Origin of the sequence: Micromonospora sp. WMMD754, assembly GCF_049315235.1 — a bacterium.
Lineage (GTDB): Bacteria > Actinomycetota > Actinomycetes > Mycobacteriales > Micromonosporaceae > Micromonospora > Micromonospora sediminicola.
Map to the genome: position 1 here is coordinate 510,334 of NZ_CP186058.1, position 56,375 is coordinate 566,708.

The window sequence follows — 56,375 nt, forward strand, 5'->3', positions numbered from 1 at the left end:
CTGTCCCCCGGTGTGCAGATGTCGACCACGTCGATCTCGTCGGACTCGACGAGTCGCCGCCAGTCAGTGGTGTAGCCGTCCCAGCCGAGCCGGTCGGCGGCCTCGGCCACCTTCGGTTCGTCCCGGCCGCAGACGAGCGACATCCGCACCCGCGCCGGCAGGTCGAACACCCGGTTCACGGTGCGCCACGCCTGTGAGTGCGCGGCGCCCATGAACGCGTAGCCGACCATGCCGACCCGCAGGATCCTGTCGTGAGTGGACAAGGTGGGTCTCCCCCCGTGTGTCAGAACCCGAGCTTCAGGTAGTCGCCCGCGTTCTCCTTGGTGATCGTCTCGGAGGAGAGCACGATCTCCTTCGGTACCTGGAGTTCGACCAGGTCGGACATGCCCTTGCCCTGGCCGATCAAGCGGGCCAGGGAGATGGCCGAGGAGGCCATCGACGGGCTGTAGGTGACGGTGGCCTTGAGCACCGTGCTGTCGGCGGCGATGTCCTCCATGGCCTTCTTCGAGCCGGCGCCGCCGACCATGAAGAACTCCTTGCGGTTGGCCTGGTTGACCGCGGCGAGCACGCCGATGCCCTGGTCGTCGTCGTGGTTCCAGACCGCGTCGATCTTCGGCAGGGCCTGGAACAGGCCGGTGGCGGCCTGTTGGCCGGAGTCCACGGTGAACTCGGCCGGCCGCCGGTTGGCGACCTTCAGCCCGTAGGAGGCGAGCGTGTCGGCGAAGCCCTTGGAGCGTTCCTGGGTCAGCTCCAGCGACTCGATGCCGGGGATCTCACCGATCACCGGGTTGCTCACGCCCTTGGCCTTGAGCTGCTCGGCGATGTAGGTGGCGGCGGCCACCCCCATGCCGTAGTTGTCGCCCTTGATCTGGAGGCGGTAGGCCCGCGCGTCGGGGAAGGCCCGGTCCAGGTTGACCACCGGGATGCCGGCCTTCATCGCCTCCAGGCCGAACGCGTTGAGTTCCTTGCCGTCGTGCGGCAGCAGCACGATCACGTCCGGCTTCTGGGAGATCAGCGTGGACAGCGCGGCCCGCTGGGCCGCCGCGTCCGCGCCGGCCTCCACCGACTTCAGCTCCACGTCCGAGTACGCCCCGGCCTGCGCCTTGGCGTTGTTGGTGATGGCGGCGATCCAGCCGTGGTCGGCGGCCGGAGCGGAGAAGCCGATGGTCACCTTCTTGCCCGGCTCGGTGTTGCCACCGGTCGCGGCGGCCTTCGTCTGCGCCTCCGTCGGGGTCTGCTCGTTGCTGGTGCAGCCGGCGAGCAGCACCCCGGCGGAGACCGCGGCTCCGCCGAAGAGCAACCGGCGGCGGGACAGATCGTGGCGCGGTGTTCTCATGACGACCTCCTGGATGAGGTGGTGGGGTGTTTTCGGGTGCGGTGGGCCGGACCACCGTCGGGTCGACGGCGGCCGGCGTGCGCGGTGGGATCAGGTGATGGTGGCCCGGTTGCGGGCGAGGAACTGGGTCAGGCTGCGGAACTGCACCTGCTGGACCAGGACGGCGGCGACGATGATGCCGCCCTTGACCATGTTCTGGGCCTCGGCGGAGAGGTTGTTGATGGCGAAGAGGTTCGTGATCGTGGAGAAGATGATCACCCCGAGCAGGGAGCCGATGATGGTGCCCCGCCCGCCGCTGAGCAGCGTGCCGCCGATGATCGCGGCGGCGATCGCGTCCAGCTCGTAGAGGTTCGCCATCGCCGCCTGGGCGGAGGTGGCCTGCGCGGTCAGCATGACCGCGGCGATGCCGCAGCAGAGGCCGGAGAGCGCGTAGAGGAGCACGGTGTGCCGGCGGACGTTGATGCCGGCGAGCCGGGCCGCCTCCGGGTTGCCGCCGACCGCCACCGTGCGGCGGCCGAACGTGGTCCGGTTCAGCAGCACCCAGCCGGCCGCGACCACCGCGACCAGGATGTAGACCAGCAGTGGGATGCCGAGCACCTTGGTGGTCGCGATGCCGTTGATGAACGAGCTGGTGGAGACCTGGGTCTGCTTGTCGGAGATCTCCGCGGCCAGGCCCCGCGCGGCCACCAGCATGGCCAGCGTGGCGATGAACGGCACCAGTCGTCCGTACGAGATGAGCAGCCCGTTGACAACGCCGACGGCCAACCCGACGGTCAGCGCGCTGAAGATCATGCCGCCGGCGCCGTAGCTCTGGGTCGCCACCGTGGTGCACCAGACCCCGGCCAGCGCCACGATCGCGCCGACCGACAGGTCGATCCCGCCGCCGATGATCACGAAGGTCATCCCGACGGTGACCACGCCGACCACCGAGGCGAGCTTCAGGATGGTGAGCGTGTTGCCCCACACCCAGTTCGGGTCGCCGTAGAGGTCGGGGCGGGTCAGGATGCCGATGACGACCAGCACCACCAGCGTGGCGAGCAGGCCGAGGTTGCGCTTCGCGCCCTCCCCGCCGTCGCCCCGCCACCAGGACAGCCGGGCCCCGGCCTCGGCCTTGGCGGTCTCCGCCCGGTCCACCGGCGGCGACTGCGCGGGCAGCGCCGTATCAGTGACGTCACTCATGCCGGTGCGCCTTCCATGAGGGACCCCGCCATGACGAGGTCGAGCACGGTGTTCTCGTCGAGTTCGCCGGCCGGTGCCTCGCGGACCACCCGGCCCTCCCGCATGACCAGCACCCGGTCGGCCAGGCCGAGCACCTCGGGCACCTCGCTGGAGACCAGCAGCACCCCGACGCCCCGGGCGGCCAGGTCCCGGATGACCTGGTAGAGCTCGGCCCGGGCGCCGACGTCCACACCCCGGGTCGGCTCGTCGAGCAGCAGCAGCCGGGTCTCCCCGAGCAGCCACCGGCCGACCACGACCTTCTGCTGGTTGCCGCCGGAGAGGGTGCGCACCGGTCGGCGTACGTCCCGGGGCCGCAGCTCCAGCGATGCGGCGACCCGGTCCGCCTCGGCCCGCTCCCGCGCGGCGTCGGTGAAGCCGAGACGGGCGTACCGGCCGAAGGTGGCCAGCGTGACGTTGCGGTAGATCGGTTCGCCGAGCAGCAGCGCCTGGCTCTTGCGCTCCTCCGGCGCCATCCCCATGCCGGCCCGCACCGCCGCGCCGACGCTGCCCGGACGCAGCGCCCGGCCGTCGACCCGGACCGTCCCCGCCTGCGCCCGACGGGCCCCGAAGATGGTCTCCAGCAGCTCCGACCGGCCCGAGCCGACCAGCCCGGCGATCCCGACGATCTCCCCGGCGCGCACCCCGAGCGACACGTCGGCGAACTCGCCGTGCCGGGTCAGCCCGTCCACCCGGAGCAGTTCCGCGCCGGCGCCGTCGGCGGCCGGGCGCTGCGGGAAGACGTACTCGATGGTCCGCCCGGTCATCCGCGCGACCAGGTCGCGGGTCGGGGTCTCGCGGGCCGGCAGGCTCGCCGCCGTGGTCCGGCCGTCCTTGAGTACGGTGACCCGGTCGCCGATCTCGCGGATCTCCTCCATCCGGTGCGAGATGTAGATGACCGCGATGCCCTGCGCGGTGAGTTCCCGGATGATCCGGAACAGGTTGCCCACCTCGTCGTGGGCCAGCACCGCGCTCGGCTCGTCCATGATGATCAGTCGGGCCTCGTGGGAGAGCGCCCGGGCCATGCTGACGATCTGCTTGCCCGCCGCCGGCAGGTGCCGCACCAGCCGGCCGGGCGGGATCTCCGGGTGGCCGAGCCGGGCCAGGATCTGCCGGGTACGGCGGGCCATCAGCCCGCGCCGCACGAAGCCGGACCGGCGCGGCTCGTGGCCGAGGAACGCGTTCTCCGCCACCGACAGGTCGTCGACCAGGTCGAGTTCCTGGTAAATCGTGGCGATGCCGGCGCGCATCGCGGCCTGCGGGTTGGCGAACGTCGCCGGCTCGCCCCGCCACACCACCTCGCCGGAGTCCGGCCGGTGCACGCCGGCCAGCACCTTGATCAGGGTGGACTTGCCGGCGCCGTTCTGCCCGAGCAGGCAGTGCACCTCGCCGGCCCGCACCTCCAGCTGCACGCCGTCCAGCGCGCGTACGCCGGGGAACGTCTTGACCACGTCGGTGAGGCGCAGCACCACCTCGCCCGCGACGGCGTCGGCGGGCGCCTCGACCAGCGGCTCCTTCGTGCTCACCTCGACCTCCTCGGACTCCTCGATGGTCATGCGGGGCTGGCTGGGCATGCCCTCACGGCCCTCGCTGCGCTCGGTGCGCTCGGTCATGCGGGGCTGGCCGGGCATGCCCTCACGGCCCTCGCTGCGCTCGGTGCGTTCGGTCATGCGGGGCTGGCCGGGCATGCCCTCACGGCCCTCGCTGCGCTCGGTGCGTTCGGTCATGCGGGGCTGGCCGGGCACGCCCTCACGGCCCTCGCTGCGCTCGGTCATGCGGCTTCCCCGAACGCGACGTCGCTGGCGAGCACGGCCGCGCCGGCGACGCCGGCGCGTGGGCCCAGCTCGGAGAGGACGACCGGCAGGTTGCCGGTGGCCAGCGGCAGCGAGCGGCGGTAGACCACGCTGCGGATCTCGGCGAGCAGGATGTGGCCGAGCTGGGCCAGCCCGCCACCGATCACGATCATCGACGGGTTGGTGAAGCTGACCAGGCCGGCCAGCACGCTGCCGACCCGCCGACCCCCGTCGCGGATGAGCTGGATGCAGGTGACGTCTCCCTCGACCGCGCCCTGTGCCACGTCGAGCGCGGTCACCACGCCCCGGGCGGCGAGCCGCTCGACCAGCGCCGGCGAGACCTCGGCGCGGGCCGCGGCGGTCGCCTCCCGGGCCAACGCCGCGCCGCTGAACACCGCTTCGAGGCAGCCGAGGTTGCCGCAGGAGCACATCGGCCCGTTCGGGTCGACCTGGATGTGGCCGATGTCGCCGGCGCACCCGTCGGTGCCCCGGTAGACCTCGCCGTGCAGATAGATGCCGCAGCCGATGCCGGTGCCGATCTTGATGAAGAGGAAGTCGTCGACCGAGTGGGCGACACCGCCGTGCCGCTCGCCGATGGCCATGATGTTGACGTCGTTGTCGACCACCGCCGGGCAGCCGTGCTCACGGGTCAGCAGCTCGCGGACCGGGAAGCGGTCCCAACCGGGCATGATCGGCGGGGAGACCGGGACCCCGTCGCGGAAGCTCACCGGGCCGGGCACGCCGATGCCGATCGCGTCCAGTCGCTCGTACGCCCCGTCCACCCGGGCCTTGTGCAGCAGCTCGTTGACCCGGTGCAGGGTCACCTTGGGCCCGGAGCGGATGTCGGCGGGTTCGGTGTACGCGGTCACCGGCTCCAGCCGCCCGTTGACCACCTCGACGTCGATCGAGCTGGCGCCCAGGTCGACCGAGGCGAAGCGCAGGCGCGGGCTCAGCTCGACCAGGGTGGACCGGCGCCCGCCCCGGGAGGCGGCAAGTCCGGCCTCGGCCACGTAGCCGAGGGCGACCAGGCGTTCCAGCTCGGCGAGCAGGCGCGGGCGGGGCATCTGGAGGCGGTCGCCGAGCTCGGCGCGGGAGACCGCGCCCTCGTCCCGGAGCAACCGCAGGAGCCGCACGTGCAGGGGATCGACCGTCCGCACCGGCGCTCACCTCCGCATCGGAGTCGTTCACATCGACGCAACGGCGATGTGTCGTGTCCGACACAGTAGGAGCCTTCCGGGTCACGTGTCCATAGCTTCGGCACAACCGATGGAAACTTTTGTCCATACGAACAAAAGCGTGTTCCGGATCATGAAAACGCGTCGCCCCGCCCGGTTCTCCGGGCGGGGCGACGCGAGGGTGGTCAGCGGGGAGTCGGCGCGTTGGGCTTCTTCCGCAGCTTGCGGTCGTCGCGCAGCTCGACGTAGGGCTCCTCGTCGGCCGGGTGCCCGGCGGCGATGGCGCGGCTGCGCTCCAACTCGGCGTCGAACTCCGCGCCGAGCAGGATGGCGATGTTGCTCAGCCAGAGCCAGATCAGGAAGATGATCACGCCGGCCACGGCGCCGTAGGTCTCGTTGTACGAGCCGAAGTTGCTCACGTAGAGCGCGAAGAGGCCGGACACCACCAGCCAGAGCACCACCGCGAGCACTCCGCCGGGGCTGACCCAGCGGAACCCGCCGTGCTTGGCGTTCGGCGACGCCCAGTAGAGGATCGCGAACATCAGGCTGACCAGCACCAGCAGCACCGGCCACTTGGCGATGTTCCACACCGTGACGGCGGTCGAGCCCAGCCCGATCGCATCGCCGGCCTGCTCGGCCAGCCCGCCGGTGAACACCACGATCACGGCGCTGGCCAGCAGCATCACGCCGATCACCGCGGTCACGCCGAGGCGGATCGGCAGCGTCTTCCAGATCGGCCGCCCCTCCGGTACGTCGTAGATGCTGTTCGAGGCGCGCATGAACGCGGCCACGTAGCCGGAGGCCGACCAGAACGCGGCGACCAGACCGATCACCGCCGCGACGCTCGCCAGCCCGCCGGAGTCACCGGCCTGCGTGATCGCGCTCTCGATGATCGTGCGGATGTTGGGCTCCGGCACCACCTGGTTGACCGTGTCCTGCACGCCCTGGGTCGCCCGCTCACCGAGCAGGCCGAGCATCGAGATCAGCACCAGCACGCCCGGGAAGATCGAGAGCACCCCGTAGTAGGTCAGCGCGGCGGCCCAGTCGGTCAGGCTGTCGTCCTGGAACTCCCGGACGGTCCGCTTGAGCGTCGCCACCCAACCGGGGCCCGGCAGGTCGGTCGGGCTGTCCGGACCGTCGTCCGGCCCCACCGGCCCGGTGCGCTCGCGCCCCTCGCGGGCGGGAGACTCGTCGGTGGCCATCGCACCTCCCTCGTCGTGTCGTCCTGCACGACTTGCCCCGCGGCCGGGCCCGGTAACCAGCTACAGGTAGAGCAACCTGCCCATCCGCCGGGAGGCCAGCGCCAGCATGCCGCCGGTCAACGCCACCAGGTAGGCCACGTCGAGCACCCAGGACCAGCCGGACTCCCCCACGCACACGCCGCGGATCAGGTGCACCGACCGGTAGAGCGGGGTCAGCTCGACCAGCCAGCGCAACGCCGCCGGGTAGGCCTCGGCGGGCACGAACGTGCCGGAGAAGAGGAAGAGGGTGAACTGGGCCGAGCCCATCAGGTCGAAATCCTGCCAACTGCGCAGCAGCGTCGCGACCGTCATGCCGAGCGCGCCGAACGCGAACCCCACCAGCACCGCCGCCGGGAACGCGACGAGCGCGCGTGACGCGGTGGTCAGGTCGAGCGTCACCATGATCAGCAGGAACGCGGCCGAGTAGAGGCCACCCCGCGCCATCGCCCAGCCCAGCTCGCCGAGGGCGATCTCGAACGGCTGCACCGGGGTCGCGATGACCCCGTCGTACAGCTTCATGTATTTCATCTTGCCGAAGAAGTTGAACGTGGTCTCGGACAGCGCGCCGCTCATCGCCGAGGAGGCCAGCATGGCCGGCGCGACGAACGCCGCGTAGGACACCACCGCGCCGCCGGGCAGCGTCAGGTCACCGACCAGCGCGCCCACCCCGATGCCGATCGACAGCAGGTAGAGCACCGGCTCCAGGAAGCCGGAGACCAGCACCAGCCAGTAGGCGCTGCGCAGCGCGGTGAGGTTGCGCTCGGCGATCGCGGCGGAGCGGCGCGCCCCCGTGACGCCGGCCAGCCGGGGCAGGACGAGACCGACCACGACACCCCTTCCTAGACGACGAGTTGACGGCGGAACGCCCGCAGCGCCAGCCACCAGCCGGCGCCGGCCCAGGCCGCGAGGTAGAGCAGGTGACCGGCGACCGACCACCGGGGCGCGACCCCCAGGGTGGCGGCCCGGCACAGGTCCACGGCGTGCCAGAGCGGCGTGGCCCAGGCGACCGGCCGCAGCCCGGCCGGCATCGACTCGACCGGGAAGAACACCCCGGAGAAGAGCGTCATCGGGATCACCGCGAACCGGAACAGCAACGCGAGGTAGCTGTCGCTCGGCACCCACGCGCTGAACGCGAAGGCCGGCGCGGCCACCGCCAGGCCGAGCAGCAGGGCGAGCGGCGCCACGGCCACCGCCCAGGGCGACCGCAACGCCCCGAACACGGCGGCCACCAGCAGGAACGCCAGCGCGCTGGTGACCACCCGGAACAGCACGAAGCCCAGGTGACCGGCCACGATGTCACCGGTGCGCAGGGGCGCGGCGACCTGGGCGTGGTAGGTGCGCACCCACTTGAAGTTGCTGTGCACCGGCCAGGTCGACTCGGCGACGGCGACCTGGAAGGCGGTCGAGGCGATCAGGCCGGGCACCAGCCACGGCAGGTAGGGCACCCCGTCGACGCCCTGGCCGACGTAGGCCCCGACGCCGAAGCCGAAGCCGACCACCGTGAGCACCGGCAGCAGGAAGGACGAGAAGACGCCCGCCCGCCACGTGCGCCGGTAGTTGACCAGGTAGTGGGCGAACACCGCCACCGCCGGCACCCGTGGCACACCCGCCCCGGCCCGGCCCGTCGCCGTCGTCACCCGCACCACCCCCGCCGACCTTCCTACCGGGCGGGTACGACAGGCGCCAGCGTGACCCGTCGGCGGTGGGGTCCCGACGCCTCCTCGGCGTCGGCACTCGCCGGGTCGGGCTGCTCGGGCCGGTCAGCGCCGGGGGCGAGCCCGGCGACGAACCCGCGTCAGGCGCCGGGGGCGAAGGCCCGACGCCGCCACCGTCCCGATCTGGCGGCCCATCCGTGCGGGTGTCCGCTTCCGTGGGAGATCTTGGAAGTGCGAGGCCCCTCTGAGGGCCGTTTCCTTCCAAGATCTCGGCGGGCGGGCATGTGGCGCCTCGCCCTCTCCGGGGGGGGTGGCGCAGATGGTCCGAGCCGGGACGCACCCATGGTGTTCCACCCACGGCGTCAACAGCCGACGAGTGGAACGCCATGGGTGCCCCCAAGGCCAGAACACACCCACGGTGTTCCACCGACGGAGTTGACGGGCGGTGGGTGGAACGCGGTGGGTGTCACCCCTCGGAGGGATGCGCCGGATCGTGTCCGGTGGGTGGGTGTCCGGTTCCGCGGTGGCGGGGCGGGACCGTCCGGACGCGGAATCGCCGGCGGGGTGGGCGGCGTCGTACACCCCCGGTACGCGACCGCGCGGGCGCACCCTCCGCTCGCGCCACCGCCTCACCGCCGCGAGCGGGGCTCCGGCCCACGAGCAAGCCGGACAGCACGGCCCTCGTGACCCGCCCCGGGCCCCACGAGCAAAAGGCCACCAACCGCGGGCACCAACCACGGGTACCGACCTCCGTCAGGTTCGACGGGGTCACGAAGGCATGCCGGTCCTTGGGACAGCCGGCCCCGCCGCACGAACGGCTCGGGCGTCAGTCGATCAGGGTGCGGCCGGTGAGGTGGAGGAAGACGTCCTCCAGGCTGCCGCGCCGCACCAGCACGCCGGCCGGGTCCAGGCCGCGCGCGGACACCTCGGCCACCGCGGCGTCGCCGTCGGAGACGTAGAGCAGGATGCGGTCGGGCAGCACCTCGACGCGCTCGCCCAGCCCGTCGAGCTTGCCGGCGAACGCCTCCTGCGAGTCGCCCGCGAAGCGCAGCTCGACCACCTCGCGGGTGGCGTGCCGCTCGATCAGCGCGCGGGGCGACCCCTCGGCGACGATCCGGCCGCCGTCCATCACCACCAGGCGGTCGCAGAGCTGCTCCGCCTCGTCCATGTAGTGGGTGGTGAGCACCAGCGTCACGCCCTGCTGCTTGAGCCGGAACAGGCGCTCCCAGACCAGGTGCCGGGCCTGCGGGTCGAGGCCGGTGGTGGGCTCGTCGAGCAGCACGATCTCCGGGTTGTTGACCAGCGCCCGGGCGATCGTCAGCCGCCGCTTCATGCCGCCGGACAGCGGGTCGACCCGGCTCTCGGCCCGCTCGGCGAGCTGGACGAAGTCGAGCAGCTCGGCGGCGCGCTCGCGGGCCACCCGGCGCGGGATGCCGAAGTAGCGCGCGTAGGTGGTGAGGTTCTCGCGGACGGTCAGCTCGGGGTCGAGGCTGTCGAGCTGCGGGCAGACCCCGAGCCGGGCCCGGATGGCCGGGCCGTCGCGCACCGGGTCGAGCCCGAGGATGCGCAGTTCGCCCCCGGACGGCGGGGAGATGCAACCGATCATGCGCATGGTGGAGGACTTGCCCGCACCGTTGGGACCGAGGAAGCCGAACGCCTCGCCGCGACGGACCTCGACGTCGATGCCGTCGACGGCGGTGAAGTCGCCGAACCGCTTCACCAGCCCCCGCGCCTGGATGAGTGGTTGCCCGATGGTCACCGGCCGACCCTAACCGCCCGGTCCGACAACCCGCGCGCCCGCACGTTGCGTGACCGTCACTACGCTCCGTGATGGACCCATTTCATCGTTGGAAGCGGGCCTAACTCACCATAGTGGAGCGACTCCCGAAGACCGGTTCGTCTTTATGGCAGAACAATTGTGAAATCGCTTCGAAAAGAGTGTGCGGTGAGTGAGCGAAGGCTCATTCCGTCACTCAATGCAATCACGATCGGCAATGTTCCCATCATGTGCGCCATTCGCGTATCGTGCCCCCTCGTGCCACCCGTTCGCCCCTCCGACTCCACTCCCCCGTCACCCCGGACGCCCGCCGGCGGGCGTCCGGGGTCCGAAGTGGACTCCGACGCGGTGCCGCTCCCGCCCGACGACGGCGGGGTGGGCGACCCGGCGTGGGCCGACGACGGGCCGGGCGAGACGCACCACCACACCCGGGACCCGGACCACCCGGACACCCGCGAACTGGCCGCGCGGTTCGAGGAGGAGAAACCGGGGCGGACGCTCTCCGGACCGGTCGGCCGGCTCTTCACCGCGGTCACCGTCGCGGTCGCGCTGCTGACGCTCTGGCAGGTGTTCTTCCCGCTGCCCCAGGGGAGCAAGTACTACCTCATCATCTTTCTCGCCGGCGTACTCCCGATGGTTTTCCTGGCGTACCCCTCGGGGGTGCGGCCACGGCGGACGGCGACCGGGCGGCCCGGGCCGACGGCGGTCGACTGGGCCCTCGCGCTCGCCGCGCTGCTGGTCTGCCTCTACCCGGTGCTGCCGGTGACGCTCGGCGCGGCCGGCGGCGGCTACGACGCGTTCCTCGACCGGCAGGGCCTGCTCGACCCGCTCGACGTGGCGTTCGGCACCGGGCTGCTGCTCCTGCTGCTGGAGGCGTGCCGCCGCACCACCGGATGGATCCTGCCGGCGGTGTGCGTGATGTTCCTCGGCTACGGCTACTACGGCGGGCTGCTCCCCCAGTCCTGGCCGGTGGCCCACGCGGGGCTGGACTTCGGGCAGCTGGTCGACGCGTTCTACAACTCCGACAGCGGCTTCTACGGCACCCCGCTCGACGTGGCCGCGTCGTACATCGTGCTGTTCACCATCTACGGCGCGGTGCTCGACCTCTCCGGGGCGGGTCGGTTCTTCGTGGAGCTCTCCGCCGCCGCGTTCCGCCGCTCCCGCACCGCCGCGGGGCGGACCGCCGTCGCCTCCGGCTTCCTGCTCGGCACCGTCTCCGGCTCCGGCGCCGCCACCACGGTCAGCATCGGAGCGGTGACCTGGCCGATCCTGCGCCGCGCCGGCTACCCCGCCGAGCGGGCCGGCGGCATGCTCGCCGCGGCCGGGGTCGGCGCGATCCTGTCGCCGCCGACGCTCGGCGCGGCGGCCTTCATCATCGCCGAGTACCTGGGCGTGTCCTACCTCCAGGTGCTCGGCTGGGCCACCGTGCCGACCGTCCTCTACTACCTGGGCATCCTGCTCTCCGTCGAGATCGACGCCCGGCGCTCCGGCGTGCGGCCGGTGGTCATCGACACCGGTTCGGCCTGGCGGCTGCTGGCCCGCTTCGGCTACCACTTCCTCTCCCTGCTCGCGATCGTGGTGGTGCTGGCGCTGGGCGCCTCGGCGATGCGGGCCGTGGTGATCGCCACCGCGCTCGCCGCCGTGCTGTCCTTCCTGGACCGCCGGCACCGGCTCACCCCGGCCCGGCTGGTCGCGGCGCTGCGCGACGGCGTCCGCGGGGTGCTCGCGGTGAGCGCGGTGTGCGCCGCGGCGGGCATCATCACCGCCACCACCACCAAGACCGGTCTCGGCCCGCAGGCGGCCGCGCTGCTGGTCTCCGGCGCGCAGTCGGTCAGCTCGGAGCCGGCCGTGGTGCTGGCGCTCACCGCCGTGCTCGCCGCGGTCGCGCTCAGCCTGCTCGGCCTCGCCGTGCCGGTCACCGCGTCCTTCGTGATCGGCTGGGTGATCATCGGCCCGGCGCTGCTGCACCTGGGCGTCGCCGCCCCCGCCGCCGCCATGTTCGTCTTCTACTTCGCGGTGCTGTCCGAGGTGTCGCCGCCGACCGCGCTGGCCGCGGTCGCCGCCGCCGCGGTCACCGGCGGCCGGCTGGTGCCGACCATGTGGCAGACCCTGCGGTACGCGCTGCCGGCGTACCTCATCCCGCTCGCCTTCGTGATCACCCCGACCGGCCTCGGCCTGCTCGGCATCGGCGGGGTGGGGCGGATCGTGCTGGCCGGCGCGGTCTCCGCGCTCGGCGTCGCCGTGCTGGCCGTGGCGGCCGGCGGGTGGCTGCCCGGCGTCGGCCCGGCCGGGACGCCGGAGCGGCTCCTCGGCGCGGTCGCCGGACTGGTGCTGTTCTGGCTGGAACCGCTGCCCATGGCGGTCGGCGCGGCGCTCGCCGCGCTGACCGTCGCGGGCGTGTACGTCCGACGTGGCGCCGGCCGCCCGTCGGCCTTGAAGTCCGTGCACCATGGGGAGGACAGAGGATGAGACGGATCGACACGCGAATAGCGGCGGGCGTCGGGGCGTTGGCCCTGGTCGCCGCCGGCGCCGCCGGCTGCGGGGGCCGACAGGACGGCGCGGCGACGGACGACGCCGCCCGCGACGTCACCTGCAAGGTCACCAAGGACACCCGGGTCGGCATCGCCACCGGCAACGCCACCGGGGTCTACTACGTGGTCGGCAACGCGCTCGCCGGTGAGCTGAGCAAGACCACCGACGGCAAGCTCACCGGGACGGCCGCCGAGACGGGCGCCTCGGTGCAGAACGTCGAGCAGCTCGTCGCCGGCCAGTACGACGTGGCGTTCTCCCTGTTCGACACCGCGGTCAACGCGGTGCAGGGCAAGGGCAGCTTCAGCTCGCCGCAGCCGGTCAAGGCGCTGTCCCGGATCTACGACAACTACACGCAGGTGGTCGTGCGGGCCGACGCGGGCATCACCTCGGTCGCGGACATGAAGGGCAAGAAGATCTCCACCGGCTCGCCCAAGTCCGGCACCGAGGTCATCGCCAACCGCCTGCTCACCGCCGCGGGGCTGGACCCGGCCAAGGACGTCCAGGCGCAGCGGCTCGACCTGACCAAGACCGTCGACGGCATGAAGGACGGCAGCATCGACGGGTTCTTCTGGTCCGGCGGCATCCCGACCGGCGGGGTCACCGACCTGTTCACCACCGCCGGCGACAAGGTGCGGTTCGTCGACATCAGCCCGCTGCTGCCGACGATGTCCGGGCTGAACCCGGCCTACCAGGCCGGCACCATCGGCAAGGACATCTACAAGACACCGGCCGACGTGCCCACCATCGTCGTGCCCAACGTGCTGCTCGTGCGGGACAACCTCGACGCGGACGTGGCCTGCGCGATCACCCGGACCGTCTTCGACCGCAAGGACGTCCTCGCCCAGGCCAACCCGGCCGCCAAGGGCATCGAGCTGGGCAACGCCCGCAAGACCGACCCGGTGCCGCTGCACCGGGGCGCGGAACGGGCGCTCACCGACCTCGGCGCGAGCTGACCCGACCGGCCGGGCCCGGACCCTGTCCGGGCCCGGCCCACCGACATCGACCGGGAGACCCCCGTGCCGCTGCCCCACCCCACCCGCGTACGCCGCCACCACCGTTCCGCGGACCGCGCCGGGCGTCTCCGGTCGGTCCGCGTCCAGCTGCTCGCCCCGATCCTGGTGGCGACCGCCGGTCTGGTGGTGCTGGGCGCGGCCCAGACCGGCGCCGCGCTGGACGCGTCCGCCGACGCCGACCGGGCCCGCGTGCTCGCCGGCACCGCAACGGCGACGGTACGGCTGGTGCACGAGCTGGAACGGGAACTCGGTGAGACGGCGGCGCTGCGCCAGCGGGGCGGCGCCTCCGGTCGGCCGCTGGTGGACGCGCAGCGACGTCGGGTGGACGCCGCCGTCGACCGTTACCGCTCGGCCGGTGGCGACGCCCGGCGGGCCGCCCCCGACCTGGCCGCCGTGCTCGACGACGCGAACGGCCACCTCGACCGGCTCGGCCCGGCCCGGGAACTGGCGCTGGCCGGGGAGCGCGGCGACCCGGCGTACGGGACGCTCGTCGAGTCGCTGCTCGCGGTGGCGGACGCGCTGCCCAGCCAGCTCCGCGACGCCGGCCTGGCCAACGAGGCGCGCGAGGTGGCGTCGGTGGCCGCCCAGGAGCACCTGTCCGCGCTGGAGCGCGACCTGCTCCGCGCGGTCTTCGTCCGGGGTGCGCTGGAGCGGGGCGAGCTGGCCCGGCTCGGTCGGCTCCGGGGGGCCCGGGAGCAACGGCAGGCCGAGTTCCTCCGGATCGCCTCGGCCCCGGCGAACGCCGCCTGGTACCGGCTGGTCGACGGCACGGACGTGACGACCGCCCGGCGCATGCGCGACACCGTGCTGGACACCGACGGCGCGCCCGAGACGCTGGAGACCGACGGCGACGCCTGGTACGTGGCGCAGAGCGGTGCCATCCGGCGGTACAACCTGCTCGGCCGGGAACTCTCCGACGGGCTGGACCGCGACGCCGCCGACCTGGCCGGCACCGCCCGGTGGCGGGCGGTGCTGACCGCCGGCGCGACCAGCACCGTCGCGCTCGGGTCGCTGGTCACCGCCGTGCTGCTGGCGGTACGCACCAGCCGTCGGCTGCGCCGGCTGCGGGTCGCCGCGCTCACCATGGCCAACCGGGAGCTGCCGGACCGGATCACCGCGATCGCGGCGGGCGAGGGCGCGCCGGCGGAGGGTCCGGCGACCCGGATGACCGACGGGATCCGTCGGGGTCAGGACGAGGTGGCCCAGGTCGCCGAGGCGTTCGACACCGTCAACCGGGCCGCGCTGCGCCTCGCCGGCCAGCAGGCGGAGCTGCGGCTGGACGTGACCCGGATGGCCGAGGCGCTGGCCCGCCGGATCCGCACGCTGATCACCCGGCAGCTCCGGCTGCTCGACGACTTCGAACGCGAGGAGACCGACCCGGACGCGCTGGCCCGGCTCTTCGCGCTGGACCACCTGGCCGCCCGGCTGCGGCGCAACGGCGAGAACCTGCTGGTCCTCGCCGGCGGTGAGCCCGGGCGGGGGCACGAGGGCGCGTTGCTCCTCGACGACGTGGTGCGCGCGGCGGCCTCCGAGATCGAGGACTACCTCCGGGTGGAGATCGACGTGCCGACCGCCGCGGTGCACGGCGCGGCCGTCGGCAACCTGGTGCACCTGCTGGCCGAGCTGCTGGAGAACGCCACCGTCTACTCCCCGCCGGACGCCCGGGTGCTGGTCGACGGGCGGCGCACCGTCGACGGCCTCGTCCTGCGCGTGCACGACCAGGGCATCGGCATCAGCGACGGCCGGCTGGCCGAGATCAACGAGCGGCTCGCCGTGCCGGCCACGCTGTCCAGCGCCGCCGCCGGCAGCATGGGCCTGCACGTGGTGGCGCACCTGGCCGCCCGGCACGGGATCCGGGTGCAGTTGCACGACGCCTCCGGTGGCACGGTGGCCCAGGTGGAGGTGCCCGAGTCGGTGCTGACCCGGGTCGAGTCGGTGAGTCGCCGGCCCACCGCCGAACGCCGGTCACCGACCGGGCTCGCCGCGCCCTGGTTCACCGCGGGCGCGGCCGCGACCCGCCCGGCCACCACCCGGGGCCTGGTCGCCGCCGCGCCGGTGACGGCCGAGGCCGCGCCGTCGGCGGGCGTCGTGCGGGGCGTCGCCGCGGTACGCCCCCCGGGCAGCGCCCTGCTGGCGCCCAGCGTGGCGCGGATCCGCCCGGCCAGCGCGCCGCCGGCGCCCGTGTCCACCACCGCCGCCGGCCTGCCGCGCCGGACCCGGGGCGGGCACCTGCCCGCGCCGATGCCCGACGCCCCCGCGTCACCGCCCGCGACGGACCTGCTCGACCCCGAGGTGGTACGCGCCCGGCTGTCCGCCCTCGCCGAGGGGGTGGCCAGCGCGACGCGCCGTGCCCCGAACACCACACCCACCGGGAGAACGCCATGACCACACCCGTTACCGCCGGACTCGACTGGCTGCTGGCGAACTTCGCCGAGCAGGTGCCGGACGTCTCGCACGCGCTCGCGGTCTCCGAGGACGGCCTGCGGCTCGCCGCCTCCCCCGACCTCTCCGCCGACCAGGTCGACCAGCTCGCCGCGGTGATCAGCGGTCTGGCGAGCCTGACCGTCGGGGCGGCCCGGCTGATGTCCGCCGGCCGGGTACGCCAGCAGATCGTGGACATGGACGGCGGCGTGATGCTGGTGATGGCGGTCGGTGAGCGGGCGCTGCTCGGCGTGCTCGCCGCGCCCGGCTGCGACCTGGGCCAGATCGGCTACGAGACGGCGACGCTGGTGCAGCGGGTGGCGGAGGCGCTGGAACCGGCGGCCCGCCGGTGACCGGCCGCCCGCGGTGGTTGGTGGCCGCCCTGTCGGCGGTCGCGCTGCTGGCCGGCTGCGGCGGCGGGGACGCCGGGACGCCGGCGTGGCACGGCGGGCGGATCTTCCTGGCCACCGGCAACACCACCGGCGTCTACTACCAGCTCGGCGGCGGGTACGCCGACCTGATCAGCCGCCACCTGCCCGGCTACGAGGCACGGGCGGAGCCGACCGGGGCGTCGGTGGAGAACATCACCCGGGTGGCCGGTGGCGACATGGAGATCGCGTTCAGCCTGGCGGACACCGCCGCGGACGCGGTCAACGGGCGGGGCGCGTTCGACAAGCAACCGCAGCCGGTGCGGGCGCTGGCCCGCGTCTACAGCAACTACACCCACGTGATCGTTCGGGCCGACGGCAAGATCCGCAGTTTCGCGGACCTGCGCGGCAAGCGGATCTCCACCGGCTCGCCGAGGTCCGGCACCGACATCATCGCCGGCCGCCTGCTGACCGCCGGCGGCATCAACCCGGACCGGGACATCCGGCGGGTCAACCTGTCGCTGCCGGAGACCGTGAAGCAGATGCGGGCCAACGCGCTGGACGCCATGTTCTTCTCCGGCGGGCTGCCCACCCCCGGCGTCAAGGACCTGCTCTCCGCCGCCCCCGGCGCGTTCCGGCTGCTGCCGCTGACCGAACTGATCGAGCCGTTGGGGGCCCGTTACGGCTCGGTCTACACCACCGCCACGCTGCCGAAGGAGGTCTACGGCACGCCCGAGCCGACGCCGACCATCACGGTGGCGAACGTGATCCTGGTGGCCGCGGACATGCCGGACCAACTCGCGTACGACCTGACCCGGGTGCTCTTCACCTGGCAGGGCGAGCTGGTCCGGGTGCACCCGGAGGCGGCGAACTTCACCCGGTCCAGCGCGGCGCTGACCGACCCGATTCCGCTGCACCCGGGCGCGGCGCGGTTCTACCGCGACGACGGCTGACCGCGCCGAGCTTGACCCTCACACGGTGTCAGGGCCGAAGCTGGGAGGACCATGTTCAGTATCGGAGAGTTCGCCGGCCTGGGCCGGGTGTCGGTGCGCATGCTGCGCCACTACGACGCCATCGGCCTGTTGCGTCCCGCCCACGTCGATCCGCACAGCGGCTACCGCTTCTACACCGCCGCGCAGCTGCGCCTGCTCAACCGGGTGACCGCCCTCAAGGACCTGGGCTTCAGCCTCCAGCAGGTGCAGGCGCTGATCGACGAGAAGGTGGACGCCGCCGAGCTGCGCGGCATGCTGCGCCTGCGCCGGGCCGAACTGGCCTCGCGCATGCGGCAGGACCGCCCGCCTGGCCCAGGTCGACGCGCGCCTCCGGATGATCGAGAGCGAGGGACACATGGACACCGGAGACGTCGTCCTGAAGAACATCCCGGCGATCCGGGTGGCGCAGCTGTCCGCCACCGCCGCCGGCTACGACCACCCGACGTCGATCACGGAGAACCTCTCTCCGCTCTATCCGCGACTGATGGAGCTGCTGGGGCGGCACCGGGTGCCGGTCACGGGCGCGCCGATCGCCTGGTACGAGCCGGCGCCGTCCGAGCCGGGCGACGAGACGATCCGGGTGCACGCGGCGTTCCCGATCGGGGACGCCGAGGTGGACCCGGCCGACGGCTTCGAGGTGGTCACGCTCCCGCCCGTCGCCGACGCGGCGACCGCACTGCACCACGGCCCGATGTCGGAGGCGTTCCGGACCGGCCAGAAGATCGCCACCTGGATCGACGACAACGGCCACCGGGCGATCGAACCGGGCTTCGCCCGCGAGGTCTACCTGGACTGCCCGATGGACGACCCGGAGCGGTGGGTGACCGAGATGCAGGTGCCGGTCCGTCTCTCCACCGCGGTCTGACCGGGTCCTGGGGACGCCGGGGCGTCACCGTCACCGGTCGACGCGGTCGCCCCGGCGGCGCCCCCGTCGGGACGACGGACGGCGCATAATCCGGGCATGCCCCACAACGGACGCGCCGGCACCTGGCTGACGATCGGCCTGGTCGGCTCGGTGCTGTTCCGCGGCACCCTGTGGCTGCTCACCACCCTGAATCTCGCGCCCCTCCTCGGGCCGGTCGACCTGCTGCTCTTCGATACCCTCGAACACCCCGTCGGCACGGCGGTCTGGCTCGGCGACATCATCGCGTCGTTCCTGCTCGCCATCGTGACCGGGATCGTCTGTGGAGGGTTGCGCGGCGACCGTGCGTGGGCCTACCGGTGGGGGCGAGGGCTGGCCCGCTTCTATGTCGTCCTGAACCTGGCGACCGCCACCGTCTCCGGTGCCCTGATGTGGCACTGGGGCCCGCCGGCCCGCGGGCTCCTGGCCGTCCTGTTCGCCGGGTACCTCGTCTCGATCGCCGTCGCGGTCATGGCCGCCCGCGAGGTGACGGCACGGCGCGGGGCGGCGATGCCGGAGGACCGGCAACCGGCGCTTGACGGCCCGGGTGGTTAGACGTCGGCGGGCGTGGTGGTGGCCCGGGCCGCGGCGACCAGGCGGTCGGTCTCGGCGACCACCGCCTCGTCGTCGGCCGGCGTGCCCGGGTCGTACCGGACCGTCCAGCTCAGCCCGTCGACGCCGGGCACCCGGCGGGCGGCGATCCGGCCGGCGCCGCCGGGCACCGGATGGTGCGCGGTGTACGCCACCGAGCCGGTGACCCGGGTCCGCACCTGGTGCGGCAGGTCACCCGGGTCGACCAGCAGGTAGGTCTCGGCCGGACGGTCGGCGACGACCAGGTAGCCGCCGTCGCGTTCGCCGACCGTCTCGGCCGGGGTGACGGTGAGCTCCCGGCCGGACCAGACCACCTTGAGGATGTCGTGCCAGCCGAGTCGCTCCGCGCGGCCGGGCAGCCAGAGCCCGCGGTTGCTGGCGACGAGCACGCCGTCGCCCTCGCCGTTGCCGGCGGCGGCCCAGGCCAGCACCCGCTCGTCGGCGGTCAGCGGCGGCCGGTCGGCCGGCGGGAGCTTCGGGCGGCGGTTGAACAGACCCATCACAGTCCTCCGGCGGCCTGCTCGCGCAGCGCCCGCGCGTGCTGTTCGAGCGAGAGCAGCTCCCCGAACAGGGCGAAGTATTCGTCCTTGTTGCTGACCGGGTTGATCCGCTGGATCTTCGACTTCAGGTCCCGGATCCGGCCGGTCACCGAACTCCACTGGAGCCGGGCCATGGTGACCGACACGTACCTCGGGTCGGGCTCGCCGTCGATGCGCAGCGGCTCGACCGCCAGCTCGCCGACGAGCGCCTGGGCGGCCAGGTCGTCGCAGGCGTCGCGGACCTGCTCGATCCAGACCGCGCCGCCGGTGGCACCGGACGCCCCGCCGGCGGCGGCCACGGCGGCGCGCACCGCCACGTGCACCGGATGCTGGTAGTCGGCGGCCTCGACGGCGTCGAACATCGGACCGGCCAGCACCGGCTCCTGCAACGCCAGCTTCAGCGCCTCCCGCTCCACCATGGAGCGTGGGCTGTCCACGCTCGGGGCGGCCGGGCCCCGCCGGGTCGGCGCGGACGCGGAGGCGGACCCGCCGGCGGCGGGCTGCCCGTGCGCGGCGGCCAGCACGGCACGCTGCACCGGCTCGATCTCCATGCCGAGGTCCCCGGCGAGCTTGCGGACGTATTCCGGGCGCTTCTCCCGGTCCTTGATCTTCGCGACCAGCGGCGCGGCCCGGCGCATCGCCTCCACCCGGCCGTCGACGGTGTCCAGGTCGAACCGGTTGATCACGTGCCGGAGCGCGAAGTCGACGAGCGGCTCGCGACGCGCGACCAGGTCCCGGACGGCCAGGTCGCCCTTGGCCAGGCGCAGCTCGCACGGGTCCATGTTGTCGGGGCTGACCGCGATGAACGTGCGCCCGACGAAGCGCTGGTCGTCCTCGAAGGCGCGCAGCGCGGCCTTCTGCCCGGCGGCGTCGCCGTCGAACGTGAAGATGATCTCCCCGGCCCGCTCGTCGCTGTCGAAGAGCACCCGACGCAGCACCGAGATGTGGTCGCCGCCGAACGCCGTGCCGCAGGTCGCCACCGCGGTCGGCACGTCGGCGAGGTGGCAGGCCATCACGTCGGTGTAGCCCTCGACCACCACCACCTTGCCCTGCTTGGCGATCTCCCGCTTGGCCTGGTCGATGCCGTAGAGGACGTGCGACTTCTTGTAGATCGGCGTCTCGGGGGTGTTGAGGTATTTCGGGCCGTCGTCGTCGTCGAAGAGCTTGCGGGCGCCGAAGCCGATCACGTCGCCGGTGATGTCCCGGATCGGCCACATCAGCCGGCGGCGGAACCGGTCGATCAGCGAGCCGGAGCGGGCCGGGCGGGACAGACCGGCGGTGACCAGCTCGTCGTGGCTGAAGCCCTGCTGACGCAGGTGCTTGGTGAGCAGGTCCCACCCGTCGGGGGCGAAACCGCAGCCGTAGCGCTCGGCGGCGGCCCGGTCGAAGCCGCGCCCGGCGAGGAACTCCCGGGCCGGACGGGCGCCGGCGGTGGTGAGCTGGGCGCGGTAGAACTCGACGGCGGCGGCGTGCGCGGCCACCAGCCGCTGCCGCTGCCCCTGCTGCGGGCGGGGGCGCGGGGCGGACCGGTCGTCCTCGACATAGCGCAGCTGGATGCCGGCCCGGGCGGCGAGCCGCTCGACGGACTCGACGAAGCTCAGGTGCTCGGCATCCATCAGGAACTTGATCGCGTCGCCGCCGACCCCGCAGCCGAAGCAGTAGAACACGTTGCGGGCGGGCGAGACGTTGAACGAGGGGCTCTTCTCGTCGTGGAACGGGCAGAGCCCCTTGAGGTTGCCACCGCCGGCCGACTTGAGCGTCACCACCTCGGAGATGACGTCCGCGATGGCGGCGCGCTCGCGGACCAGCGCGATGTCCTCGTCCCGGATCCGCCCCGCCATGGCCGCCACCTCCTCGGCGTACATCCTGCCCTGCCGGACCGACGATCCGGTGGCCGGGGGGACGGGCGTGTGGCGGACGCCGCCCGCCCCCGCCGGCTCAGGCCGAGCGGACCGCGGCGGGGTCCCCGATGCGCGGGAACGGCTCGATGGAGAAGACCACCTCGACCGGCACCTCGAAGTGGGCGGCGATGCGCAACGCCAGGTGCAGGCTGGGCCGGAACTCGCCGCGCTCCAGGTAACCGACGGTCTGGTAGTGCACACCGAGCGCGTCGGCCAGTTGCCGCCGGGAGATGCCCCGTTCGGCGCGCAGCACCGCGATCCGGTTGTGCACGGTCTCGCTCATCGACGCCCTCTCATCCGACCCGCTGCATGGCCCGCTCCCGCCGGGCCGCGACCCGCGAGCCGGACTCCCGGCGGGCCATCCGGCGCAGCACCACCGGGGCCAGCACGAGCCCGAGCAGCGCCCAGGCGCCGAGCACGCCGAGCGTCTCCAGGTGGCGCCAGGAGCCGCCCAGCTCGACCGCCGCCAGGTCGGCCGGGAGCAGCGCCGAGCGCATGCCCAAGCCTAGCCAGTAGAGCGGGAAGACCTGGGCGACGCCCTGGAGCCAACCGGGCAGGCCGTTGATCGGGTAGAAGATGCCCGACAGGGCGATGAGACCGAAGATCGGCAGGACCACCAGGCCCATGTTGCGCGGGTTCTCGATCAGCGAGCCGATCACCGCGCCGAGCGGCAGCGTGGCCACCAGACCGAACGGCACCACCCAGGCCAGGGTCAGCCACGCGCCCGGGTCGCCGAGCCGCAGCCCGTCCAGGAAGAACAGTCCGGGTACGAGCTGGATGACGAGGCCGATCAGTGAGATCGCCGAGATCAGCACGAGCTTGCCGACCAGGTAGCCGAGCATTCCGTTGGGGATCGCCTTGGCGCGCAGCAGCGTGCCGTCCTCCCGGTCGACGATGAGCTGCTGGGCCAGCCCGAGCAGGCCGCCGAAGAGCAGGCCCATGCCCAGGGCGCTGGGCAGCGTCCGGGCGCCGAGCGAGAAGTCGGTGCCGGGCACGGTCGAGCCGCGCATGAAGAACATGGCGACCAGCAGGACCGCGGTGGGGAAGAAGTAGTTCCACAGGTCCTGGCCGTTGGTGAACGTGGTGCGCAGCTCGATCAGGCCGCGCCGCAGCCCGGCGCGCAGCGCGGCGGTGGTCGGGTTCATCGGTCCTCCTCCTGCTGCCACACCCGCTCGGCCCGGCCGGTGCGGATCCCGGTCTCCTCCTCGTGCACCAGCGTCAGGTACGCGTCCTCCAGGCTCGCCCGGCGCACCTCCAGCTCCCGCACCCGGTCGCCGTGCTCGCGGAGCAGGTCGCGCAGGAAGGCGGTGGCGTCGGCGGTGGCGTGCACGTAGCGCTCGCCGTCGCGGGTCCAGCGGACCTCGGCGTCCCCGGCGACGCGCCGGGCCAGCTGGTCCGGCGAGCCGTCGGCGATGATCCGGCCACCGGCCAGGATGAGGATCCGGTCGGCCAGCTTCTCCGCCTCGGCCAGGTCGTGGGTGGTCAGCACGATGGTGGTCTCGTCCAGGTCGGCGAGGCGGTGCACCAGCTCGTGGAACTCGCGCCGGGCCGCCGGATCGAAGCCGACCGTCGGCTCGTCCAGGAACAGCAGCTCCGGCCGGCCCACGATGCCGACCGCCACGTCGAGCCGCCGGCGTTGCCCCCCGGAGAGCCGGGCCACCCGGCTGCCGGCGTGCGCGGTCAGCCCCACGGTCGCCAGCAGGTCGTCGACCGGCCACGGGCGCGGGATCCGGTCGGTGGCGTACGGCGCGTAGAAGTCGCCGAGGTGGGCCAGCAGGTCCCGCACCCGCCACTTGCCGTGGTCTCGCCAGGACTGGAGCACCACGCCGAGCCGGGCGCGCCACCGTTCGTCACCGCGAGCCGGGTCGACACCGAGCACCCGGACCGTGCCGGCCGACGGCAGCCGGAAGCCTTCGAGGATCTCGATGGTGGTGGTCTTGCCGGCGCCGTTCGGCCCGAGCAGGGCGACCACCTCGCCCCGCCGGGCGGTGAGATCCACGCCGTGCAGCACGTCGACGGCGCCGTAGCGCATGCGCAGGTCGCGGACGTCGAGGACGAGGTCCTCGTCGGGAGGTCGGGGAGCCGCGACAGCCCCCGGGAGTTCGACCGCAGTCATGCCCCGGAATGTAGCACCTCTACTACAGCTTGAGGTACACCCGCTCAACGGCGCGGGCGGTGCAACCACCGGGTGACCGGCGGCGGGTCCTCCTCCTCGTACGACCGGGCGGCCCGGACCGCGGCGGCCAGTCCGGAGCGCCGGGGTCGGGCCCCGCCGCGCAGCGCCGGATCAGCGGCCATCTCCCGGACCATGGACACGGCCAGGCCGAGCATCACCACCACGAACGGCAACGCGACCAGGATGGTGGCCTGCTGCAACGCGGCCAGACCACCGGCCAGCAGCAACGCGGCGGCGACCGCGCCGATGAGGACGCCCCAGAGCACCACCACGGCACGGTGCGGCCGCAGCGCGCCGCGCGAACTCAACGACCCGAGCACCAGGGAGGCGGAGTCGGCGCTGGTGACGAAGTAGAGCGCGATCAGCAGCATGGCGAGCACGCTGGTCAGCGTCGCCAGCGGCAACGCGTCGAGCAGCCCGAACAGCGCCTGCTCGGAGCCGGCGCCCACGTCGGCCACCAGGTCCCGGGTGCCGGTGGCCTGGGTCCGCAGCGCGGTCCCGCCCAGCACCGCGAACCACACCGCGCTCGCGCCGCTGGGCACCAGCAGCACCCCGATCAGAAACTGCCGGACCGTACGCCCGCGCGAGATGCGGGCGATGAAGGTGCCGACGAACGGCGCCCAGGAGATCCACCACGCCCAGTAGAAGATCGTCCACGAGCCCAGCCAGGCCGGGTCGGAGAAGGCGCCGGTGCGGGTCGACATCCGCACCAGGCCGCTCAGGTAGTCGCCGACCGCGGCCGGCAGCACCTCCAGGGTGTAGACGGTCGGGCCGACCACGAAGACGAACAGCATCAGCAGGACCGCGATCAGCACATTGGTCGTGGACAGCCACTTCACCCCACGGTGCAGTCCGGAGAACGCGGAGATCACGAACGCCAGCGTCAGGGCGCCGATGATCACCAACTCGACGGCCCGGCTGTCCGCCACGCCGACCACCAGGTCCAGACCGGCCGCCACCTGGAGCGCGCCCAGCCCGAGGCTGGTCGCCGAGCCGAACACCGTGGCGAAGACCGCCAGCAGGTCGATCGCCCGGCCGAGCACGCCGTCCGTGCGGGCCCCCAGCAGCGGCGCGAACGCCGACGAGATCCGGTTGCCCCGCCCCTTGCGGAACGTCGAGTACGCCAGCGCGAGCGCCGCGATCGCGTAGATGCCCCACGGGTGCAGCGTCCAGTGGAACAGCGTGTACTGCATGGCCGTGGCCGCGGCGGCGCCGGTCTGCGGTTCGACGCCGGAGGAGGGCGGCGGCGCCGCGTAGTGCTGGATCGGCTCGGCGACGGCGAAGAAGACCAGGCCGATGCCCATGCCGGCGCTGAACATCATGGCGATCCAGGCCAGCCCGGTGAACTCCGGCTCCTCGTCGTCGGCCCCGAGGCGGATCCGGCCGAACCGGGAGGCGGCGACGACCACGGCCAGCACCAGGAACGCGTCGGCGGCGACCACGAAGAACCAGCCGAAGGTGTCGATCGTCCAGTTCAGCCCGGCCTCGCCGAAGCGGGCCAACGAGCCACGGGCGAACACGCCCCAGAGCACCACGGCCAGCACACCGGCCACCCCGAACCCGAGCACCACCCGGTCGGCCGGTCGCGTCGCGGGCCGCTCCCCCACCTGTTCCGCCATGGCCCCATCCTCGGCGGACCGGCACCCCGCCCGGGCCGAAAACCCCCAGGTCCGCCGCCGGGTTCAGACGGCGGCGGCCTCCTCGGCCTCGACCTCGGCGTTCCAGGCTGGCTTGGTGGAACGCCAGCCCTCGTCGTCCATGCCGCGCCGCCAGTAGCCGGAGATGGACAGGTCCCCCCGGGGCACGCCCCGCTCGACCCGCAGCAGCCGGCGCAACTCCTTGACCGCGCCGGCCTCCCCGTGCACGAACGCGTGCACCCGGCCGGGCGGGAACTCCAACGCTCGCAGCGCCTCGACCAGGGGCGCGCCGAACGGACGGCCGGCGCGGTGCAGCCACCGCAGCTCGACCGCACCGGCGCTGACCAGGGGCAGCTCGTCGGCCGGGCCGTCCACCTCGACGTACACCTTGGCCGGCGCGCCGGCCGGCAGCCGCTCCAGGGCGGCGGCGATCGCCGGGAGTGCGCTCTCGTCCCCGGCCAGCAGGTGCCAGTCGGCCGCCGGGTCCGGGGCGTACGCGCCGCCGGGCCCGGCGAAGAGCACCCGGTCACCGGGGCGCAGCGCGGCCGCCCACGGGCCGGCCAGCCCCTCGTCGCCGTGGTGGACCACGTCCACGGTCAGCTCGCCGGCAGCCGCGTCCCAGGCCCGCACCGTGTACGCGCGCAGTCGCGGCCACTGCTCGACCGGGAACTCACGCCGGATGGTGGCCATGTCGACCGGGTGCGGGTAGGTCACCCCGGCCGGCGGGAAGACGAACTTCACGTAGTGGTCGGTGTACGCCCCCACCGGCAGGCCGGTCAGCTCGCCCCCGCCCAGCACGAGGCGGATCAGGTGCGGGGTGGGCCGCGAGGTCCGGACGACCGTGGCGGCGGTGAGCGTCTTCGGGCGTTCCGTCATGCCGCTTAGGCTACCCTAACTTCTCGTCCGCGCCCGGGGGCGGTGCGGTCAGCCCGCCGACACCAGCCGGGCGTGCCAGGCCAGCGCGGCCGGATCGGTGAGCGAGGCGACCTGGTCGACCACCACCCGCAGCCGCGCCGCGTCGTCCGGGGCCTCACGCCAGAGCGGGGCGAAGACCGGGTCGAGCGCGTCCGGAGCCCGGTCGCGCAGCACGGCGACCAGCTCGGCGAGCAGCTCCCGCTGCCGGGTGTAGCGACCAAGGGCGCCGGGACGACGCATCACGTAGCGCAGGGCGATGCCCTTGAGCAGCGCACACTGCGCCCGGATGCGGCGCGGCACCACCAGGTCGGCCGCGTAGCGGCGGTGCGGGCCGGGACCGTGGCGTTCCTCGGTGGCCGCCACCACGGTCGACACGAAGCGGCCGGTGAGCACGCTGGTGGTGGCTTTCAGCGCGGCGAGGGCGCGGTGACTGCCGTCGTACGCGGCGAGCGGGGCGAGCACCGGATCGGCGAGCAGGCCGCCCAGCACCTCGCCCAGGTCCTCCGGCGCCTCCCCGGAGTAGGTGGCCGCCACGTCGGCGCAGAGCGCCCGCCGCTCGTCCGGGTCGGCCAGCAGCGGGCGCAGGTCGACGTACCCGCCGTGGATGCCGTCCTCGACGTCGTGTACCGAGTACGCCACGTCGTCGGCCCAGTCCATCACCTGGGCCTCCAGGCAGCGGCGGTCGCCGGGCGGGGAGCCCGCGCGCACCCAGTCGAAGACCGGCCGGTCGTCGGCGTACACGCCGAACTTGCGCTCGCCGGGCCGGCGCGGCCACGGGTACTTGCCGACCGCGTCCAGCGCGGCCCGGGTCAGGTTCAGCCCGACCGAGCGCCCGTCCGGGGCGAGCACCTTGGCCTCCAGCCGGGTCAGCACCCGCAGCGTCTGCGCGTTGCCCTCGAAGCCGCCGCAGGCGGCGGCCAGCTCGTCCAGCGCGTACTCGCCGTTGTGCCCGAACGGCGGGTGCCCCAGGTCGTGCGCCAACCCGGCGGTGTCCACCACGTCGGGGTCGCAGCCGAGCCGGGCGCCCATCTCCCGGGCGATCTGCGCGACCTCCAGCGAGTGGGTCAGCCGGGTCCGCAGGAAGTCGTCGGTGCCGGCGGCGTGCACCTGGGTCTTCGCGGCGAGCCGACGGAACGCCGCCGAGTGCAGCACCCGGGCCCGGTCCCGCTCGAACGGCGAGCGCCCGTAGCCGGTGTCCTTCGGCGCCTCGACGACCAGCCGCTCCGCGTCGTCAGCGTGCAACGTCGCTTCGCGGGCGCAAGACGCAGAACTCGTTGCCCTCCGGGTCGGCCAGCACCGTCCACTCCACCTCGCCCTGCCCGATGTCGACGTGCCGCGCGCCCATGTCGACCAGCCGTTCCACCTCGGCCTCCTGGTCGGCCGGGCGCAGGTCGATGTGCAGCCGGTTCTTGCCCGCCCTCGGCCCGGCCACCGGGACGAAGACGATCCCGGGCAGCGAGTCGGGGGTCCGGCGGATCTCCACCTCGTCCGGCTTGTCGACGGTCACCTGGTAGCCGAGCGCCTCCGCCCACCAGCGGGCGAGCCGGGACGGGTCCCGGGCGTCGATGGTCAGGTTCTCCCAGACGGCGCTCATGCGGACACCCCTCCTGATCGACACGTGGCGGAAGCTCAGGTTACGCCGGGGTGGCCGCGATGGCGCGCCAGGCGGGGCCGCCGCAGGTCGGCGACGGCCCGCCCGGCGGCGTTCAGCGCGAGTCGGAACCGGTGGTGCTGATGGCCGCGCGACCGGCCTCCAGCCGGGCCACCGGCACCCGGAACGGCGAGCAGGAGACGTAGTCCAGCCCGACGGAGTGGAAGAAGTGCACCGACTCCGGGTCGCCGCCGTGCTCGCCGCAGACGCCCAGCTTCAGCCCGGGCCGCGCCGCCCGGCCCTCCTCGGCGGCGATCCGGACCAGCCGGCCGACACCGTCGGTGTCGATCGACTCGAACGGCGAGATGCCGAAGATGCCCAGCTCGAGGTAGCGCCAGAAGAACGCGCCCTCCACGTCGTCGCGGGAGAAGCCCCAACCCATCTGGGTCAGGTCGTTGGTGCCGAAGGAGAAGAACTCGGCGGCCTCGGCGATCTGGCCGGCGGTCAGCGCGGCCCGGGGCACCTCGATCATCGTGCCGATCAGCACCTCGACACCGCTGTCCCCGACCACCTCGGCGATGATCTTCTCGGCCTCGGCGCGTACCGTCTCCAGCTCCTGAACCGCGCCGACCAGCGGCACCATGATCTCCGGGCAGGCCCTGCCGCCGTCCCGGACGACCGCGACGGCGGCCTCGGCGATCGCGCGCACCTGCATGGCGAACAGGCCCGGGATGACCAGGCCGAGCCGCACGCCGCGCAGGCCCAGCATCGGGTTCTCCTCGTGCATCCGCCGGACGGCGGAGAGCAGCGCCTCCTCCTTGGCCACGTCCTCGCCGCGTTCCTGTGCGACCGCGACGTTGACCGCGAGCTGCTCCAGCGGCGGCAGGAACTCGTGCAGCGGCGGGTCGATCAGCCGCACGGTGACGGGCAGGCCGTCCATCTCCCGGAAGATCTCGACGAAGTCGGCCCGCTGCAACGGCAGCAGCGCGGCGAGCGCGTCGTCGCGCTCCCGTTCGCCGGAGGCGAGGATGAGGCGCTCGACCAGCTCCCGGCGGTCGCCGAGGAACATGTGCTCGGTGCGGCACAGGCCGATGCCCTCGGCGCCGAAGCGCCGGGCCCGGGCCGCGTCCGCGCCGGTGTCGGCGTTCGTGCGGACCCGCAGCCGCCGCGCCGCGTCCGCGTGCGTCATGATCCGGTGTACGGCCCGGACCAGCGGATCGTCGGTGGTCTCCGGGTCGAGTTCGCCCTCGAAGTACTGGACCACCTCCGACGGCATGACCGGCACCTCGCCGAGGTAGACCTTGCCGGTGGTGCCGTCGATGGAGACGACGTCGCCCTCGCCGACGGTGTGCCCGCCGACGGTGAACGTCTTCGCCGGGACGTTCACCTCCAGCTCGTCCGCGCCGGAGACGCAGGTCTTGCCCATGCCCCGGGCCACCACGGCGGCGTGGCTGGTCTTGCCGCCGCGCGAGGTGAGGATGCCCTTGGCCGCGATCATGCCGTTGAGGTCGTCCGGGTTGGTCTCCCGGCGGACCAGGATCACCGACTCCCCCTCGGCGGCCAGCTCGACGGCGCGGGCCGAGGTGAACACCACCCTGCCGGAGGCGGCGCCCGGGGACGCGCCGATGCCCTTGGCCACCGGCTGGAACTCGTGGTCGAGCTGGAAGCGCGGGAACATCAGCTGGGCGAGCTGCGCGCCGTTGACCCGGTGCAGCGCCTCGTCCAGGTCGATCAGGCCCTCGTCGACGAGCTGGCCGGCGATGACGAACGCGGCGGCGGCGGTGCGCTTGCCGACCCGGGTCTGCAGCATCCAGAGCTTGCCGCGCTCGATGGTGAACTCGATGTCGCAGAGGTCCTTGTAGTGCTCCTCCAGCCGGGCCATGATGCCGAGCAGCTGGTCGTAGGAGGTCTTGTCGAGCCGCTCCAGATCCTGCAACGGCACGGTGTTGCGGATGCCGGCCACCACGTCCTCGCCCTGGGCGTTGGCCAGGTAGTCGCCGTAGATGCCCTGCGCGCCGCTGCCCGGGTCGCGGGTGAACGCGACGCCGGTGCCGGAGTCGGGCCCGAGGTTGCCGAAGACCATGCTCACCACGTTGACCGCGGTGCCCAGGTCGGCCGGGATCCGCTCCTGGCGGCGGTAGAGGATCGCCCGCTCCGCGTTCCACGAGTCGAAGACCGCGCGGATGGCCAGGTCGAGCTGCTCCCGCGGCTCCTGCGGGAACTCGCGACCGGTGTGCTTGGCGAAGATCTGCTTGTACGCGTCGACCAGCCCGCGCAGGTCGTCGGCGTCCAGGTCGAGGTCGTTCTGCGTGCCCTTGGCGCGCTTGGCCTCGTCGAGCGCGTGCTCGAACTCCTCGCCCGGCACCTCGCAGACGGTCTTGCCGAACATCTGGATCAGACGGCGGTAGGAGTCCCAGGCGAACCTGTCGTTCCCACCCGCCTGGTTGCTCAGGCCGACCACGCTGCGGTCGTTGAGGCCGACGTTGAGGACGGTCTCCATCATGCCGGGCATGGAGAACTTGGCGCCGGAGCGTACGGAGACCAGCAGCGGGTCGTCCGGGTCGCCCAGGCGGCGGCCCATCTCGCGCTCCAGCGACTCCAGGTGGGCCTCGATCTGACCGGCCAGGCCGTCCGGCTCACGGCCGGTCGTCAGGTACGCCTTGCAGGCCTCGGTGGTGATGGTGAAGCCGGGCGGGACCGGCAGGCCGAGGTTGGTCATCTCGGCGAGGTTGGCACCCTTGCCACCGAGCAGGTCCTTGAGGTCCTTGTTGCCCTCGGCGAAGTCGTAGACGTACTTGTGCTCGACCGTCTCTTGCGCTGCCACCAGAGCCTCCCACGCGCGCCATTGACACTTAACGAAGGTTCAGTTCGGACATACCCCGGGAGCGACCACCGGTAATCCCGGCTCGTCAGCGATCGGTGGGCGAAGGTTAAGCGAACTTCGCGAGGCCTGGGACCGTTCGGTGACAATCGGCACAACGGTCACCACTGCCCGCGTCCGTACCGGTTGTTGGGAACGCTTCCACGCGCAGGATCACGCAATTCCGATTCCCCTCGTACTCTTGACGGCACTGGATATCGCCGAACCTGACCTTTGCCATATCCCGCGCAAATACACCCTCGGAGCCGTCGCCGTGCCGACCATCCCCGCCGCCCCCGAGAACGGGCCGCAGCCGACCGAACTCCCGCCCGTCGCCCGCCCGCCGGCCGACCACCTCCCCGACGTGTCGCCGACCGCCGCGGAGCTGGCCCGCGTCGCTGCCGACCGGGCCGCCGGCGTGCTCGCCCCGCCCGCGCCGGTCCGCCTGGACGCGGTGGTGCCCGCCCCCGAGCGGGTGCTCCCCGACCCGGCCGGCGACTTCGCCCTGACCCCGGACGCGGCACTGCGCGTCGATCCCGCCGGCCGCGACGTGGCCGACCAGCTCGCCGGCTGGCTGCGCCCGGCCACCGGCTTCCCGCTGCCGGTGACCGACACGGCGGAGGCGGCCGAGGGCCGGTTGACGCTCACCCTGTCCCCGGCCGACGCCGCCCTGGTCGGCGCCGCTCGGGCCGACGACCCGACGATCGCCGAACTCGGGGCCGAGGGGTACCGCCTCGACGTCACCACCACCGGCGTCCGGATCACCGCCGCCGGTCCGGCCGGCCTGTTCCACGGCGCGCAGACGCTGCGGCAGCTCCTGCCCGCGGCGGTCGAGAGCGCCACCCCGGTCACCGAGCGCTGGATGGTGCCCGGCGGCACGATCGTCGACCGGCCGCGCTTCCCCTACCGGGGCGCGATGCTCGACGTCGCCCGGCACTTCTTCGGCGTCCAGGACGTGCTGCGGGTGATCGACCACCTGGCCCGGTACAAGCTCAACCACCTGCACCTGCACCTCACCGACGACCAGGGCTGGCGGATCGCCGTCGACTCGTGGCCCCGGCTCGCCGAGGTCGGCGGCGCCACCGAGGTCGGCGGCGGCCCGGGCGGCTGGTACACCCGGGACGACTACCGGCGGATCGTCGCCTACGCCGCCCGCCGCCACGTGACCGTGGTGCCCGAGATCGACCTGCCGGGCCACACCAACGCGGCGCTGGTCGCGTACCCCGAACTGGCCCCCGGCAAGATCGCGCCGCCGCCGTACACCGGCACGGAGGTCGGGTTCAGCTACGTCGACCCGGCCGACGAGCGGACGTACGCGTTCGTCGCCGACGTGGTCGGCGAGGTGGCCGCGCTGACCCCCGGGCCCTGGTTGCACCTCGGCGGCGACGAGGCGTTCAAGGTGCCCGCGGAGAGCTACCGCGCCTTCGTCGCACGGGCGCAGGAACTGGTCGCGGCCACCGGGAAGACGGTCGTCGGCTGGCACCAGCTCGCCCCGGCGGAGCACGTCGACGGGCGCGTCCTGCAGTGGTGGGGCACGAACGGCGACGACCCGGAGACGGCGGCTGCGGTACGCCGGGGCGCCCGCCTCATTCTCTCCCCCGGCAACCACGCCTACCTGGACATGAAGTACGCCCCGGACACCCCGATCGGGCACGACTGGGCCGGCCTCATCGACGTGCGACGCGCGTACGACTGGGATCCGGGCACCCACGTGCACGGCGTGCCGGCCGAGGCGGTGCTGGGGGTGGAGGCCCCGCTCTGGACCGAGTCGGTCACCACGGCGGCCGAGATCGAGTTCCTGCTCTTCCCGCGCCTGCCCGCCGTCGCCGAACTGGGCTGGTCACCGCGCGAGACGCACGACTGGTCCCGGTTCCGCAGCCGGCTCGCCGCCCACGGCCCGCGCTGGGCCACCGCCGGCATCACCTTCCACCGCTCCCCCGAGATCCCCTGGCCCCCCACCCCACCCCAGATCCCCACCCAACCCACCCCCCACACCGCGCCCACCCCCTGACCCACCGACCCCCAACCCGTCGATCATGAAGTTGACGCGACAAACCGGACACGAACAGCCGCCAACTTCATGATCGCCGCACCCATCCCGGCCAGGAACGGGATCGGGCACCCCCACCGACGCGAGCACCTGCGGGCCGTCACGGCCCGGCACGCGGCACGGCCGCAGCTCCCCGCGCCGCCCGGCGTCCTCCTTCCCTGGGCTTCCCCGCCCGCCCATGCCCGCCCGACCGCAGACCCCCAATACCGGACAGATCGCCCAAAACGCCCACGCCGTCAGAGATCTTGGTACGACACGGTCCCCGGAGGGGCGCGGACGTACCAAGATCTCCGAGCCGATCCCGCCAGCGCCGAAACACGCAGCCAAGGCGCCGCACTCCCCTCCATCACTTCGTTGATCAAGGAGTTTGCGTCCGACTGAGGCCGGTGCACGACGCAAACTCCTTGATCAACGAGGTGGCGGGGGGCGGCCGTGCGGGGGCCGGGGGCGGTGAGAGCGGGCGGCCTGCCGTGGTGGGGTGGTTGTCCGGTTTCCGGGTGGTCGGGGTCACCGGTGGGGTGGAATCGGGGGTGGGGGCGCGGCGTTGTACATGGCAGACCGCGCCGCACCCGCCGACCGCCCGCCCCGCGGGCCGGGAATCGGGCCGGGACGCCGGTCGTTACATCTCCCGGAGCCGCCGAGCAGGTCGACAGCGCCTGCCGAGTCGGCACCGCCGCCGGGCAGCGCCCCCGGGAATGACCCCGGGCCCCCGGTCGTTACATCCCCGAGCCGCCGGAGCAGGCCACCCCGCCGCCCGAGCGAGCCACCTGATCTTTCTTCGCGGCACCCCCCGTCGCCGCGTACCCCCGACAGAGAGGCAACTGATCATGGCTACCACTCTGCTGCGCAAGACCGCCCTGACCGTCGCCGGCATCGCCGCCACCGCCGGTGGCATCGCCGGCCCCGCGATCGCCGCCCAGGCCACCCCGGCCGAGCGCGCCGCGCAGGTGCAGACCGACCGCCACGGTCACGGCGAGCGGGAGCTGGGCGTGCGCTACGAGGCCCAGCCCAACTTCTACTTCTGCGGCCCCGCCGCCGCCCGCAACGCGCTCAGCGTGCAGGGCAAGAACATCGACGTGGACGCGATGGCCAAGGAGATGGGCACCACCGAGAACGGCACCAACTCCATCAACGACATCACCCCGGTGCTGAACAAGGAGACCGGCAAGGACGTCTACAAGTCCACCGAGATCCCCGTGGACAAGGCCGGCGAGAAGACCGACAAGCTGCGCGCCGACATCGTGCGCGCGGTGGACGACGGCCGGGCCGTGGTGGCGAACATCGCCGGCACCGCGACCGACACCGACGGCACCACCCACTCCTTCGAGGGTGGCCACTACATCAGCGTGGTGGGCTACCGCGACGGCGGGAAGGTCGTGACGATCGCCGACTCGGCGAACCCGGACCAGGCCTCCTACCGCATGGACGTGGACGCCCTGGCGCACTGGATCGCCAGCCGCGGCTACAGCTCCTGACCGGAAGAACGAAGGGCCCGACCCCGTGGGGGTCGGGCCCTTCGGCGTGTCCGGGGTCAGCCGCCGGAGTCGTCCAGCTCGGCGCCGTCCGGCGGGGTGTCGTCGTCGCGGCTGGCCAGCCAACCGTCGGGCAGGAACACCTTGCCCGGGGAGTTGGTACGGCCGCGCGGCTGCCCGAGGTTCTCCACCGGGAACGGCACCGCCGGGTCGAGCTTGCCGAGCAGGTCGTCGAGCTGCGCCAGACTCTCGATCATGGCGAGCGACCGACGCAGCTCGCTGCCGATCGGAAAGCCCTTCAGATACCAGGCCACGTGCTTGCGGAAGTCGGTGCAGCCGTCCCGCTCGCCCCGGGCCGGGTTCCGGGCGCCGGCGACGAACTGGTCCACCAGCAGCTCGGCGTGCCGCCGCATGGTCAGCGCCACCTCGCCCAGCGAGGGCAGCCGCCGCTCGGCGCGACCGTCGAAGGCGGCCTCCAGGTCGGCGAAGAGCCAGGGCCGGCCCAGGCAGCCGCGCCCGACCACCACGCCGTCCACGCCGGTGTGGGCGACCATCCGCAGCGCGTCGTCGGCTTCCCAGATGTCGCCGTTGCCGAGCACCGGCACGTCGAGCGCCTGCTTGAGCGTGCCGATGGCGTCCCAGTCCGCGGTGCCGGAGTAGCGCTGCGCGGCCGTACGCCCGTGCAGGGCGACCGCCGCGACACCCGCGTCCTGGGCGGCCAGCCCGGCCTCGACGTACGTCAGGTGGTCGTCGTCGATGCCCTTGCGCATCTTGACCGTGACCGGCACTCCGGCGGGCGACGCGGCGTCGACCGCGGCGTTGACCAGCCGGGCGAAGAGCCGGCGCCGCCACGGCAGGGCGGACCCGCCGCCCCGGCGGGTGACCTTGGGGACCGGGCAGCCGAAGTTGAGGTCGATGTGGTCGGCGAGGTCGCGCTCCACCACGATCCGCACCGCGGCGGCGGTGATCTCCGGGTCGGTGCCGTAGAGCTGGAGGCTGCGCGGCCGCTCCTCGGCGCCGAACGCGATCATCCGCAGCGTCTTCGGGTTCCGCTCGACCAGTGCCCGGGTGGTGATCATCTCGCAGACGTAGATGCCGCCGCCCTGCTCCCGGCAGAGCCGTCGGAAGCCGACGTTGGTGATCCCGGCCATCGGCGCGAGCACCACCGGGGGCCACACCTCGTGCGGCCCGATCTTCAGCGCATCCACCGGACAAGTGTAAGGAGGGGCCCCTTGTTAACGTCTCCGGTAGAGCAGGGGCCCCTTCTTAACAGGGCCCATATCACAGTCGGCCCGCCAGCAGACGGTCCTCCACAACGACGACGGCTGTCCACAGGTCAGGCGCACGGGCAGGACACGGATCGGGCGGACCCGCACGCTGCCGGGTATGCCCGAACAGCCACCCGAACTCAGCGACCTGGCGGAACGCCAGCAGCAGATCGTCACGCGGACGCAGCTTCTCGGCGTCGGATTCGACGACATGTACCTGTACCGGCAGACCCGGCGCGGCCTGTGGCAGCGCGTCCTGCCGGCCACGTACGCGCTCGTCACCGGCACCCTCACCGACGAGCAACGACGCATCTCGGCCGCGCTCTACGCGGGCGCCGACGCACAGCTCACCGGTCTGGCGGCCCTGATCTGGTACGGCTTCCGGCACAGCCCGCGCACCACTGACGTACACCTGATCCTGCCGCACCACGTGCGGCGCCGCTCGGCCGGTCACGCGGTGATCGCGCGTGCCCTGGAGCTTGATCCGCAGGCCCGGCGGACCGTGCTGTATCCGGTGTGCTCGCCGGCGCGCGCGGTGGTGGACGCGGCCCGCGACCTGCGCCAGCTGCGGCCGGTACGGGCGACCGTGGCCGAAGCCGTCCAGCGCGGCTTCACCGACCTGGCCAGCCTGGACCGGGAGATCCGGCGAGCCAGGCGTAGCCGTACCGCCCTGATCCGGAAGGCGTTCGCAGAGATCACCGACGGGGTCCGCTCGGCGCCGGAGACCGAGCTGCGGGAGTGCCTGAGCAGCAGCGGCGTGCTCACCGAGATCCTGTGGAACCCGCGACTGTCGGCGGCCGACGGCTCCCGGCTGCCGACGCCGGACGGCTACCTCGCCGAGTGCGCGCTGGCGTTGGAGGTCGACTCGCGGGAGTACCACCTCAGCCCGAACGACTGGACGCGGACGCTGGACCGGCACAACGAGCTGAGCCGGCACGGGGTGCTCGTCCTGCACTTCACCCCGGCGCAGATCCGCAGGGAGCCGGGCCGCGTGCGGCGCATGGTGGAGGACGCGTCCGAGGCACGGCGCGGGCTGGGGACCGAGACGGGCGTACGGGCGGAGCCGATCTTCCCCGGATGACGGGTGTTAAGAAGGGGCCCCTTCTCGACGCCAGGCGTTAAGAACTCCTAACTCTGGGTGCGTTGGAGTTGGCGCCAGCAGATGAGGGAGCAGGCGAGGCTGAGGAATGCCTGGTGGATGTCGTCGCGGATTTCCCAGCGGATGCGCAGGCGGCGGAACCAGTGCAGCCAGGCGATGGTGCGTTCGACGACCCAGCGTTGGGTGCCGAGGCCGGAGCCATGCGGTGTGCCGCGTCGGGCGATGACGGGGGTGACGCCGCGGGCGCGGATGTGTTGGCGGTGGCTGTCGTAGTCGTAGCCCCGATCGGCGTATAGCCGGTCGGGGCGCCGCCGTGGTGGGCCTGGGCGTCCGCGGATCGCCGGTATGGCGTCGAGCAGGGCGGTGGTCTGGGTGGAGTCGTGTCGGTTGCCGCCGGTCAGCGTGACCGCGAGGGGGATCCCGCCGGCGTCGGTGATGACGTGGTGTTTCGAGCCAGGCTTGCGGCGGTCGACCGGGCTCGGACCAGTTTTGGGCCGCCCTTGAGCGCCCGGATGTGCGAGCCGTCGATCACCGCCCTGGACATGTCCAGGTGCCCCGCGCCGCGCAGTCTGGCCAGCAGCACCTCATGCAGCCGCTGCCACACCCCGGCGTCATTCCAGTCCCGCAACCTGCGCCAGCAGGTCATCCCCGACCCGAACCCGAGTTCCTGGGGCAGGTACTCCCACGGAATCGCGGTGTAGAGCACGAACAAGATCCCGCACAACACCTTGCGGTCATCCAGCGGTCTACGCCCTGGATAGCGGCTCCGCCGCGGAGGGCGGGGTGGCAGCAGCGGTGCGATCTCGGCCCACAACTCATCCGAGACCATCCACGGCGGCTGCTCACCCCTCCTCACGTTCAGACGAAACGACCCTCACATCCGGTCGGTTACGCCCAACATCATTTAGTTAGGACCTCTAAGAAGGGGCCCTTCCTTACACAGCTCAGCAGCCGGGGAGGCGCTCGATCAGGTAGCGCTCGACCTGGTCCAGCGCGACGCGCTCCTGGGCCATGGTGTCCCGGTTCCGCACCGTGACGGCGTTGTCGTCGAGCGTGTCGAAGTCGACGGTGACGCAGAACGGCGTGCCGATCTCGTCCTGCCGGCGGTAGCGACGGCCGATCGCCTGCGAGTCGTCGAACTCGACCACCCAGCGCTTGCGCAGGTCGGCGGCGAGCTGCTTGGCCTTGGGCGAGAGCGCCTCGTTGCGGGACAGCGGCAGCACCGCGACCTTGACCGGGGCCAGCCGCGGGTCGAAGCGCATCACGGTGCGCTTGTCCACGCCGCCCTTGGTGTTCGGCGCCTCGTCCTCGTCGTACGCCTCCAGCAGGAACGCCAGCACCGCGCGGGTGAGACCGGCGGCCGGCTCGATCACGTACGGCATCCAGCGCTCGCCCTTGCCCTGGTCGAAGTACGACAGGTCGACGCCGGAGTGCTTGCTGTGCGTGGACAGGTCGAAGTCGGTGCGGTTGGCGATGCCCTCCAGCTCGGCGAACTCGGTGCCGCCGAACCGGAACTTGTACTCGATGTCGACGGTGCGCTTCGAGTAGTGGGAGAGCTTCTCCTTGGGGTGCTCGTAGAAGCGCAGGTTCTCCTCGGACAGGCCCAGGTCCAGGTACCAGTTCCAGCGCTCCTGCAGCCAGTACTCGTGCCACTGCTCGTCGGTGCCCGGCTCGACGAAGAACTCCATCTCCATCTGCTCGAACTCGCGGGTCCGGAAGATGAAGTTGCCCGGGGTGATCTCGTTGCGGAACGACTTGCCGGTCTGCGCGATGCCGAACGGCGGCTTCTTGCGGGCGACCGTCTCCACGTTCTTGTAGTTGACGAAGATGCCCTGGGCGGTCTCCGGGCGCAGGTAGTGCAGGCCCTCGTCGCTCTCGACCGGGCCCAGGTAGGTCTTCATCAGGCCGTTGAACATCTTCGGCTCGGTGAAGGTGCCCTTGTTGCCGCAGTTGGGGCAGTTCAGCTCCGTCAGCGAGGTCAGCGGCTTGCCGTGCTTGGCCTCGTACGCCTCTTCCAGGTGGTCGGCCCGGAACCGCTTGTGGCAGGACTGGCACTCGGTGAGCGGGTCGACGAACTCGGCGATGTGGCCGCTGGCCTCCCAGACCTTGCGGGCCAGGATGACCGCCGAGTCGAGGCCGACGACGTCGTCGCGCTGCTGGACCATGGTCCGCCACCACTGCCGGCGGACGTTCTCCTTCAGCTCGACGCCGAGCGGACCGTAGTCCCAGGCCGACCGGGTGCCCCCGTAGATCTCGCTGGAGGGGAAGACGAAGCCCCGGCGCTTGGCGAGGCTGACGACGGCGTCGATACGGTCGGCTGGCATGTTTCCTCCTACGCCGGCTGGCGGTCGGCGCGGTTGAGATGGATGGAACCGGGCTGTTCGGGACAACGGTACGACCGCGTCGGTCCCGGGCCCAGCAGAATACCGGGGAGCGCCTCAGCTCACCCCGCAGACCTCCATGCCACCGGTCTGCCGGTCGGGTGCCAGCGTGACGGTCTGCGCCTCCCGCCGGCCGCCGGCCAGCGTCACGTCCACCGGCACGGTCAGCGAGGCGGTGTCGACGTCGCCCACCCGGTAGCCGGAGATCTGCGGCTCGGTGGCGACCCGCTGCTCGAACTCCGGCCGGGACTCGCGTCGCCGGGCGTCGTCGCAGAGCTGGTCGTACGCCTTGGACCACTCCCGCGCGACCAGCGCCTGGTAGTAGTCGTCGGTGACGGCCCGGCCCTGCTCCCCGACCGCCTGCACGTTGCTCACGGCCAGCCCGACCACGGCCGCGCCGCCTCCGCCGCAGCAGAGCAGCACGGCCAGCGCGCCGACCCCGAGGCCGAGCCAGAGTCGGGACCGACCGCCCTCGGTGGGCGGGGCGGCGAACGGCGGGGCGACGCCGGGACCGGGCGGCGGCGCGGGCACGCCCGGGTCCGCCGGCGGGGCGCCGGGCGGCACGGGCGACGGGGGTGGTGCGGCCGGTCCGGGAGCGGTCATACGCGCCAGGGTAGTGCCCCGGGACTCAGCGGTAAGGACCTGCGGCACGATCACTGGCGACGACGACGATCTCGCCCTGCGGGGCGGCGCTGGCGAGCGTCTCGTACGCCGAGGGCTCGTCCACCGATCGGGCGAGCAGCGGCACGGCGCTGACCTTGACGTCGAACCCGCCCAGCGCCCGCCGGTACGCCCCGACCGACTCCCACTCGGTGAGCAGGCACCAGTGGGCCGGGTCGTCGAGCGCCCGCAGCAGGTCACCTCGCAGGTAACCGGGCCGGGCGGCGAGTGCGGCGAGCGCCGCGTGCGCCTCCCGGGTGAACTCGTCCGCCGTTTCGGCGTCCACCACGAACCGGTTGGTGACCAGCACGGCGTTCCTCCTCGTAGAGTTTGTGGCATGCAGCGTACGCAGAGTCCCGTGCTGTCCCGGTTGGCCCGGCTCAACCCGACGACGGTGTTCCTCGCCGCGCTGGTCCTGGTGCTGGTCGGCCTGTTCGCGCCCGGGCCGGCCGGCGGTGTCCTGCTGCTGGTGCTGGCCGCCGGCCTGGTCTGGCTGATGACGGTGACCTGGCCGGTGCAGGCGCCGGCGACCCGGGTGCTCCGGCTGCTGATGCTGACCCTGCTGATCGCGGTCGCGCTGGCCAAGCTGATGGTCGGCTGATCCGTGCGGCCTGACCTGCGGTGACATGCAATCATGCGTTTTTGACAATAATTTTCGTTGTCACGGACAGTTGATCCCATGACCGTTCGTGCCACTCCCCGTGCTCTCGCCGCCGCCACCGCCGCCCTGCTCACCGTCGGCGGTCTCGCCGCCTGCTCGACCGGCGACGGTGGTGGGAAGGACCCGGACAAGGTCGACGTGGTGGCCGCGTTCTACCCGCTGCAGTTCCTGGCCGAGCGGATCGGCGGCGACCGGGTCGCGGTGAGCAACCTGACCAAACCCGGCGCGGAGCCGCACGACCTGGAGCTGAACCCGCGCCAGGTGGGCCAGGTGGTCGACGCCGAGCTGATCGTCTACCTCACCGGCTTCCAGCCGGCGGTGGACGAGGCGGTCGAGCAGAACGGCGGCGACCGGGCCTTCGACGTGGCCGGGGTGGCCCCGCTGCTCGACGCCGCCGCCGGCGGGCACGAGCACGAGGGTGAGGCCGGTCACGGGGAGGAGGCCGGTCACGAGGAGGAGGGCGGCGGCAAGGACCCGCACCTCTGGCTCGACCCGACCCGGCTGGCCACGGTGGGCGACAAGCTCGCCGAGCGCCTCGGCCGGGCCGACCCGGACCACGCCGCCGACTACACCGCGCGGGCCGGCGCGCTGCGCACCGAGCTGGCGACGCTGGACACCGCGTACGCCGAGGGCCTGCGCACCTGCCAGCGCCGGGAGATCGTGACCAGCCACACCGCCTTCGGCTACCTGGCCGAGCACTACAAGCTGGAGCAGATCGGCATCAGCGGCCTCACCCCGGAGTCGGAGCCCTCCCCGCAGCGGCTCGCCGAGGTCGCGAAGGAGGCTCGGGAGCACCAGGCCGGTACGATCTTCTTCGAGACGCTGGTCAGCCCGAAGGTCGCCGAGACGATCGCCCGGGAGGTCGGGGCGAAGACCGCGGTCCTGGACCCGATCGAGGGCCCGCCCGCCGAGGGCGACTACCTCTCCGCCATGCGGGCCAACCTGCAGACCCTGCGAACCGCTCTGGACTGCTCATGACCCCACCCGTGATCGAGATCGCGCACGCGACCGTCGGCTACGACGGCCGGCCGGTGCTGCGTGACGTCTCACTGACCGTGACCGCCGGCGAAGTGGTCGCCGTGCTCGGCGCCAACGGGTCCGGCAAGTCGACGCTGGTCCGCGCCGCGCTCGGCCTGGTACCGCTCGGCGCCGGGTCGGTCGCCCTCTTCGGCACGCCGCAGCGCCGCTTCCGGCACTGGCACCGCATCGGGTACGTCCCGCAGCGGCTGGGCGCGGGCGGCGGCGTGCCGGCCACGGTGGGCGAGGTGGTGGCGTCCGGGCGGCTGGCCCGCCGGGGCGTGCTCCGGCCGGCCGGGCGGGCCGACCGGGAGGCGGTGACGGCGGCGCTGCGCGCGGTCGGGCTGGCCGACCGGGCCGGTGACCCGGTGGCCACGCTCTCCGGCGGCCAGCAGCAACGCGCCCTGATCGCCCGCGCGTTGGCCGGCGGGCCGGAGCTGCTGGTGCTCGACGAGCCGACGGCCGGGGTCGACGCGGCCAGCCAGGAGGCGTTCGCCGGGGCGCTGCGCGCGTTCCGCGACGGCGGGGGCACGGTGCTGCTGGTCGCCCACGAGCTGGGCCCGCTGCGCCCGCTGATCAGCCGGGCCGTGGTGGTGCACCAGGGCGGGATCGCCCACGACGGCGCGGTGCCCGAGCCGGCCGGCCACCACGCCGACCCGGACCACGAGCACGTGCACCCGCACTGCGACGAGGAGCCCGCCGGGCTCTGGACAGGCATCTGAGATGGACCTCTTCCAGTACGACTTCATGCTCCGCGCCCTGGTCGGCGCGCTGGTCATCGGGCTGGCCGCGCCGGCGCTCGGCATCTACCTGGTGCAGCGCCGGCTGGCGCTGATCGGCGACGGCATCGGGCACGTGGCGCTCACCGGCGTCGGCGCGGGGCTGCTGCTGAACCGCTCCCCCGTGCTGGTGGCGGTGCTCGCGGCCACCCTCGGCGCGGTCGTCATCGAGCTGGTCCGCGCGTACGGGCGCACCTCCGGGGACCTGGCGCTGGCGCTGCTCTTCTACGGGGGCATCGCCGGCGGCGTGATGCTGGTCGGGCTCTCCGACGCCAGCAGCGGGTCGCTCAACGCCTACCTGTTCGGGTCGCTGACCACCACGTCGCAGGCCGACCTGGTCACCATCGGCGTGCTCGGCGCGGTGCTGCTGGTGACCATGCTGGCGCTGCGCCCGGCGCTGTTCGCGGTCTGCCACGACGAGGAGTACGCCCGCGTCTCCGGCCTGCCGGTGCGGGCGCTGAACCTGCTCATCGCGGTGGGCACCGCGGTCACGGTGACCATCGCCATGCGGGCGGTCGGGGTGCTGCTGATCAGCGCCCTGATGGTGGTGCCGGTCGCCACCGCCCAGCAGGTGACCCGGGGCTTCCGGTCCACCATGACGGCGGCGATGGCGCTGGGCCTGTTCGCCGCGGGCGCCGGGGTCTTCGTGGCGGCCACCGCCGACACCGCGCCCGGCGCCTCGGTGGTGCTGGTGGCGATCGGCTCGTTCCTGCTGGTGGCGCTCGGCGCGGCCGGCGTCCGGGCGGTGCGGCGTCGGGGTCGGTCGACCGGGCACGCGCCGGTTGCCGAGCCGGCCGAGCACGAGGTGGTGCTCAGGTGAGGCCGCGCCGGCCGGCGCAGCTGGCATTGGTTACCGTTACGGGGTGACCGGCACGAACGGGTACGACGCCTTCGAGGGCGCGGGCGACCTGCTGCGCGCGCTCTCGGCCCCCATCCGGCTGGCGATCGTGAGCGAGCTGGCCGAGGGCGAGCGGTGCGTGCACGAGCTGGTGGAGAAGCTCGGCGCCCCCCAGCCGCTGGTCTCCCAGCACCTGCGGGTGCTGCGCGGCGCCGGCGTGGTGCGCGGCTCGCGGCGCGGCCGGGAGATCGCGTACGCGTTGGTCGACGAGCACGTCGCGCACATCGTGGCGGACGCGGTGAGCCACGCCGGCGAAGGGTCGTCCTGAGTCGCGGATCGGCCCTGTGCCGATGCCCACCCCCCGTGGCAGGCTGTCCGGCGTGAAGATCTACGCCGACCGTTTTCCGACCGCCGTCCGCCAGTTCCTCACCGATCTGCTCGTGGTCGCCTGGGTGTACGCGGCGATCCGCTTCGCGCTGTGGCTGCACGACCTGGTCGAGAAGCTCGCCGTACCCGGGCAGAAGCTGGAGGGGGCCGGCGGCGGACTCGCCGACAACCTGGCCGACGCCGGCGGCAAGGTCGGCCGGGTGCCGCTGGTCGGCGACGAGCTGACCGCCCCCTTCAACCGCGCCGCGGACGCCGCCCGGGCGATGGCCGAGGCCGGCCGCGACCAGCAGGAGCTGGTCGGGCAACTGGCGCTCGCGCTGACCATCGCGGTGCTGGTGTTCCCGCTCGGCCTGGTGCTGTTCGGCTGGCTGCCGCTGCGGGTCCGCTGGATGCGCCGCGCCGGCGCGGCGAAGGCGATGGCCACCGCGCCCGCCGGCCGGGACCTGCTGGCGCTGCGCGCGCTCGCCGGCCAGCCGCTGTCGAAGCTCACCCGGATCGCGCCGGACGTGGCCGAGGCGTGGCGGCGCGGCGACGACGAGACCGTCGACGCGCTCGCCGCGCTGGAGCTGCGCAGGCTGGGGCTGCGGGCCGGCCGGTAGGGTGTGCCGGTGCTGTACTTCCTGATCGTCGTCGCCGTGCTGCTGCTGGGCTACGCGGGCGTGCTGGTGAGTTTCGTCCGTAAGGGTCGCAAGATCCCGCCTTCGGCGTACCTGGTGTTGGCCGCCCTCAACGGCCTGATCCTGGCGGCGGTGATCGCGTGGGCGATCGCCCGCGGTTGAGCGGCTGTTAAGAGGGGTCCCTTCCCCTACCGGACGCGTTAACAGGGGGCCCTTCCTTACAGGCGGCGGCGGACGTCCTCGGCGGTGGACGGGCCGGGCTGCCACCGGGCCACCCAGGGCAGGTCGGCGGACGGGGTGACCACCCCGGTCTCCAGCGAGGCGTACCGGCCGGCGACGATCCGCTTCGCGGCGGCCACGTCGACCGAGTCGGTGTTCGACCAGAGGCCGGTGAACAGCTCGTCGACGCGCAGCCGGGCCTGGCGGCAGAACAGGTCGGCCAGCTCGACGTTCTCCGGGTGTTCGGCCAGCTCGGCGTAGGCCCGGACGCAGACCGCGGACATCGCGAACAGCTCGGCGCCGATGTCCACCACCCGGCCGAGGAACGCCTGCTTGCGCTCCATCTTCCCCTGCCAGCGGGACATCGCGTAGAAGGTGGAGCGGGCCAGCTTGCGCGAGGTCCGCTCGACGTGCCGCAGGTGCCCGGCCAGCGGCCCGAACTCCTGGTACGCCCCGGGCGCCTGGCCCCGGCCGACGGCCAGCGTGGGCAGCCACCTCGCGTAGAAGGCGCCGGCCCGTGCGCCGGCCTTCGCCTTACGGCCCAGCCCCGCGTCCGGGTCGATGATGTCGCCGGCGACCGAGAGGTGCGCGTCGACCGCCTCCCGGGCGATCAGCAGGTGCATGATCTCGGTGGAGCCCTCGAAGATCCGGTTGATCCGCAGGTCGCGCAGCAGCTGCTCGACCGCGGCCGGACGTTCGCCCCGGGCGGCCAGCGAGTCGGCCGTCTCGTAGCCGCGCCCGCCCCGGATCTGGATCAGCTCGTCGGCGATCCGCCAGGCCATCTCGCTGGCGTAGAGCTTGACCAGCGCCGCCTCGATCCGGATGTCGTTGCGGTCGTCGTCGGCGAGCAGGCAGGACAGGTCGAGCATCGACTCCATGCCGTACGTGGTGGCGGCGATGAAGGACAGCTTCTTCGCCACCGCCTCGTGCTCACCGACCGGCCGGCCCCACTGAACCCGGTCGGCGGCCCACTCCCGGGCCACGTTGAGCGCCCATTTGCCGGCGCCGACGCACATCGCCGGCAGCGAGAGCCGCCCGGTGTTCAGCGTGGTCAGGGCGATCTTGAGCCCCTTGCCCTCGCCGCCGATCACGTTCTCCTTCGGCACGAAGACGTCGTGGAACCGGGTGAGGCTGTTCTCCAGGCCGCGCAGCCCCACGAAGGCGTTGCGCCGCTCCACCGTGATGCCGTCGCTGTCGCCCTCCACCACGAACGCGGTGATGCCGCCCCGCCGCCCCTCCGCCGCCGGCACCCGGGCCATCACCACCAGCAGGGTGGCGACCGTGCCGTTGGTGGCCCAGAGCTTCACCCCGTTGAGCCGGTAGCCGGTGCCGTCGGAGGTGGGCTCGGCGGTGGTGGCCAGCCGGGCCGGGTCGGAGCCGACGTCCGGCTCGGTGAGCAGGAACGCGGAGACCTCGCCGGCGGCCAGCCGGGGCAGGAAGCGTTCCTTCTGCTCGGGCGTGCCGAACATCTTCAGCGGCTGCGGCACACCGATCGACTGGTGCGCGGAGAGCAGCGCGCCGATCGCCGGACTCACCGATCCGGCGAGCATCAACGCCCGGCAGTAGTGCAGGTTGCTCAGCCCGAGCCCGCCGTACCTCCGGTCGATCTTCATGCCGAACGCGCCGAGCCCGGCCATCCCGTGGAACACCTCGTCGGGGATGCGCGCGTCGCGCTCGATCGCCGCGCCGTCCACCTCAGACCTGAGGTAGGCCCCGAACGCGCCGAGGAACTCGTCGGCGCGGGCCACGTCGTCCGGATCGGACCGGGGCCAGGGATTGATCAGGTCGAGCCGGAACCGGCCGAGGAACAGCTCCTTGCCGAAACTGGGCCGGTCCCAGGCAGCCTCGCGGGCCGCCTCGGCGACCTGGCGGGCCTCCTTCTCGGAGACCTGGCCCGCCTCGGCGGGCAGCGGCCCGGCGCCGTCGGCGGACTCGGGCCGGCTGTTCTGTGTCGTGGTCACGGCTGCCTCCTGGATGGTCGGTCCGGCTGCGGTCGACGCGCTCGACGAAACCGACGCTACCCCCGGGTGTTACCCAGGGGTAGCGTCGCGTGCACGCCCGATTTGGCGGACCGTCAGTCGCCGGACAGCGTCCGCGGGTCGTCGTCCTCGTCGTCGATGTCGTCCTCACCCCAGTTGCGCCGGGCGAACGGCAGGATGGCCCAGAAGGTCAGGAACCAGATCCCGGTGACCGCGCTGAGCACGAACGCGACCGGCCGGGGCAGCACGAAGTCGGTGACCAGCAGGACCGCGCTGACCATCGCGATCAGCATGAAGAACAGGCCGCCGGAGGCCATCCGGTGGGCGAACCGGACCAGCTCCGGCTTGCGTCCCTGGCGGAACAACGCGCGGTGGAACGCGACCGGCGAGATGATCATCGCGGCGGCGGCCGCCGCGGCCAGCAGCGCCACGATGTAGACGTCGCGCTGGAACTCGGTGGTCCGGGTGAAGGCGTTGCTGAACGGCATCGTCAGCAGGAAGGCGAACAGGATCTGCACGCCGGTCTGCGCGACGCGCAGCTCCTGCAGCAGGTCGGCGAAGTTGCGCTGCCAGCGCTGCTTCTCGGATTCCTTGGACAACTCGCGAACCTCCGGTGAAGACGGCACGGCCGGCGGGTGAACGCCCGCCGGCAGCACCGCCAGTGCCCCGCCCGAGTGATCGCGAAACGTCCTCACGGCCCTCGCTGGTTCGCGACTGCGGGGCTCGCAACCCCGGCTCACTCCTCGCGCTTCACGCTCCGCGGCGGATGCGGCCCTCGTACCGTGCCTCCAACTCCGCATTGTGCTCGTCGCCGCCGCTGATGTTGGCGGAAAGGTAGACCGGCGGCCGTTCGCCGGCGGCCAGCAGCCGGGCCACCACCTCGGCGACGATCTGCTGGGCCAGCAGCGCCGCGGTGATCGAGGAGACCGCGCCGACCGCGCCGCCGCCGGGCAGCGGCAGCGTCGCGTCGCCGTACGGGGCACCGTTGTCCAGCACCACGTCGGCGAAGTCGGCGAGCTTGCGGCCGGACGGGTGCCGGGACGTCATCCGGGCCGAGTGCTGGGCCGAGGTGATCGCCACCAGCCCGTGCCCGCGCTCCTTCACGATCGCGGCGAACTCCACCATCGCCCCGTTCACGCCCGAGTTGGAGGCCAGCACGAACACGTCCTGCGGCCGGATCGGGGCCAGCTCGTAGAGGCGGTGCGCCACGGCCGGCTCACGTTCCAGCTTCGGGCCGAGCACGTCGGCCGGCTCCCCGCCCCGCAGCACCAGGTCACGCAGCGCGATCCGGTTGGTGGGGACCAGCCCGCCGGCCCTTCCGGCGATCTCCATGGCGAGCGCCTCGGAGTGCCCGGTGCCGAAGGCGTGCACCACCGCGTCGGCGCGCAGCGCCGTGGCGATCAGGTCGGCCGCCGCGGCCACGTTCCGCCGTTGCTCGGCAGCCACCCGGCCCATCGTCTCGGTCACCACCGCCAGGTAGTCCTCGGCGCTCACCGTCATGCTTCCTCCGCTCCTGTGCACCGGGCGAGGATCGCGGCGGCCAGCGGGCCGGGCGCCTCGTCGGGGATCCAGTGGCTGACGCCGTCGAGCACCAGGAAGCGGTAGTCCCCGGTGACGTGCGCCGCGCACGCCTCGGCGGCCGTCCGGCCGATCGCCACGTCCCGGTCGCTCCAGACGTACGTGGTCGGCACGCCCACCGTTCCGACGGCCTTCATGTCCGTCCCGCTCATCGCCCGGTACCAGTTGAGCGCCGCGGTGAGCGCCTCCGGCTCGCGCATCGGCTCGGCGTAGCGGGCCACCGCGTCGGCGTCCCCCACCCCGCCGAGCAGCCGCCGCAGCGCGGCGCCGCGCAGCGCCAGCAGCACCTTCTCCGCCTTGCCCGGCATCCGGAACAGCGCGATGTAGGCGGACTTCGCCTTCTGCCGGGGGTCGGTGGCGAGCGCGTGGCCCATCGCCGCCGGGTGCGGCACCGAGACCGCGGTCAGCGTCCGCACCCGCTCCGGGTGCGCCGCCGCCAGCCCCCAGGCCACGATCGCGCCCCAGTCGTGGCCGACCAGGTGCGCCCGGGTCACCCCGAGCGCGTCCAGCACGCCGGCCGCGTCGGCCACCAGCTCCGGGATCCGGTACGCCTCGACGGCGGTCGGCCGCGCGCCGGGCGAGTAGCCGCGCTGGTCCAGCGCGTACGTGCGCAGCCCGGCCGCGTGCAGCGCGGGCGTGACCGCGTCCCATTCGCCGGAGTGCTGCGGGAAGCCGTGCAGCAGCAGGACCGGGTCGCCGTCCGCGGGGCCGCCGGTGCGTACCTCGAACGTCAGTCCCCGCGCCTTCACCCGCATGATCGCCACCGTAGCCGACAGTTGCCCTGCTGGGCCCGGGGCAGGCGACGGTGCTAGCGTCTGCGACGAGACAACTTCACATCCGACAGGGGAGCGCACAGCGCTGAGAGTGCGGGCCGAGGCCCGCAGACCCTCGAACCTGATCTGGGTAATGCCAGCGCAGGGAGTTCGGTCGACCTCCAGCCGCGCCGCCGTCCGGGCGTTCCGGGCGCGGCGTGCGTCTTCTCCTGGTTCCTCATCTGAACTGGGAGTCCGTCATGAGCCACACCGACAGCAACCGCTGGCGTACGGTCGACATCGTCGTCGCCTCGGTGATCGCCGTCGCCTTCGGCGTCGTCTTCTGGGCCTGGGGCCTGCTCTGGAGCGCCACCGACGCGGCGTTCGCGTTCTTCCCGCCGGCGCAGGCGCTGCTCTACGGCGTCTGGCTGATCCCGGCGGTGCTCGCCGGCCTGATCATCCGCAAGCCGGGCGCGGCGCTCTACTGCGAGACCGTCGCCGCGATCGTCTCCGCGCTGCTGGGCAGCCAGTGGGCGAGCATCGTGATCCTCCAGGGCCTGATGCAGGGCATCGGCGCCGAGCTGGCGTTCGCCGCGTTCCGCTACCGCTCGTTCCGGCTGCCGGTGGCGGTGCTGGCCGGGGCGCTGACCGGCCTGGGCGCGGCGATCTTCGACTTCGTCTACTGGAACAAGGCCTACGAGCTGACCTCCTACCGCATCCCCTACGCCCTGATCACGATCGTCAGCGCCACCGTCGTGGCCGGCCTCGGCGCGCACCTGCTCACCCGGGCCCTGGCGAACACCGGCGTCCTGGACCGCTTCCCCGCCGGCCGCGACCGCGCCCTGGTCTGACCGGTTTCCCGCCATGTTGATCAAGGAGTTCGCGTCGGCGGCGGGCGGTTTCCCGGACGCGAACTCCTTGATCACCGAGGCTTGGGTCGGAACGGGAGGGGGTGTGGGACGGTGAGCGGGGTGGTTCTCCGGGGGTTCGGGTGGCGGCACGGGGGGCGCCGGGCCTGGGCGGTGCGGGGCGTCGACCTGCGGGTGGAGAGCGGGGAACGGGTCTTGCTGCTCGGCGCCTCGGGGGCCGGCAAGAGCACGCTGCTGGCGGCACTGGCCGGGCTGCTTCCGGAGGACTCCGGCGAGCAGGAGGGCACCGTCGAGATCGACGGGCTGGACCCGCGCAAGGCCCGCGAACGCGTCGGCGTGGTCTTCCAGGACCCGGAGACCCAGCTGGTGATGGCCCGCTCGGGCGACGACGTCGCGTTCGGGCTGGAGAACCGGGGCGTACCCGCCGAGGAGATCTGGCCCCGGGTGGACGAGGCACTGCGCCGGGTCGGCTTCCCCTACCCCCGGGATCGCCCCACCGCCGCGCTCAGCGGGGGCGAGCAGCAACGCCTCGCCCTGGCCGGGACGCTCGCGCTGCGCCCCGGGCTGCTGCTGCTGGACGAGCCCACCGCCAACCTCGACCCTACCGGCGCCACCCTGATCCGCCGGGCCGTCGCGGACGCGCTCGACCCGGACACCACGCTGATCCTGGTGGAGCACCGGGTGGCCGAGGCGCTGCCGCTGGTCGACCGCGTGGTGGTGCTGGAGCCCGGCGGCGGGGTGCGGGCCGACGGACCGCCCGAGACGGTCTTCGCCGCGCACGGCGACGCGCTGGCCGCCGCCGGGGTCTGGGTGCCCGGACACACCGTCCCGCCGCGGCACGCCACCACACCGCCCGGCGACGTGCTGCTCGCCGCCGACCGGCTCGGCCTGCCGCCCCGGCTGGCCCCCACCGACCTTCGGGTACGCGCCGGCGAGGCACTCGCCGTCCTCGGCCCCAACGGCGCCGGCAAGTCCACGCTGGCACTGCTCCTCGGCGGCCTGCTGCGCCCCGGGACCGGCGCGCTCACCGCCTCCGCCGAGCTGGCCGGCCGGGACGCGCGCACTCCCCCGTACCGCTGGCGGGCACCCGCGCTGGCACGCCGGATCGGTTCGGTGTTCCAGGACCCGGAGCACCAGTTCGTCACCGGCACGGTGCGGGACGAGTTGGCGCTCGGCCCACGCCGTACCGGCCGGTCCGAGGCGGACGTCACCGACACCGTGGACGCGCTGCTGCACCGGCTGCGACTGGACCGGTTGGCCGGCGCCAATCCGTACACCCTCTCGGGCGGCGAGGCGCGGCGGCTGAGCGTGGCGACCGCCCTGGCCACCGCGCCCCGCCTGCTGATCTGCGACGAACCCACGTTCGGCCAGGACCGGCGGACCTGGCTGGAGCTGGTCGACCTGCTCGCCGAGTTGCGCGACGCCGGCCACGGCGTGGTCGCGGTGACGCACGACGCGGACTTCGTCGCCGCGCTGGCCGACCGGACGCTCACCCTGGACCGCCCGTCCGCGGACCCCGACCGGACGCGCACTGCCGGGTCCGCCGGTCCGCCGGATCCCGTCGGCTCACCGCCGGGCGGCCACGGCGCCAGCGAGTCAGTCGGCCGTCCCGGCGCGGACGGACCACCGTCACCTCCGACGCGTCCCGGCGCGGACGGACAGTCGCCGCCTCCGCGGCGAGGGGCGGGCACGCCGTGATCGATCTCGAACCGGTCGCGGCGCCCGACGCCCCGCTGGCGCGGCGCAACCCGGTGGCGAAGGTGGCCGCCGCGCTGGTCTTCACGCTCGTGCTGGTGGCGACGCTGGACCCGGTCGCGCCGGCCATCGCCATCGCGATCGAGCTGGCGGTGCTGCCGCTGTTCGGCGTCCGCTACCGGGTGCTGGCCCGGCGGGCCTGGCCGCTGCTGGCCGGAGCCGTGGGCATCCTGGTCACGCTGGTGCTCTTCGCCGCCGACCGGTCCGGTCCGGTGCTGCTCGACGCCGGCCCGGTGCTGGTCACCCAGGGTGTGCTGGTCACCGCGCTGGGCCTGGTGCTGCGCATGCTCGCGGTGGCGCTGCCCGGGATCGTCGTCTTCGCCACCACCGATCCGACCGAGCTGGCCGACGCGCTGATCCAGAACGCGAAGGCGCCGGCCCGGTTCGCCATCGGCGCGCTGGCCGCGTTCCGGATGGTCCCGCTGCTGGAACAGGAGTGGCGGATGATCAGCATGGCCCGCCGGGCCCGGGGCGTGGACGCCGGCCGGAACCCGCTGGCGAAGCTGCGGCTGTTCGCGTCGACCGCGTTCGCGCTGCTGGTCGGCGCGATCCGGCGGGGTACCCGGCTGGCCGTGGCGATGGACGCACGGGGCTTCGACGCCGGGACCCCGCGCACGGTGGCCCGGCGGCAGCACTTCACCCCGGCCGACGCCCTGCTGGTGGTCACCGCCGCGCTCCTGGCCGGCGCCGCCCTGACCACGAGCATCCTCCTCGGCACCTTCCGCCCTCTCATCGGCTGACCCACCCCAGCGCGGCCCCACGTGGTCGATCATGAAGTTGGCGGCACTCGGTGCCCGGAATGTCGCCGCCAACTTCATGGTCGACGCCGTTGGGAAGGGTGGAGCCCCGGGCGCGGGCGCGCCCGGGGCTCTGCCGGTCAGCTGCGGCGGAAGGCGTAGAAGCGGGTCTGGCCGGCGCGCTGACTGCGCCCGGTCACCCGCCCCTGGCGACCGGCGGGCGGGCCGGCCGTGGGCGGCGCCGGGGCCTGCTCCGTCGGCAGGGACACCGGCGTCGACGGCGCCACGGTGAGCGCGTCGAGATCCCTCGGGGTCACCTCCCGCAGCGACGGCGACGGCTTGCGGGACTTCTTCGGGCTGCGCTTCGCGGGCATCCGCGGTCCTCCTGTCTGGCGGGCGCGCCGACCACGGACGCGCCGAGCGGGTACGCCCCGGGTGCGATCCGACCGCGACAGACACCGCGAACCACGGCGGCGGGAGAGGATGCGGACGCCCGGAGCAGGACGGGTCCACGGCACGTACGGCGGTGGACCGGGCTCGGAAGAAGGGCGTCAGTTACGCATGCCGGAAGGCTATCCCGCCCCGAACCGGTCGCGCATCCGAATTACCGCAGAACGCACCGCCACCGGCCACTCACCCGGCGTCGACGTCCCGGCCCACTCCCCCGGCGACCGCGATACGGTCGCAGCACGGCAGCGAGGACGAGAGGTGGCGGTACGCATGGCACAACAGGCGACGGCGCAGATCGGGGTCACCGGTCTGGCGGTGATGGGTCGCAACCTGGCCCGGAACCTGGCCCGCAACGGTTTCGCCGTGGCGGTGCACAACCGCTCGCCGGAACGCACCCGCAGCCTGGTCGCCGAGCACGGCGACGAGGGCACCTTCGTGCCGTCCGAGTCGCTGGCCGACTTCGTCGGCTCGCTGGAGCGGCCGCGTGCGGTGATCGTGATGGTGAAGGCCGGCGCGCCGACCGACGCCGTGATCGACGAGTTGGTCCCGCTGCTGGAGGAGGGGGACATCGTCGTCGACTGCGGCAACGCGCACTTCGCCGACACCCGCCGTCGGGAGGAGGCGCTGCGCGCGCACGGGCTGCACTTCGTCGGCACCGGCGTCTCCGGCGGCGAGGAGGGCGCGCTGCGCGGCCCGAGCATCATGCCCGGCGGCTCGGCGGAGTCCTACCGCAAGCTGGGACCGATCTTCGAGAAGATCGCCGCGCAGGTCGAGGGGACGCCCTGCTGCCGGCACATCGGCCCGGACGGCGCCGGGCACTTCGTGAAGATGGTGCACAACGGCATCGAGTACGCCGACATGCAGCTCATCGCCGAGGCGTACGACCTGTTGCGGGCCGGCCTGTCGGCGAGCCCGGCGGAGATCGCGGAGATCTTCCGGGAGTGGAACGGCGGCGAGCTGGAGTCCTTCCTCATCGAGATCACCGCCGACGTGCTCGGCCACACCGACGCCACCACCGGCCGGGCGTTCGTGGACGTGGTGCTCGACCAGGCCGAGCAGAAGGGCACCGGCCGCTGGACCGTGCAGAGCGCGCTGGACCTGGGCATCCCGATCACCGGCATCGCCGAGGCCACGTTCGCCCGGTCGCTGTCCGGGCACGCCGACCAGCGTGCGGCCGCCCGCCGGGTGTTCGCCGACGCCGGCGACAAGTGGCAGGTCGACGACCGGGACGCGTTCGTCGAGGACGTCCGCCGGGCGCTGCTCGCCAGCAAGATCGTCGCGTACGCCCAGGGCTTCGACCACATCCGGGCCGGCAGCGGGGAGTACGACTGGGACATCGACCTGGGTGGCACGGCCACCATCTGGCGCGGCGGCTGCATCATCCGGGCCCGCTTCCTGGACCGGATCCGGGAGGCGTACGACGCCGAGCCGGACCTGTCGACGCTGCTGGTCGCCCCCTGGTTCGCCGACCGGGTCAGCGCCGGGGTCCCGGCCTGGCGACGGGTGGTGGCCGACGCGGCCCGCGCGGGTGTGCCGGCCCCGGCCTTCGCGTCGTCGCTGGCCTACTTCGACGCGCTGCGCGCCGAGCGGCTGCCGGCCGCCCTGATCCAGGGGCTGCGGGACAACTTCGGCGCGCACACCTACCACCGGGTGGACCGGGACGGCTCGTTCCACACCCGCTGGGCGGGCGACCGCTCCGAAGTGGAGGCCTGAGCCTCACCACGCCCGCTCGGGCGACGGACGGCGGTGGGTCGGAGCCGACCCGGGTTCGGGGGCCCAGTCGGCGGCCGGCTCACCGGCGGCCAGCTCACCGATCTCGCCGGAGCGGACCGCCGGGGTGTGTCCGACGTCGGCGCACCAGCGCTCGGCCACCCCGGCACACAGCTCGGCGACCGCCTCGCGGCGCCCCGGCTCCACCAGGTCGGCGCCGGCCAGGGCGGCCGTCATCTCGTACCGGAGATCGCGCATTCTCCACCCCCGTGGCGGCGCGTCCCGGCGGCGCGCCCTGCGCCGATCGTAAGCGGAACGCCCCGCGATCCGGCCGGAAAGCCGGATGCGGGGCGTTCGCGGGACGGCCGGCACGGGGCCGACCGTCGGGGTCAGAAGAACCGGCGGCGCTTGGCCTTCTGCGGCCGGATCATGTCGGCGCCCTTGGTCAGCAGGCGGCTCACCCCGGTCGGGCCACGACGGGCCTCCAGGGAGTGGCTGAGCCGGCGCGCGCCGGCCGCCGCCAGCGGCACGGCGACCGCCATGACCGCCCACTGCGCGATCCGCTTCTGAATCATGTGGTTCACCTCCGCGTTGGCTGCTGTGGATACTCGTACCCAGCGCGGCGCGTCGCTAAGCGTGACCTCAGACTCCCGGGGCCACCGGGTTGGGCAGCGCCCCGCCGAAGCGTCGGTCCCGCTGGGCGTACAGCTCGCAGGCGTACCAGAGGTGACGGCGGTCGAAGTCGGGCCAGAGCGTGTCCAGGTAGACCAGTTCGGCGTACGCGGTCTGCCAGAGCAGGAAGTTGGAGATGCGCTGCTCGCCGGAGGGACGCAGGAACAGGTCGACCTCGGGCACCTCGGGGTGGTAGAGGTAGCGGGCCACCGTCTTTTCGGTGACCTTGTCCGGGTGCAGCTTGCCGGCGGCCACGTCACGGGCGATCGCGGCGGCGGCGTCGGCGATCTCCGCCTGGCCGCCGTAGTTGACGCAGAACTGCAGCGTCAGCGTCGAGTTGTCGCGGGACATCTCCTCGGCGGTCTGCAGCTCGGAGATCACGCTCTTCCAGAGCCGCCCGGCCCGCCCCGACCAGACCACCCGCACGCCCAGGTCGACGAGCTGGTCGCGGCGGCGGCGGATGACGTCGCGGTTGAAGCCCATCAGGAAGCGGACCTCGTCCGGCGAGCGCCGCCAGTTCTCGGTCGAGAACGCGTACGCCGACAGGTAGGGGACGCCCAGCTCGATCGCGCCCTCGATGGTGTCGAAGAGGCTGTGCTCGCCCTGCTCGTGCCCCTTGGTGCGGGGCAGCCCGCGCTCCTTGGCCCAGCGGCCGTTGCCGTCCATCACGATGGCGATGTGCCGGGGCAGCGCGCCCGCGGGCAACGCCGGCGGGCGCGCGCCGGACGGGTGCGGGGTCGGCGGCACCGGCTCGCGGCGGCGCGCCCTCGTCGATCGGATCACTCGGTCATCTCCCTGTTCACACCGGCGGCTGCGGGCCCGGAGCCGGCGCGCGGCGGGACCACACCCGGTCCCGCCCCGTCGGGCGGCGGGACCGCGCCGGTCGCCGGGCCACCCCGGTCGACCAGCGGCAGCGAGCGTAGCGCGCGTTCCAGATGCCACTGGAGGTGCGCCGCGACCAGCCCGCTGCACTCCCGGCGGACGCCGTTGTCGGCGGCGTCGGCGTACGCCCAGTCGCCGGTGGTCAGCGCGGACATCAGCGCCAGCGTGGCCGGCGCGGGGTGGGCGGCGCCGGGGGGTCGGCAGTCCGGGCAGACCGCGCCGCCGGCCGGCACCGAGAACGCGCGGTGCCGGCCCGGCTCGCCGCAGACCGCGCACGCGCTCAGCGCGGGCGCCCAGCCGGCGAACGCCATGCCCCGCAGCAGGTAGGCGTCGAGCACCAGCGTGGTGGCGTGGTCGCCGCGGGCGAGGGACTTCATCGCGCCGAGGGTGAGCTGGAACAGCCGCAGCGAGGGTTCCCGCTCCACCGGGGTCAGCCGCTCGGCGGTCTCGGCGATCGCGCTGGCCGCCGTGTAGCGGGGGTAGTCGCCGAGGAACCGCTTGCCGTACAGCTCGATCGCCTCGACCTGGCTGACGGTGTGCAGCGAGCTGCCCTGGTTGCCCTTGGGGTCGCCGGCGAGCTGGAGGTCGACGTGCCCGAACGGCTCCAGCCGGGCGCCGAAGCGGCTGGAGGTGCGCCGGACGCCGCGGGCCACCGCACGCAACCGGCCGTGCCGGCGGGTGAACAGCGTGATGATCCGGTCGGACTCGCCCAGCTTCTGCACGCGCAGCACCACCGCGTCGTCGCGGTAGAGCTGTCGGCGGTACCCGGCCATCAGGCCATTCTCCCTCGGGGTGCGATCTCAGGGTCGGCTCGGGGTGCGTCGGCGGGCGATCCCCGATGTGTCGGCCGCCCGGCCGGCCCTAGTGTGCTGGCCATGGCTTCGCTCCGAACGGCGTTCCGGCCGCGCACCGCT

The 56,375-nt window shown here is 73.2% G+C and carries 54 protein-coding genes, 1 pseudogene and 1 riboswitch (2 of these 56 only partly in view); of the genes and pseudogenes, 22 read left to right on the plus strand and 33 right to left on the minus strand.

All coding sequences use genetic code 11. The features are described from left to right. The 9 genes from ACN27B_RS02350 to ACN27B_RS02390 all read right to left on the minus strand — a co-directional run. Positions 1-263, minus strand: partial view of a Gfo/Idh/MocA family protein gene (locus tag ACN27B_RS02350; protein ID WP_091572268.1) — the 5' portion only. It extends 937 nt beyond the left edge of the window; only the first 263 of its 1,200 coding nucleotides appear in the window; its start codon is at positions 261-263; the stop codon falls past the left edge of the window. 20 nt (positions 264-283) lie between these two features. Then, positions 284-1,336, minus strand: coding sequence for a substrate-binding domain-containing protein (locus ACN27B_RS02355; protein WP_091572263.1), 1,053 nt, complete (start codon positions 1,334-1,336; stop codon positions 284-286). Positions 1,337-1,426: 90 nt separating this feature from the next. Beyond that, positions 1,427-2,515 (minus strand): ABC transporter permease, encoded by a 1,089-nt coding sequence (locus ACN27B_RS02360; protein ID WP_422743295.1) that lies wholly within the window; start codon positions 2,513-2,515, stop codon positions 1,427-1,429. Then, positions 2,512-4,107: a sugar ABC transporter ATP-binding protein gene (locus ACN27B_RS02365; RefSeq protein WP_422745815.1), complete on the minus strand. Its 1,596-nt coding sequence runs from the start codon at positions 4,105-4,107 to the stop codon at positions 2,512-2,514. Before ACN27B_RS02365 ends, ACN27B_RS02360 begins: the two co-directional genes overlap by 4 nt. Positions 4,108-4,322: 215 nt before the next feature. Further along, complete coding sequence (locus ACN27B_RS02370) at positions 4,323-5,501, minus strand: ROK family protein (protein WP_091572254.1); 1,179 nt, start codon at positions 5,499-5,501, stop codon at positions 4,323-4,325. A gap of 203 nt (positions 5,502-5,704) precedes the next feature. Next, on the minus strand, positions 5,705-6,721 hold the full coding sequence (locus tag ACN27B_RS02375; protein WP_422743297.1) for a YihY/virulence factor BrkB family protein: 1,017 nt from the start codon (positions 6,719-6,721) through the stop codon (positions 5,705-5,707). A gap of 60 nt (positions 6,722-6,781) precedes the next feature. Beyond that, positions 6,782-7,588: an ABC transporter permease gene (locus ACN27B_RS02380; RefSeq protein ID WP_422743299.1), complete on the minus strand. Its 807-nt coding sequence runs from the start codon at positions 7,586-7,588 to the stop codon at positions 6,782-6,784. An 11-nt stretch (positions 7,589-7,599) separates the two neighbouring features. After that, positions 7,600-8,397: an ABC transporter permease gene (locus tag ACN27B_RS02385; RefSeq protein WP_422743301.1), complete on the minus strand. Its 798-nt coding sequence runs from the start codon at positions 8,395-8,397 to the stop codon at positions 7,600-7,602. Between the two features lie 844 nt (positions 8,398-9,241). After that, entirely contained in the window at positions 9,242-10,174 is a 933-nt protein-coding gene (locus ACN27B_RS02390; RefSeq protein ID WP_422743303.1) for an ABC transporter ATP-binding protein, read from the minus strand. A 246-nt stretch (positions 10,175-10,420) separates the two neighbouring features. Here ACN27B_RS02390 and ACN27B_RS02395 point away from each other — a divergent pair, with 246 nt between their 5' ends. The 7 genes and pseudogenes from ACN27B_RS02395 (at position 10,421) to ACN27B_RS02425 (ending at position 18,974) form a co-directional block, all read left to right on the plus strand. After that, positions 10,421-12,661, plus strand: a complete 2,241-nt coding sequence (locus tag ACN27B_RS02395; RefSeq protein ID WP_422743305.1) for a TRAP transporter permease — start codon at positions 10,421-10,423, stop codon at positions 12,659-12,661. Beyond that, a complete protein-coding gene (locus tag ACN27B_RS02400) occupies positions 12,658-13,677 on the plus strand; it encodes a TAXI family TRAP transporter solute-binding subunit (RefSeq protein WP_091572230.1) in 1,020 nt (339 codons plus the stop codon). The genes ACN27B_RS02395 and ACN27B_RS02400 overlap by 4 nt, the downstream gene beginning before the upstream one ends. 63 nt (positions 13,678-13,740) lie before the next feature. Further along, positions 13,741-16,122: a nitrate- and nitrite sensing domain-containing protein gene (locus ACN27B_RS02405; protein WP_422743308.1), complete on the plus strand. Its 2,382-nt coding sequence runs from the start codon at positions 13,741-13,743 to the stop codon at positions 16,120-16,122. Beyond that, positions 16,119-16,511 (plus strand): roadblock/LC7 domain-containing protein, encoded by a 393-nt coding sequence (locus tag ACN27B_RS02410; RefSeq protein ID WP_091572222.1) that lies wholly within the window; start codon positions 16,119-16,121, stop codon positions 16,509-16,511. The genes ACN27B_RS02405 and ACN27B_RS02410 overlap by 4 nt, the downstream gene beginning before the upstream one ends. 20 nt (positions 16,512-16,531) lie before the next feature. Then, positions 16,532-17,479 carry a TAXI family TRAP transporter solute-binding subunit gene (locus ACN27B_RS02415; RefSeq protein WP_422743310.1) on the plus strand — a complete coding sequence of 316 codons (948 nt, stop codon included), beginning with the start codon at positions 16,532-16,534 and terminating at the stop codon, positions 17,477-17,479. A 51-nt stretch (positions 17,480-17,530) separates the two neighbouring features. Continuing rightward, a pseudogene (locus ACN27B_RS02420) lies at positions 17,531-18,383 on the plus strand (MerR family transcriptional regulator). Positions 18,384-18,479: 96 nt separating this feature from the next. After that, complete coding sequence (locus ACN27B_RS02425; protein ID WP_099164054.1) at positions 18,480-18,974, plus strand: hypothetical protein; 495 nt, start codon at positions 18,480-18,482, stop codon at positions 18,972-18,974. Here the strand turns inward: ACN27B_RS02425 and ACN27B_RS02430 are convergent. The 10 genes from ACN27B_RS02430 to ppdK all read right to left on the minus strand — a co-directional run bounded on the left by ACN27B_RS02430 (position 18,971) and on the right by ppdK (position 30,593). Beyond that, positions 18,971-19,510 carry a hypothetical protein gene (locus ACN27B_RS02430; RefSeq protein WP_422743312.1) on the minus strand — a complete coding sequence of 180 codons (540 nt, stop codon included), beginning with the start codon at positions 19,508-19,510 and terminating at the stop codon, positions 18,971-18,973. The genes ACN27B_RS02425 and ACN27B_RS02430 overlap by 4 nt on opposite strands. Continuing rightward, positions 19,510-21,414, minus strand: a complete 1,905-nt coding sequence (gene dnaG, locus ACN27B_RS02435; RefSeq protein ID WP_422743314.1) for a DNA primase — start codon at positions 21,412-21,414, stop codon at positions 19,510-19,512. The genes ACN27B_RS02430 and dnaG overlap by 1 nt, the downstream gene beginning before the upstream one ends. 73 nt (positions 21,415-21,487) lie before the next feature. Further along, a complete protein-coding gene (locus ACN27B_RS02440; RefSeq protein ID WP_422743316.1) occupies positions 21,488-21,733 on the minus strand; it encodes a helix-turn-helix transcriptional regulator in 246 nt (81 codons plus the stop codon). Between the two features lie 10 nt (positions 21,734-21,743). Then, positions 21,744-22,595 (minus strand): ABC transporter permease, encoded by an 852-nt coding sequence (locus ACN27B_RS02445; protein ID WP_098746908.1) that lies wholly within the window; start codon positions 22,593-22,595, stop codon positions 21,744-21,746. Then, positions 22,592-23,566: an ABC transporter ATP-binding protein gene (locus tag ACN27B_RS02450; protein ID WP_422743319.1), complete on the minus strand. Its 975-nt coding sequence runs from the start codon at positions 23,564-23,566 to the stop codon at positions 22,592-22,594. The genes ACN27B_RS02445 and ACN27B_RS02450 overlap by 4 nt, the downstream gene beginning before the upstream one ends. Before the next feature lie 44 nt (positions 23,567-23,610). Beyond that, the gene (locus tag ACN27B_RS02455) at positions 23,611-25,245 is read right to left on the minus strand and encodes a BCCT family transporter (RefSeq protein ID WP_422743321.1); all 1,635 of its coding nucleotides are present in this window, start codon (positions 25,243-25,245) and stop codon (positions 23,611-23,613) included. 63 nt (positions 25,246-25,308) lie between these two features. Continuing rightward, the gene (locus tag ACN27B_RS02460) at positions 25,309-26,139 is read right to left on the minus strand and encodes a siderophore-interacting protein (protein WP_281593580.1); all 831 of its coding nucleotides are present in this window, start codon (positions 26,137-26,139) and stop codon (positions 25,309-25,311) included. Positions 26,140-26,187: 48 nt separating this feature from the next. After that, positions 26,188-27,420, minus strand: coding sequence for a deoxyguanosinetriphosphate triphosphohydrolase (locus ACN27B_RS02465; protein ID WP_422743323.1), 1,233 nt, complete (start codon positions 27,418-27,420; stop codon positions 26,188-26,190). After that, complete coding sequence (locus tag ACN27B_RS02470) at positions 27,410-27,772, minus strand: VOC family protein (protein WP_422743325.1); 363 nt, start codon at positions 27,770-27,772, stop codon at positions 27,410-27,412. Before ACN27B_RS02470 ends, ACN27B_RS02465 begins: the two co-directional genes overlap by 11 nt. Before the next feature lie 112 nt (positions 27,773-27,884). Continuing rightward, positions 27,885-30,593, minus strand: a complete 2,709-nt coding sequence (gene ppdK, locus ACN27B_RS02475; RefSeq protein ID WP_099164046.1) for a pyruvate, phosphate dikinase — start codon at positions 30,591-30,593, stop codon at positions 27,885-27,887. Positions 30,594-30,903: 310 nt separating this feature from the next. Between ppdK and ACN27B_RS02480 the strand changes: the two genes are divergently transcribed. Both ACN27B_RS02480 and ACN27B_RS02485 read left to right on the plus strand, forming a co-directional pair. Beyond that, positions 30,904-32,640, plus strand: coding sequence for a beta-N-acetylhexosaminidase (locus ACN27B_RS02480; RefSeq protein WP_422743327.1), 1,737 nt, complete (start codon positions 30,904-30,906; stop codon positions 32,638-32,640). A gap of 866 nt (positions 32,641-33,506) precedes the next feature. After that, positions 33,507-34,154, plus strand: coding sequence for a C39 family peptidase (locus ACN27B_RS02485; protein ID WP_091572157.1), 648 nt, complete (start codon positions 33,507-33,509; stop codon positions 34,152-34,154). A gap of 56 nt (positions 34,155-34,210) precedes the next feature. Here the strand turns inward: ACN27B_RS02485 and dusB are convergent, their stop codons facing one another. Then, positions 34,211-35,359 (minus strand): tRNA dihydrouridine synthase DusB, encoded by a 1,149-nt coding sequence (gene dusB, locus ACN27B_RS02490; RefSeq protein WP_099164044.1) that lies wholly within the window; start codon positions 35,357-35,359, stop codon positions 34,211-34,213. A 178-nt stretch (positions 35,360-35,537) separates the two neighbouring features. Here dusB and ACN27B_RS02495 point away from each other — a divergent pair, with 178 nt between their 5' ends. Continuing rightward, a complete protein-coding gene (locus ACN27B_RS02495; RefSeq protein WP_422743330.1) occupies positions 35,538-36,500 on the plus strand; it encodes a type IV toxin-antitoxin system AbiEi family antitoxin domain-containing protein in 963 nt (320 codons plus the stop codon). A gap of 47 nt (positions 36,501-36,547) precedes the next feature. Here ACN27B_RS02495 and ACN27B_RS02500 read toward each other — a convergent pair. From ACN27B_RS02500 to ACN27B_RS02515, 4 genes are all read right to left on the minus strand, one after another. Next, positions 36,548-37,347 (minus strand): IS5 family transposase gene (locus ACN27B_RS02500; protein WP_422743332.1). Its coding sequence is split into 2 segments (ribosomal slippage): positions 36,548-37,011 and positions 37,011-37,347, totalling 801 coding nucleotides; the frame shifts between segments, so codons are not numbered across the junction. Between the two features lie 115 nt (positions 37,348-37,462). Continuing rightward, the gene (locus ACN27B_RS02505; RefSeq protein ID WP_098746919.1) at positions 37,463-38,842 is read right to left on the minus strand and encodes a glycine--tRNA ligase; all 1,380 of its coding nucleotides are present in this window, start codon (positions 38,840-38,842) and stop codon (positions 37,463-37,465) included. A 114-nt stretch (positions 38,843-38,956) separates the two neighbouring features. Continuing rightward, positions 38,957-39,430 carry a hypothetical protein gene (locus ACN27B_RS02510; RefSeq protein WP_091577089.1) on the minus strand — a complete coding sequence of 158 codons (474 nt, stop codon included), beginning with the start codon at positions 39,428-39,430 and terminating at the stop codon, positions 38,957-38,959. A gap of 97 nt (positions 39,431-39,527) precedes the next feature. Next, positions 39,528-39,869, minus strand: a complete 342-nt coding sequence (locus ACN27B_RS02515; RefSeq protein WP_091572145.1) for an antibiotic biosynthesis monooxygenase family protein — start codon at positions 39,867-39,869, stop codon at positions 39,528-39,530. Positions 39,870-39,896: 27 nt separating this feature from the next. Here ACN27B_RS02515 and ACN27B_RS02520 point away from each other — a divergent pair, with 27 nt between their 5' ends. The 7 genes from ACN27B_RS02520 to ACN27B_RS02550 all read left to right on the plus strand — a co-directional run bounded on the left by ACN27B_RS02520 (position 39,897) and on the right by ACN27B_RS02550 (position 44,020). Next, positions 39,897-40,160: a DUF6703 family protein gene (locus ACN27B_RS02520; protein ID WP_091572141.1), complete on the plus strand. Its 264-nt coding sequence runs from the start codon at positions 39,897-39,899 to the stop codon at positions 40,158-40,160. A 78-nt stretch (positions 40,161-40,238) separates the two neighbouring features. Further along, entirely contained in the window at positions 40,239-41,198 is a 960-nt protein-coding gene (locus tag ACN27B_RS02525) for a metal ABC transporter substrate-binding protein (protein ID WP_422743334.1), read from the plus strand. Continuing rightward, complete coding sequence (locus ACN27B_RS02530) at positions 41,195-41,959, plus strand: metal ABC transporter ATP-binding protein (protein ID WP_355526118.1); 765 nt, start codon at positions 41,195-41,197, stop codon at positions 41,957-41,959. The genes ACN27B_RS02525 and ACN27B_RS02530 overlap by 4 nt, the downstream gene beginning before the upstream one ends. 1 nt (position 41,960) lies before the next feature. Beyond that, a complete protein-coding gene (locus ACN27B_RS02535; RefSeq protein ID WP_099164040.1) occupies positions 41,961-42,836 on the plus strand; it encodes a metal ABC transporter permease in 876 nt (291 codons plus the stop codon). Between the two features lie 43 nt (positions 42,837-42,879). Next, entirely contained in the window at positions 42,880-43,182 is a 303-nt protein-coding gene (locus ACN27B_RS02540) for an ArsR/SmtB family transcription factor (RefSeq protein ID WP_091572124.1), read from the plus strand. 52 nt (positions 43,183-43,234) lie between these two features. Then, the gene (locus ACN27B_RS02545; protein WP_099164039.1) at positions 43,235-43,840 is read left to right on the plus strand and encodes a hypothetical protein; all 606 of its coding nucleotides are present in this window, start codon (positions 43,235-43,237) and stop codon (positions 43,838-43,840) included. 9 nt (positions 43,841-43,849) lie between these two features. Continuing rightward, entirely contained in the window at positions 43,850-44,020 is a 171-nt protein-coding gene (locus ACN27B_RS02550; protein ID WP_172967943.1) for a hypothetical protein, read from the plus strand. A gap of 56 nt (positions 44,021-44,076) precedes the next feature. Here ACN27B_RS02550 and ACN27B_RS02555 read toward each other — a convergent pair whose 3' ends face one another. The 4 genes from ACN27B_RS02555 to ACN27B_RS02570 form a co-directional block, all read right to left on the minus strand. Next, positions 44,077-46,038, minus strand: coding sequence for an acyl-CoA dehydrogenase family protein (locus ACN27B_RS02555; protein ID WP_422743338.1), 1,962 nt, complete (start codon positions 46,036-46,038; stop codon positions 44,077-44,079). Positions 46,039-46,151: 113 nt separating this feature from the next. Beyond that, positions 46,152-46,655 (minus strand): DUF6328 family protein, encoded by a 504-nt coding sequence (locus tag ACN27B_RS02560; protein ID WP_099164037.1) that lies wholly within the window; start codon positions 46,653-46,655, stop codon positions 46,152-46,154. 151 nt (positions 46,656-46,806) lie between these two features. Next, complete coding sequence (locus ACN27B_RS02565; protein ID WP_099164036.1) at positions 46,807-47,556, minus strand: sugar isomerase domain-containing protein; 750 nt, start codon at positions 47,554-47,556, stop codon at positions 46,807-46,809. Then, the gene (locus ACN27B_RS02570) at positions 47,553-48,389 is read right to left on the minus strand and encodes an alpha/beta fold hydrolase (protein WP_422743341.1); all 837 of its coding nucleotides are present in this window, start codon (positions 48,387-48,389) and stop codon (positions 47,553-47,555) included. The genes ACN27B_RS02565 and ACN27B_RS02570 overlap by 4 nt, the downstream gene beginning before the upstream one ends. Positions 48,390-48,466: 77 nt before the next feature. Beyond that, positions 48,467-48,573, plus strand: a riboswitch (TPP riboswitch). A 73-nt stretch (positions 48,574-48,646) separates the two neighbouring features. On the opposite strand from ACN27B_RS02570, the gene ACN27B_RS02575 reads away from it, so the two are divergent. The 3 genes from ACN27B_RS02575 (at position 48,647) to ACN27B_RS02585 (ending at position 51,750) form a co-directional block, all read left to right on the plus strand. Beyond that, entirely contained in the window at positions 48,647-49,237 is a 591-nt protein-coding gene (locus ACN27B_RS02575; RefSeq protein ID WP_091572107.1) for an ECF transporter S component, read from the plus strand. A gap of 111 nt (positions 49,238-49,348) precedes the next feature. Next, complete coding sequence (locus ACN27B_RS02580) at positions 49,349-50,953, plus strand: ABC transporter ATP-binding protein (protein ID WP_422743344.1); 1,605 nt, start codon at positions 49,349-49,351, stop codon at positions 50,951-50,953. Next, positions 50,950-51,750, plus strand: a complete 801-nt coding sequence (locus ACN27B_RS02585; RefSeq protein WP_099164035.1) for an energy-coupling factor transporter transmembrane component T family protein — start codon at positions 50,950-50,952, stop codon at positions 51,748-51,750. Before ACN27B_RS02580 ends, ACN27B_RS02585 begins: the two co-directional genes overlap by 4 nt. Positions 51,751-51,887: 137 nt before the next feature. Here the strand turns inward: ACN27B_RS02585 and ACN27B_RS02590 are convergent, their stop codons facing one another. Then, positions 51,888-52,121: a hypothetical protein gene (locus ACN27B_RS02590; RefSeq protein ID WP_091572098.1), complete on the minus strand. Its 234-nt coding sequence runs from the start codon at positions 52,119-52,121 to the stop codon at positions 51,888-51,890. A gap of 346 nt (positions 52,122-52,467) precedes the next feature. Here ACN27B_RS02590 and gndA point away from each other — a divergent pair, with 346 nt between their 5' ends. Further along, entirely contained in the window at positions 52,468-53,910 is a 1,443-nt protein-coding gene (gene gndA / locus ACN27B_RS02595; protein ID WP_099164034.1) for an NADP-dependent phosphogluconate dehydrogenase, read from the plus strand. 3 nt (positions 53,911-53,913) lie between these two features. Here gndA and ACN27B_RS02600 read toward each other — a convergent pair whose 3' ends face one another. From ACN27B_RS02600 to recO, 4 genes are all read right to left on the minus strand, one after another. Then, positions 53,914-54,165, minus strand: a complete 252-nt coding sequence (locus ACN27B_RS02600) for a thioredoxin reductase (protein WP_355526091.1) — start codon at positions 54,163-54,165, stop codon at positions 53,914-53,916. A gap of 131 nt (positions 54,166-54,296) precedes the next feature. After that, positions 54,297-54,482, minus strand: a complete 186-nt coding sequence (locus ACN27B_RS02605; RefSeq protein ID WP_098746930.1) for a hypothetical protein — start codon at positions 54,480-54,482, stop codon at positions 54,297-54,299. 67 nt (positions 54,483-54,549) lie between these two features. After that, positions 54,550-55,362: an isoprenyl transferase gene (locus tag ACN27B_RS02610; RefSeq protein ID WP_099164032.1), complete on the minus strand. Its 813-nt coding sequence runs from the start codon at positions 55,360-55,362 to the stop codon at positions 54,550-54,552. After that, entirely contained in the window at positions 55,359-56,234 is an 876-nt protein-coding gene (recO, locus tag ACN27B_RS02615) for a DNA repair protein RecO (protein ID WP_098746932.1), read from the minus strand. Before recO ends, ACN27B_RS02610 begins: the two co-directional genes overlap by 4 nt. 102 nt (positions 56,235-56,336) lie before the next feature. Between recO and ACN27B_RS02620 the strand changes: the two genes are divergently transcribed. Continuing rightward, positions 56,337-56,375, plus strand: the beginning of a protein-coding gene (locus ACN27B_RS02620) for a DUF4097 family beta strand repeat-containing protein (protein ID WP_253866204.1). The gene runs 780 nt beyond the window's last position; the window shows 39 of its 819 coding nt (coding positions 1-39); it begins with the start codon at positions 56,337-56,339; the stop codon falls past the right edge of the window.

What these genes read in the sequence shown, in the direction of transcription:
- ACN27B_RS02365 (WP_422745815.1), bottom strand. Translation starts at nt 4,107, where the DNA reads ATGACCATCGAGGAGTCCGAGGAGGTCGAGGTGAGCACGAAGGAGCCG.
- ACN27B_RS02430 (WP_422743312.1), bottom strand. Translation starts at nt 19,510, where the DNA reads ATGGGTCTGTTCAACCGCCGCCCGAAGCTCCCGCCGGCCGACCGGCCG.
- ACN27B_RS02425 (WP_099164054.1), top strand. Translation starts at nt 18,480, where the DNA reads ATGCCCCACAACGGACGCGCCGGCACCTGGCTGACGATCGGCCTGGTC.
- ACN27B_RS02520 (WP_091572141.1), top strand. Translation starts at nt 39,897, where the DNA reads ATGCAGCGTACGCAGAGTCCCGTGCTGTCCCGGTTGGCCCGGCTCAAC.
- ACN27B_RS02440 (WP_422743316.1), bottom strand. Translation starts at nt 21,733, where the DNA reads ATGAGCGAGACCGTGCACAACCGGATCGCGGTGCTGCGCGCCGAACGG.
- ACN27B_RS02565 (WP_099164036.1), bottom strand. Translation starts at nt 47,556, where the DNA reads ATGACGGTGAGCGCCGAGGACTACCTGGCGGTGGTGACCGAGACGATG.
- ACN27B_RS02485 (WP_091572157.1), top strand. Translation starts at nt 33,507, where the DNA reads ATGGCTACCACTCTGCTGCGCAAGACCGCCCTGACCGTCGCCGGCATC.
- ACN27B_RS02575 (WP_091572107.1), top strand. Translation starts at nt 48,647, where the DNA reads ATGAGCCACACCGACAGCAACCGCTGGCGTACGGTCGACATCGTCGTC.
- ACN27B_RS02445 (WP_098746908.1), bottom strand. Translation starts at nt 22,595, where the DNA reads ATGAACCCGACCACCGCCGCGCTGCGCGCCGGGCTGCGGCGCGGCCTG.
- recO (WP_098746932.1), bottom strand. Translation starts at nt 56,234, where the DNA reads ATGGCCGGGTACCGCCGACAGCTCTACCGCGACGACGCGGTGGTGCTG.
- ACN27B_RS02605 (WP_098746930.1), bottom strand. Translation starts at nt 54,482, where the DNA reads ATGATTCAGAAGCGGATCGCGCAGTGGGCGGTCATGGCGGTCGCCGTG.
- ACN27B_RS02455 (WP_422743321.1), bottom strand. Translation starts at nt 25,245, where the DNA reads ATGGCGGAACAGGTGGGGGAGCGGCCCGCGACGCGACCGGCCGACCGG.
- ACN27B_RS02505 (WP_098746919.1), bottom strand. Translation starts at nt 38,842, where the DNA reads ATGCCAGCCGACCGTATCGACGCCGTCGTCAGCCTCGCCAAGCGCCGG.
- ACN27B_RS02450 (WP_422743319.1), bottom strand. Translation starts at nt 23,566, where the DNA reads ATGACTGCGGTCGAACTCCCGGGGGCTGTCGCGGCTCCCCGACCTCCC.
- ACN27B_RS02590 (WP_091572098.1), bottom strand. Translation starts at nt 52,121, where the DNA reads ATGCCCGCGAAGCGCAGCCCGAAGAAGTCCCGCAAGCCGTCGCCGTCG.
- ACN27B_RS02355 (WP_091572263.1), bottom strand. Translation starts at nt 1,336, where the DNA reads ATGAGAACACCGCGCCACGATCTGTCCCGCCGCCGGTTGCTCTTCGGC.
- ACN27B_RS02375 (WP_422743297.1), bottom strand. Translation starts at nt 6,721, where the DNA reads ATGGCCACCGACGAGTCTCCCGCCCGCGAGGGGCGCGAGCGCACCGGG.
- ACN27B_RS02360 (WP_422743295.1), bottom strand. Translation starts at nt 2,515, where the DNA reads ATGAGTGACGTCACTGATACGGCGCTGCCCGCGCAGTCGCCGCCGGTG.
- ACN27B_RS02495 (WP_422743330.1), top strand. Translation starts at nt 35,538, where the DNA reads ATGCCCGAACAGCCACCCGAACTCAGCGACCTGGCGGAACGCCAGCAG.
- dnaG (WP_422743314.1), bottom strand. Translation starts at nt 21,414, where the DNA reads ATGTACGCCGAGGAGGTGGCGGCCATGGCGGGGCGGATCCGGGACGAG.
- ACN27B_RS02400 (WP_091572230.1), top strand. Translation starts at nt 12,658, where the DNA reads ATGAGACGGATCGACACGCGAATAGCGGCGGGCGTCGGGGCGTTGGCC.
- gndA (WP_099164034.1), top strand. Translation starts at nt 52,468, where the DNA reads ATGGCACAACAGGCGACGGCGCAGATCGGGGTCACCGGTCTGGCGGTG.
- ACN27B_RS02410 (WP_091572222.1), top strand. Translation starts at nt 16,119, where the DNA reads ATGACCACACCCGTTACCGCCGGACTCGACTGGCTGCTGGCGAACTTC.
- ACN27B_RS02530 (WP_355526118.1), top strand. Translation starts at nt 41,195, where the DNA reads ATGACCCCACCCGTGATCGAGATCGCGCACGCGACCGTCGGCTACGAC.
- ACN27B_RS02460 (WP_281593580.1), bottom strand. Translation starts at nt 26,139, where the DNA reads ATGACGGAACGCCCGAAGACGCTCACCGCCGCCACGGTCGTCCGGACC.
- ACN27B_RS02525 (WP_422743334.1), top strand. Translation starts at nt 40,239, where the DNA reads ATGACCGTTCGTGCCACTCCCCGTGCTCTCGCCGCCGCCACCGCCGCC.
- ACN27B_RS02535 (WP_099164040.1), top strand. Translation starts at nt 41,961, where the DNA reads ATGGACCTCTTCCAGTACGACTTCATGCTCCGCGCCCTGGTCGGCGCG.
- ACN27B_RS02395 (WP_422743305.1), top strand. Translation starts at nt 10,421, where the DNA reads ATGTGCGCCATTCGCGTATCGTGCCCCCTCGTGCCACCCGTTCGCCCC.
- ACN27B_RS02470 (WP_422743325.1), bottom strand. Translation starts at nt 27,772, where the DNA reads ATGAGCGCCGTCTGGGAGAACCTGACCATCGACGCCCGGGACCCGTCC.
- ACN27B_RS02570 (WP_422743341.1), bottom strand. Translation starts at nt 48,389, where the DNA reads ATGCGGGTGAAGGCGCGGGGACTGACGTTCGAGGTACGCACCGGCGGC.
- ACN27B_RS02600 (WP_355526091.1), bottom strand. Translation starts at nt 54,165, where the DNA reads ATGCGCGATCTCCGGTACGAGATGACGGCCGCCCTGGCCGGCGCCGAC.